This is a genomic window from Vibrio sp. HA2012, from assembly GCF_002812955.1.
Classification (GTDB): Bacteria; Pseudomonadota; Gammaproteobacteria; order Enterobacterales; family Vibrionaceae; genus Vibrio.
In genome coordinates, this window is record NZ_PFXK01000001.1 from 805,978 (window position 1) to 863,648 (window position 57,671).

Sequence of the window (57,671 nt, forward strand, 5' to 3'; positions counted from 1 at the left end):
ATATCTGATATAATATACCATCCCTATCGGTAGGGATGATTCTGCACGTGGTCTTCCCAATTTACCACATCCACCTCGTAGACTACCTTATTTCTGACACTTTCACCTGCAGCATGCATGGCTGATTTAGAACCGGTCAGTAACGGATGCCATACCGGCAACGCACAGCCTTCAGCAAGCAGTCGATAGGCACATGTTTCCGGCAACCAGTTGAATTCATGGATATTCTCTTTTGTCAGCTTCAGACACTCTTCACCAGAGGTAAACCGGTTAGGGTAATCTTTACAGGCACAGGTCTTACTATTCAGCCAACTACAGGCTACATTTGTGTAGTAAACTTCATCCGTATCCTCATCCATCAGTTTATGCAGACAACATTTACCACATCCATCACACAGAGACTCCCACTCTGCTTCAGTCATCTCTTCCAGTGTTTTTGTCTGCCAGAATGGAACTGTCATCGCTTGTCTGCCTATACTTGCTGCTTGGATAAGGGGGTGATTTATACCCTTCTAAAGGATAAAGTTCAAGCCAGAATCAGTTTACTTCACAAGATTCCTTTTATATCATCCCGGCTCGTTTTTATTTCGGATCGACAGAGACAAAGATGGATTGTAGGCTGGGTTGCGGAGCCTGTTGTATTGCTCCAAGTATATCATCACCCATCCCGGGGATGGAGCAGGGTAAACCTGCGGGGGTTCGCTGCATCCAACTGGATGAAAATAACCTGTGCAAGTTATTTGGTAAACCGGAACGACCAAAAGTGTGTCACGACTTTAAAGCGGATCCGGAGATTTGCGGGAGAACAAATCAGGAAGCGTTAACCATTATTACTGAGTTAGAACAGTTGACATAGATATTAAGACAACCATAGAAATTAAGACAACTTCTGCCTGCCCAACAACGAATGTGACAGCGTTGTACCGTCAACCAGCTCCAGTTCCCCACCGACAGGGACACCATGAGCAATACGACTGGCAGACACATTATGTGCCCGGCAAAGTTCTGCAATATAGTGTGCCGTTGCCTCCCCTTCTACTGTAGGATTGGTGGCCAGAATAACTTCCTGAATATCACCTCTCTGTAAGCGATAATCCAGAGTATCCAGACCAATATCGCTCGGACCGATACCATCCAGCGGTGACAGATGCCCCATCAGTACAAAATAGCGGCCGGAGTATTGCCCTGTAGCTTCAACCGCTGCAATGTCTGCAGGGCTCTCAACCACACAAAGCAAGCCATTTTCCTGACGCTTAGGGTTAGCACAAATATGGCAGACCTCTTCTTCCGTAAATGTGCGGCATTCGCTACAGTGGCCAATTTCAGTCATCGCTTTTGTCAAAGCATCAGCTAACTGTAAACCACCTTTCCTGTCTCGCTGTAACAAATGAAAGGCCATACGCTGTGCAGACTTGGGACCAACTCCCGGCAGACAACGTAAAGCCTCCATCAATTGTTCCAGCATATGGCTGGTACGCATAGTTCAGATACCGCGGTGATCAGAAAGGCATTTTCATGCCAGGAGGAAGCTGCATCCCTCCCGTCAGTGCTGCCATTTTTTCTTTCTGGGTTTCTTCCACCCGACGAGCCGCATCATTAAATGCTGCAGCAATCAGATCTTCCAGCATCTCTTTATCATCTTCCATCAGGCTATCATCAATATCCACACGACGAACATTATGACTACCGGTAATAGTCACCTTTACCAGGCCAGCACCAGATTCACCGGTGACTTCCATGGTTGCAATCTCTTCCTGAAGCTTTTGCATACGCTCTTGCATCTGCTGGGCTTGTTTCATCAGGTTACCCATACCGCCTTTACCACCAAACATCTTAATCTCTCTGATTTGTGTGTGTTTCACATGATTATTGGGTTGAAAGATAATTTTTCAACCCCGGACATAAATTTACATCGCTGGTTAAACCGGCCTGACACTGTCCCTATCCAACTGTGCAGAAAATCGTTTCAGAATAAACTGTACACCCGTATCTGACTCCAGGCTGGTCAGCGCTATTGCCAGTTTCCTCTGATACAAAGCTTCTCTCAGCTCCAGAGGTGTCTGCCCACTGTCTCCAACCTGCACCGTCAGATGACACTCCTCACCCAGCACACGGTTCAGCGCTTCCAGTAACTCTCCCTGTGCTCTGTCATTATTCAGATGTGCATGACTGGCTCTTAATACCAGTTCAATCGTTGAATCGTGCTTATGATACGCAGCATTCAATGCCAGTTGTTCAACTAGCTTAGGGATCGACAACTGATCAATCAGAGCCGACCAGGGATCCAACGCCACTGATTCTTCCACCAGCTTCTGCTGCATCTCCGGTGTTTTGGTATGCTCCAGTGCCTGCTTAATCTCAGAAGGCTTCAACTCCGCTGATTCATCCGCTTCATCGGTAACCGTACTGGGCTGCCACCGATAAGGTTCACTATCCGTTAGTTCAACAATTGTCTCCATCGCTGACCCGGTAGTAACTTGTTCATGCGACATACCATCAGCTCTGCTGTGCTGGGCAATTCTGTCCAGCACAGAAGAAGGCTCTGAGGCTGCCGCATCAGACTTTTTTCCCTCAGATCCGGTAACTTTCGGTGTACCAGATGCAGAAGATGCTGCATTCCGCCGGGAACGTAACTGATGACGCAAACCCGTTCGCGGGGTCACTTTCACATCAGGATCAGTCACTTGCACTGATGGCATGTCCGTTGGCGGTGGTGAAACCAGTAACGGTTCACTCTCAGCATAATCAGGCTCCTCCGGATGAGGTGGCATTGGTGTGGTTGGATCCATATCAATACTTTCCTCTGTCGTATACGGAGGATATCCAGCATCAGTTTCCTGCAAAGGTGCCTGTGCCGCCGGGGGCATCTGTTCGGCTACTGCAGGTTGCGGAGACTGAGCCGGCAATGTAATGGCATTAACAGCACTGACTGGCTGGGGTCTGAAAGCCATCATTCTCAATACCACCATCTCTAGTCCCATACGCTCTGTAGGCGCCAGTGGCAAATCCTTACGCCCTTTTAATGCAATCTGATAAAAAAGCTGTACATCCTGAGGAGACAATGTATGGCTGAGTAACTCTATTTTTTCAGCATCAGGTTTATCCTTATCCAGCGTAGAAGGCAGAGCCTGATACATAGCAATACGATGTAACTGGGCGGCCAGTTGCTGCAGCAAACCATCCCACTCAACACCGTTTTGTGCCAGAGAATGGACACATGCCATCGCAGGCTGAACCTGTTTACCACTGATGGCTTCCAGCAGGTGAACCGCCTGATCAGCATCCAGTGTCCCCAGCATAGTTGCCACAGTTGCGGTATCGATTGCGCCGTTACTCAAAGCAATCGCCTGATCAGTCAGACTAAGCGCATCACGCATACTCCCGTCTGCAGCATGAGCAATCATTCCCAAAGCCCGGGGCTCAGCAGAGATAACTTCCTGTTGCAGAATAAACTGGAGCTGTTCATGGATCGTATCCACGCTGATAGGCTTCAGATGAAACTGAAGACAGCGGGACAAGATAGTGACCGGGAGCTTTTGTGGATCTGTTGTCGCCAGCAGGAACTTAACGTGTTCCGGCGGTTCTTCCAGCGTTTTCAGCAAAGCGTTAAAGCTGTGGCGGGAAAGCATATGTACTTCATCAATAAGGTACACCTTAAACCGTCCCCTGGCTGGTTTGTACTGCACATTATCGAGAAGGTCACGAATATCTTCCACTTTGGTCCGAGATGCGGCATCAATCTCCAGAAGATCGACAAAACGTCCTTCATCGATCTCCCGGCATGAAGCACAATGTCCACATGGTGTGGCAGTTATGCCTGCTTCACAATTGAGTCCTTTAGCAAACAGGCGGCCTATTGTAGTTTTACCAACCCCACGGGTACCGCTAAAAAGATAAGCATGATGCAGCTTATTTTGTTTTAAAGCATTTTCCAGTGCTGTCAGCACATGAGCCTGCCCGACAACCTGATTAAAGCGGGTAGGACGCCATTTTCGTGCTAATGCTAAATAACTCATTGAATCCTTCCAAATACAACCGGATTAGTGGCCGTCAAAATCACAGATACTATACACATCCAGACCAAGATCCTTCAGACGTACTTCTCCTCCGATGTCCGGCAGATTGATAACAAAAGCAGCATGCTCCACTTCACCACCCAGTTGGCGGATCAGCTTCGTCGTAGCTTCAATCGTTCCCCCTGTTGCCAGCAGATCATCAACAACCAGAACTTTATCGCCTTTTTCAATAGCATCAACATGGATTTCGAGGGTATCCATGCCATATTCAAGTTCATAGCTTTGTGCAATGGTTTCACGCGGCAGTTTACCCGGTTTACGAACCGGCACAAACCCAACGCCCAGTTCAAGAGCCAGAGGGGCGCCAAAAAGAAACCCACGGGCTTCAGTACCGACGACTTTGGTAAAGCCAAGATCCCGGTATTTTTCCAGCAATAGATTGATGGTTGCTTTATAAGCTTCTGCATTTTCCATCAGACTTGTCACATCGCGAAACAGGATACCTGGTTTCGGATAATCCTGAATTGATTTAATACTTGATTTAATTAATGAAATTGTTTCGTTAGTCATAAACTGTTTATTTACGTTGTATGCTTACGTTCATCTTGTTTTTGTTATTTCAGTACCATAAGCAGAAAAACAAATGCCCACTCTGAAGAATGGGCACACTTCTTGGCAATAGTAGTGATTTTCTTTCGCCGGGGCAACCTGCGAATACAACGCAAACGTTTATCCGGAAATATCCGTTCCTAATCTGAGCGCTTAGGCAAAATTTCCAGACTGAAATGGCTGATGCCAATGTTTGCTAATGTCAGTTTTCCTCCACTTCCGACCGGCAAGCGGTTTTCAACCGGATTTTTATAGCAGCCACACCCTAACTGGCAGCCAGCAGCAATCTTATGTGTGAAATGACCGTATGTATCGTGATAGCTCCAGATCGCATCCAGTCCGGTAGAAAAAACAGACACCGATGCGTCCGTTGTATCCATGATACCAAACAGAGCATTCGTCGGTTTAGTACAGTCCAGGCACTCCATCCCCTTTTCGACCACCCCGGTAAACTCCACCAGATTATTCAAAGGGATTTCAGCACGGCGTAATGCATCATTAAATATTGCCCTAACCAGCAGGGATGTCGCGACACTCCGATCCTCTGCCGATTCTGCATCAACAATATAAAAAGCAAACTGCCCGTCCATAAGCCAGGCATAATCAAAAACCAGAGGCATAGCATCGGAAGACTGGAGCAGATTATAACTACAATGCCATTCTCCCTGCCGGGTATCCCGGTCAGGTAACAGTGCCAGTAGCAATTCCCTTGCAGCACCACTATTCTGTTCCAGAAAACGAAGATGCCAGTGTAGTTCTTTATCCTCCGGAATATCACCACGCTCTCCGACACGCAACCACTGGCTGGCGAAGTCCCGGCTCAGTTCTGTATGTTTCCTTTCATCTTTCAGAATATTGCTGATCGCAGAAGTTAAATGATCCGGAACACTAATTGGTTTAGAAAGGAAATCCTTGATACCAAAACGCAGCGCCCTCGCCACATCAGACATATCTTCTGTTGCGGAGACAACGATCATTGGAATCGACGGATATTCCCAGCAGACTTCTTCGGCAAATTCAATACCGTTAAGGATGGGCATGGAAAGGTCACAAAGAATCAAATCCGGAACCTGTAACCTGAGCTTCTGCAGTGCTTCCAGGCCATGTTCAGCCTGGATGACCTGGTAACCTTCTTTTTCCAGAAGTACGGAGATAAAGCGTCGAAAGACAGGATCATCATCAACCAGCATGATGACCTGCTTCTCTCCGTTACCCGCCTGTGTATCAAGTACGGAGTTACTACAACTATCAACCATACAGACCTCACTCATAACCAACCTGACTATAATTTCACTTTTTTATCCTTACCTAAAAAATAGTCGGCAATTGGCATTTATACAATATATTGCGTTTCATATGCGACAATAGACACAATTTATAGCTATTTTGTAGCAGCCCCCTCACTTACACAATACTCAATAGCAGCAGGCTCACTCTTACTTTTTAACGACAAAAGGAACGAAATCCAATAGGATAGCAGTTAATCAACTCAACAATATCCTGGTGGACAGTAAACTAAGTTTGCACAATCGGGATAGTGAATTCAGACAGTGGAAGATATGTTGTGTCTAACCAGATGAAACTAGATGACCTAAATCTTTTTCGACTTGTTGTCGAAAATGGAAGCTATACCGCAACTTCAAGAAAAACATTAATTCCCGTTGCAACCATTACCCGGCGTATTCAGGCTCTGGAAGATTCTTTAAACCTTCGCCTCTTAAACCGTCATGCGCGTAAACTTTCTCTGACTGAAGCCGGTGAACGTTTCTATAATGAATGCTCCCCCATGCTCAGAAAGTTAACCTGTGCAGCAGAAGAGATCGGTGATGACTGCCGGGGAGCCGCAGGGAAGCTAAAAATTTCCTCACCCTCTAACCTGACAAAACGCCTGATTCTGCCTATGTTAAGTGAATTTATGGCGATGTATCCTGATATCCATATCGACCTGACCATGAGTAACCAGAGTGATCAAATCGACCCCACGGAATGGGATATCATCTTCAAAGCGGGGCCACAGCGGGATTCCAGTCTAATCGCCAGAAAAGTAAACGAAGTCAAAGATATTCTGGTAGCCAGTCCGAAATACCTGAACAATAACCCGATCCCGTTACTGCATGCAGAAGACCTTACACATCACCGCCTGCTTAAAGGCCATCCCCTGCTAAAATGGCAACTGACAAATACTCAGGGGGAAACCGTGGTGAATACCGACAAAGGGCGCTTTGAGGCTAACGAACTGAATGTTGTCCGACGTGCATGTGCAGAGGGGCTGGGAATAACCCTGATGCCGGATATCATGCTGCAGGAATACTTTGAGCGAGGTTCTCTGGTGAGGGTGCTGAATGACTGGAGTTCAAATCCAAGGGACATCTATATGATGTACAACCATAAAGATCATCAGCCGGAGAAAGTACGTCTGTTGATTAATTTTGTGACTCATTACCATGACGTTGGTGACGAAGATATCCCAGCCTGACATCATCAGATGTAGTAACTAAAAATCCGGACAAAAAACTGTCCGGATTTTTTAGTTACTAAGAAGAAAACGATGCCCTGTCAGGCGCCTTCGTTATACAGTTCCAAATTGGCCAGATCCTGCTGAATATCTTTCTGTAACTTGGCATCATCATTTCTCAGTGATTCCAGAAAATCCAGATAATCCTGATTAATATCACCCGTAACATACTCACCGTTAAATACCGATGTTTCAAACTGAGTTATATCCTGATTACCATGGCCGACCGCGGCAACCAAATCTTCCAGAGACTGGAAGATCAAAGCATCAGCACCAATCAGTTGTGCTATTTCATCCGCATCCCTACCATGCGCTATCAGCTCATTCGCACTTGGCATATCAATGCCGTATACGTTAGGGAAGCGGATTTCCGGTGCAGCTGATACCATATACACTTTATTAGCGCCGGCTTCACGTGCCATTTCGATGATCTGCTCTGATGTGGTACCACGTACAATGGAGTCATCCACCAACAGTACATTTTTACCTTTAAATTCAGAGCGGATAGCATTCAGCTTACGACGCACGGATTTCTTACGCATCTGCTGACCTGGCATAATAAAAGTACGGCCGACATAGCGGTTCTTTACAAAACCCTGGCGATATGGCAAACCAATCAGCTGAGCGATTTCCAGTGCGATATCACAAGAAGTTTCCGGGATAGGGATCACTACATCAATGTCCAGATCAGCCCACTCTTTCTGGATCTTCGCCCCCAGTTTTTTCCCCATCTCAACACGGGCACTATACACAGAAATTTTATCAATAAATGAATCCGGACGGGCAAAGTAAACGTACTCAAAGATACAGGGATTGAACTGCGGATTGTCTGCACACTGCTTTGTATACAGCTCACCATCGAAGGTCGCATAAATAGCTTCGCCTGGGGCAATATCACGCATAAAATCGAAACCCACGGCATCCAGAGCGACGGATTCTGAAGCAACCATATACTCTGTTCCCTGCTCGGTTTCACGCTTACCCAGACACAGAGGACGAATACCATGCGGGTCACGGAAAGCAACCATACCGTGGCCAATGATCATTGCCGTAACTGCGTAAGCACCACGGATTGTCCGGTGAACACTAGCTACAGCTCTGAATACATCCTCAGCAGTAACATTGCCTTTTACAGTATCAATTTCATGGGCAAGAACATTCAGCAAAACCTCAGAATCTGATGTTGTATTGACATGGCGGCGATCTTTATCAAACAACTTTTCGCGCACTTCATGTGCATTGGTCAGGTTGCCGTTGTGAGCCAGAGTAATACCAAAGGGAGAGTTGACATAAAAAGGCTGAGCCTCAGAGGCACTTGAGCTTCCGGCTGTCGGATAGCGAACATGTCCGATCCCGACGGTACCCTGCAGACGCTGCATGTGTTTTGCTTCAAAAACATCTTTGACTAAACCATTCGCCTTACGCAGACGGAAACGATTGCTTTCTATGGTAACAATACCCGCGGCATCCTGGCCACGATGCTGAAGAACCGTCAAAGCATCATAAATTGACTGGTTCACCATCGTATTACCCACGATTCCAACAATACCACACATGTCCTAATCCTCGATTTACAAAAACTGGCACTACACAGTGCCAGCTAGAAATTTTGATGTCTCTTTCAGGTGTTCAAAGAACGGCTCAATAATACGGCTGAATTCCGGTATCAAACGCGATTGATCCCACCAGTCAGAGCTTGAGAATGCGGTAAACGCATCCATGAAAAACAGAACTACCGCGACAATAAGAACACCACGTAAGGCACCGAATACTGCGCCTAACACCCGGTCTGTTCCTGATAGCCCCGTTTTTTGCACCAGATGTCCGACAACATAGTTGACGATAGCACCGACAATCAGAGTTGCGACAAATAGTGCCCCTATCGCTGCAGCGTTACGATACATCTCATCATCGATATTGGTGAAATACACCGCCAATTTCGCATAATACTGGCTGGAGATAAAAAAACCTCCAAACCAGATCACCAGAGACAACGCTTCTTTCACGAAGCCGCGAGTAATGCTGATCAAAGCCGACAGGCCGATCACCCCTAAAATGACATAATCAATCCAAATCATATTCTGCACATCTTAAGTTGCGCGCATTTTAACAGAAAAAATCGCGACGCAAACGTTTTCTTATGGGTTTACTGGGTTAAATTTCATCAGTTGGCCTTGTGAGCCAGTAATTTTTCTAAGTTCTTTTATTTGTTTTTCAAGCTTCTCCTTTGAGGTATCCGGCCCTACAATCACCCGGGTAAAATTCCCTTCTTTTTTTGAATGAGCCCGGTAGCCTCTTTTTTGCAAATCTTTGACCAGAGTTTCCGCATTTTCTGCATTCTTCAGCGCCATAAGCTGAATAATCCAGGCACTGTCCTGGTAAGAATGCTGGTCAGAGTTCGGTTTGTTCCGGACAACGACCTGTTCAGACGGAGCATCCGGAGCTTCAACTGGCGGAGAGATATCCACCGGGCTGTCAGGTAATGCCGTCTGTGCTTCCGCCGGTTCCAGAACTTCAAATGTTTCCAGCTCTGCCTGCACACCAGGCTTGATTGGAATAGCCGCAAATTCTTCTTTATAGTGTTTTTTTTCACCATCCAGAACATCCGGCAGGATGATGACTCCGAGAGCAACCAGAATAATGGTTCCTACCAGACGACTCTGAAATTTACTTGCCACCAGAACTCCTTTGTAGCTGTAGATACACCAGAACATCAGCAACAGTAACAAATGATCCGGCTACAATAATTACATCCTCTTTCGTCGCTTTTGTCAGCGCATATTTAAATCCATGCGTAGGAGTCGGAAATGTTTTCAGCCCCTCACCATTAGGAAGCGACTTCACCAGATGTGCAGCACTGGCTGCCCGCGGGCCACTTAAAGAACACGGATACCAACAGGAAACCGTATCAGAAAGCGCCTCTGCCGTACCTTTAATATCCTTATCTTCCAGCATGCCAAACACACAATGAATCTTTCTTCCGGAATAACGCTGTTTAAGCTGATGAGCCAGATACTCCGCAGAGTGCGGATTATGAGCAACATCAAGAATAACGCACGGAGAGCTGGAAACCTTCTGCATGCGTCCTGCCAGCCTTGCATTTTTCAGCCCATTAACGATATTGACGTCACTGATATCCAGTCCGGAAACCCCCAGAGCCATCACTGCCGTTGCCGCATTAGGTAACGGAAGGCACGGTATCGGCAGATCTCTCAGGTCAAAAGGCCCGCTTTTCCAGTTCCAGGTATCACCAGTGGACTCATACTGATACTGATAGCCGACCTGATAAAGGTTAGCCCCGATTTCATCGGCATATGCCGCAACAGTGTAAGGGGCATCGGGTTGTCCGCAAATTGCCGGTTTACCCGCTCTGAATATTCCTGCTTTTTCCTGTGCGATGATATTAATATCATCGCCCAGCCAATCGATGTGATCTTTCGCAACACTAGTAACAACAGCAACATCATGGTTGAGAATATTCGTGGCATCAAGACGTCCGCCCAGCCCGACTTCCAGTAAAATAACGTCTACCTTTTCCGTTTCAAACAGACGCAGAGCCGCCAGTGTTCCAAATTCAAAAAAACTCAGGCTGGTATCAGCTCTCTGCTCTTCAACAAATGCAAAGGCTTCGGTATGTTTTTTATCTGCCAGTGGGTGACCATTAATACGTACCCGCTCATTATAACGGATCAGGTGAGGAGAACTGTATACACCAACCGAATAGCCGGCATCCAGAAGGATAGACTCAAGAATGGCACAGGTTGACCCTTTGCCGTTTGTCCCGGCAACGGTAATGACCGTCGCCTGAGGATGAAGCAAGTTAGCTCGCTCAGCAACCTGCTGAACTCTGTCTAATCCCAGATCAATAGCACTGGTATGGATATTTTCTAAATAATCAAGCCACATCGCTAAGGAAGATGTGGCTTGTGGGATAGTATGTTGACTCATCGAACTCTAAACTAAGTAAGGTTTACTAATGAGTACTTTACTCTTTTTCCTGCTCTTGCGCGACTGGTACTTTATAGCCGGCATGTGCGTCTGTTTTCGGGGCTGCATCAACAGAAACAACCAATGGTGAAGTATAATTCGTCAATTTGGCAATCAAACCGGCAACTCGCTGACGCATTTCACGACGGTCAACTATCATATCTATCGCACCGTGATCCAGCAAAAACTCACTACGCTGGAAACCTTCCGGCAAATCTTCACGTACCGTTTGTTCGATAACCCGACGACCGGCAAAACCGATAAGAGCATTAGGCTCACCGATATTGATATCACCCAGCATGGCCAGACTGGCTGACACTCCGCCCATTGTCGGGTCGGTCATTACCGAAATAAACGGTAGACCTTTTTCAGACAGACGCTCCAGAGCTGCACTGGTTTTTGCCATTTGCATCAGTGACATCAGGGCTTCCTGCATGCGAGCACCACCACTGGCAGAAAAACAAACCAGACCGCAGTTATTTTCAATCGCAGCTTCAACCGCACGCACAAAACGAGCCCCGACAACCGAACCCATAGAGCCGCCCATGAAAGAGAATTCAAAAGCACATGCCACTAAAGGCATGCCCAACAACTCACCCTGCATGACGATCAGGGCATCTTTCTCACCACTATTTTTCTGAGCGGCAGCTAAACGATCCTTATAGCGCTTTGAATCTTTAAACTTCAGTTTATCCTGAGGCTCAAGCTCATTGGCCAGTTCTACCCGGTTATTCTCATCAAGAAATGTCTCCAGACGGCGGCGAGCTTTCATCCGCATATGGTGATTACATTTCGGGCAGACCTCTAGATTGCGTTCCAGCTCTGCATGATACAGTACCTGCTCACAAGATGTACATTTGGTCCAAATCCCTTCTGGGATGGATGCTTTGCGAGAAGTAACTATGCTGCTTTTGTGTAAAATTTTCTCGAGCCAACTCATGGAAGACCTTTTTCTCTGCTAATCCTGCGCCATTTGGCGAAAGACATAAAATTCAATTAAATGCGAACGGATTAAACCACAGATTAACCGTTCTGTAGATAAAAAACTGGTTGTACCTATTACCGGAACTACTCAGCAAGGCTGACTAATATTTAAATTTGGATTGCAGTTAACAATAATAGTTCAGCTATTTTCCCTGCTCAGTTCAAATTATCCGGTAAAAATAATGGTCCCGGTGACACAACCGGCAACCCAAACTCAACCGGATAATCCACATTCACCAGATAAAGCCCCTCAGCTTTTCCTGTTGGTCCCGCCAGTTTACGGTCTTTGGCTTCCAGCAGCCACTGAATCCATTCGGGATCCTGCTCACCTTTTCCGACCATAATCAGACTTCCGGCAATATTACGCACCATGTGGTGCACAAATGCGTTCGCTTTGATATCAATAACAACATAGTGCCCGTGCCGGGTAACATTCAGATGTATGATATTCCTCCACGGACTGCGAGACTGGCAGTACACTGCCCGAAAAGAAGTAAAATCATTCTCTCCCAACAGAAACTGTCCGGCCTGATGCATTTTTTCCGCATCTAATTCTCCGTGATAATGGCTGACACCGGAAGAGAGAATTCCCGGACGGTACGCATGATTATATATAATATAGCGATAGCGGCGGGCAGTCGCGCTGAAACGGGCATGAAATTCATCTGTAACCGGAACAGCCCAACGGACAGCGATATCTTTGGGCAGATTCGCGTTAACACCCATAGTCCATGCCACCATTTTGCGACTTGACCCGGTGTCAAAATGAACCACCTGACCGGTTCCGTGCACTCCGGCATCCGTCCTTCCGGCGCACTGCACTTCTACCGGATGATTTGCCACAACAGAAAGCGCTTTCTCCAACTCCTGTTGAACACTGTTGGCATGCTTTTGTTTCTGCCAGCCGGAATAATTTGTTCCGTTATATTCAATGCCTAGTGCAATGCGCATTTTACGTCTCTACCCGATGAAAAAATGGGGCATGAGTATATACCCAACCTGCTTTATAAAACAAACCCCGGCTGAAAAACCGGGGTATCTATAAGAAATAAAAGACAGTCTGTCAGCCCTTTATTTCATCAATCAGAGCCTTCGCTTCACGACGAATATCATCCTCTCCGTACACAATGGCCTCTTCCAGCAATTGAATAGCACCTTCTTTATCGTTCATTTCAATATAGATTTTTGCCATATCCAGCTTTCCGGCAGCTTCCGAGTTAGCATCCACATCAAACTGGTTCACATTTCCAATTACATCCGGAAACTCATTCAGACCGACCTCCAGGTTCAAAACTTCATCATCAGGATTGACTGGTTCTTCCGCATCAACCTGAGCCATCAAGTCATCGACACTCACAAAACGGGATGTATCAGCAGATAAATTATGCTCATCCGGTTGATGTCCCCAGTCTTCATTAGAGAGTTCAGGTTGTTCCGAAACGGTTACCCAGATATCATGCTGATCTTCCGGAATATCGGCCGATATGTCAGCCTGCTGCTCAGGAGAAAGAGTAAATCCATTCCAGTCTTCACTTTCTGCCAGCATCGCATTGATGTCCATTCCTGCACTATGAATTGTATCATCGTCCAGCGGTTCATCAAAAGAAGCCTGCGGCTGATTACCATCATCGGCAAGCAACTCAGCCAATGTGGCTGATTCGTCAAATGCTTCAAACTTTTTTGAGCTACCCTCCGACTCACCTTCCGGCTTATGCTGCTCCTCAACAAGCACATCCTGCAAAGCTGTATCTTCATCATACTCACCCAGCTCATCATCGCTGATATCCAGTAACTCAGATTCCAGAGCACCTGATTCGGTAATCGGAGGCTCTTCCTGCATGGCATCCTGCAAGGCTTCATCTTCACCATACTCAGGGAAGTCGAATTCATCAAGGGCAGCCTCATCATCTGTTGATTCATCAACTTCCCAGTCAGAATCCCGAGGCATACCAAACTCATTAGGGACTGCTTCTGTCTGTTCCGCAGCACTTTGCTCTGAAACACCCGTGTTCTGGATATTCTCGTCTTTCGATTCAGTAGATTCCGGACTTTCTTCTGTTTCAGGACTATCTACTGCTTCTGGATTCTCCGCTTCTACAGCCTCAGTCGCCGGAGTGGGCGGTATATCCTCTTCCTGCTCAAACAACGAACCGGGATCTTCTTTTATGTCGTGCTCATACTCATCAAATTCAGAGAGAAAACTGTCAATTTCATCCAGTCCAGTCTGAGGTGAATGTTCATCTAATGCAGCCATAAAGTCTTCATCAAATAAAGACTCTTTTACCGCCTCTGGCTCAGACTCAGACTCAGCTTCCGGTTCAGCAAACAGTTCATCCAGTAGTTCCTGACTTCCGGCTTCCAGATCGAGATGAGGTGCCGATTCAGATCTGTCTTCCTCTTCCACAGACATCGTATCATCGGTTAACTCATCAATATTAATCAATGACTCTACATTCAGCGAATCCTGTTCTTCCTCAACCCCTTCCTGCACTGCAGGGATATCTTCTTCTGATGACTCTTCCGGCAGATCGTCCAGCAACTCTGTACTCTCTTCGCCTACCGCAAAATCATCCGCCTCTGCCGACTCTTCCAGCAGATCATCCAGCAACTCTGTGCTCTCTTCGCCTACTGCAAATTTATCCGCATCTTCCGACTCCTCCAGTAGGTCATCCAGCAACTCTGAGCTCTCTTCGCCTACTGCAAAATCATCCGCTTCTGCCGACTCCTCCAGCAGGTCATCCAGCAACTCTGTGCTCTCTTCGCCTACCGCAAATTCATCCGTTTCTGCCGACTCCTCCAGCAGGTCATCCAGCAACTCTGTGCTCTCTTCGCCTACCGCAAAATCATCCGCCTCTGCCGACTCCTCCAGCAGATCGTCCAGCAACTCTGTGCTTTCTTCGCCTACCGCAAAATCATCCGCCTCTGCCGACTCCTCCAGCAGGTCATCCAGCAACTCTGTGCTCTCTTCGCCTACCGCAAAATCATCCGCCTCTGCCGACTCCTCCAGCAGGTCATCCAGCAACTCTGTGCTCTCTTCGCCTACCGCAAAATCATCCGCCTCTGCCGACTCCTCCAGCAGGTCGTCCAGCAACTCTGTGCTCTCTTCGTCTACCGCAAAATCATCCGCCTCTGCCGACTCCTCCAGCAGGTCATCCAGCAACTCTGTGCTCTCTTCGTCTACCGCAAAATCATCCGCCTCTGCCGACTCCTCCAGCAGGTCATCCAGCAACTCTGTGCTCTCTTCGCCTACCGCAAAATCATCCGCCTCTGCCGACTCTTCCAGCAGGTCATCCAGCAACTCTGTGCTCTCTTCGCCTACCGCAAAATCATCCGCCTCTGCCGACTCTTCCAGCAAGTCGTCCAGCAACTCTGTGCTCTCTTCACCTACCGCAAATGTATTGTTCCGGTCAGAAGCACCTGCGTCATCCTGCTGACGAGTAGCATCGAGCAGAGCATCGATATCATCAATATCCGCCAGATCCAGTTCATCCTCTTGCGAGCTGTCTCTGGTCTCTGAGAGCAGGGTATCGAAATCCAGATCCGTCATCTGATCATCATTTATCTCAGGCTCAACCTGATTAAACAGATCATCCAGCATAGACTGGTCCAGTTCATTACCATCCAGCATCTCGTCCGGCTCTTCAACTGCCAGCAGGTTATCCAGTTCGTCCTGTGATATATCATCACTGTCATCAGACAAATCAAAATCGTTTAGTACATTATCCGCTTCTTCCGGCGCTATATCTTCATCAAGCGCCCGTTCCATTTCTTCCAGACTCAAAGCCTGTTCATTTCCGTCGACACTGACACCTGTTGTACTGGTATCAAAGTCCATACCAGTATCCAGATCACCATTGTCATCAATACTGGCAAACGGATCCTGTTCATCACCATCATCCAGATTAAATTCAGACTCTGATAAGTTGGCAAAAACGTCATTTTCCCCGGCAGTAGCTTCGCCATCGCCCATGGAGAAAGCTTCTCCCTGAATGTCGCTGTCATCATCAAAAAGGTCTTCGCCAAGCAGGACATCGTTATCCAGATCATCATCCAGATCAATATCCGGTACATCATCATCCATAAGCGAAGCAACTTCCGGCTCATGCTGAGTATCCGCTAACGGCATAGCGACCGGAGCAGGTTTCCGCGATAGCAGCAGGATAACAATGACCACCAGAAGCAATCCCGGGATCAAAGCCAGTAATATCAGAGCCCAGGTATTATCAAGCAGAGTTTCCAGCATGGTCGGCTGCATAGCCTGCTCTTCCGCCATTCTCTGCCGTTCCACTTCCAACATTTTTTCTACTTCTGAGCGAATACGGCTTTCATCTCCCAGCTCATCTCTCAGGTTATCGACCTCACCTTGTACTTCCGAGAGCATCAGACGCAGTTGATGGTTTTTCTCTTCCAGTGCAAGTAATTCACCTTCAGAATCTGCCAGTTCCTGTTTCAGTACATCGGTATTCACTGAAGGCTTATTAGCTTCTGTTTTTGCTTCTGTTATGGCCTGTTCTTTTTCAGCCAAAGCCCCCGGAAGCTGGGCTGGAACCGCAGCCTTACCCGGTTCTTTTTCAGTCACCGGAGGCTGTGCATTATTCTGCTCAGTAACCACTGGTATTGTCGGTGCAGGTCTTGCTGATACGTTAGCAGCAGGCCTTAATTTTGCTCTGTGTTCATTCAGAATACGGATTGCTTCTTCTGAACTTTCAGCCTGAACCTGCACTGCTGAAGGAATGCGGAGACGGCTTCCTTTGATGAGCTCATGAATATTCTGGTTATCAAATGCCTGAGGATTTAACCGATAGATAGCAAGCAGCGTCTGCTGGACACTGAGTTCACCATTAGGCCGAAGTTTTGTGGCAATAGACCATAAGGTCTCACTCTGTCCGGTAGGACCGTAGGTTGCAGAAGGCTGTGACAGCCTGCCCACCGACTGAGAATACTGAGGTGCTGACTGAATCTGTCCATCAGGGCCTACTACTCTAATGGCTTCGGCTCCCACCGTAGGAATCTGTGTTGCGACTAGCAACGCTAAAGGCGTAAACAAACGCTTTAGGATCTGATGCATATAAGGCCCGGCTTTTTACTTTATTCTGTGTGATAAAAAAACGTAGATCTGCTAAATATATCGGATAACAATAGGAAAACTATAGGGTGTAACTAAAAAAACTGCACCTGTATCTATATTATTTACTTTTTATATTGAAATAGTCAGGGATATGTCACTCTGAAAATGAGTAAGGCTCCATAACGGAGCCTTACTCATGATGTTAAAAATAATCCCTAACCAGCACTTCGGCGATCTGAACCGCATTGGTTGCGGCACCTTTCCTTACATTATCAGCAACGACCCAAAGGTTAATCCCGCTATGATGGCTGATATCATTCCGGATACGCCCTACCATCACATGATCTTTCCCCCCAGCATCACGTACCTGCGTAGGAAATTCGGCTCCGTGGAAGACTTCCACCCCCTCCGCCTGTTCCAGTAACTGAATAACCTGCTCGGCATCAACCGGAGTCCGTGTTTCGACATGCACGGCTTCGGCATGACCATAGAACACCGGAACCCGGACACAGGTCGGATTGACTGCAACAGAGGGATCGTTAAGAATCTTCTGCGTCTCCCAAACCATTTTCATTTCTTCTTTTGTATAGCCATTATCCATAAAAGTATCGATTTGCGGGATACAGTTGAAAGCGATCTGCTGGCTGAATGCTTCCGGCTCAGCCGGAATACCGTTCAATAATTTTGCAGTCTGTCCAGCTAGTTCATCAATACCTTTTTTTCCTGCACCGGAAACCGACTGATACGTTGTCACATTGATACGGTCGATACCCACGTCATCATAAATTGGCTTAAGTGCCACCAGCATCTGGATTGTAGAACAGTTCGGATTGGCAATAATATTCCGGTTCCGGAATTCTGCAATAGCCTCCGGATTCACTTCCGGAATCACCAGAGGAATATCGTAGTCGTAGCGGAAGTGTGAAGAATTATCAATGACTACAACACCTTCATCGGCTGCAACAGGCGCCCATTTTTCGGACAGCTCACCACCAGCAGAAAACAAGGCGATATGCACCAGAGACCAATCAAACTCTTCTACATTTTGCACCCGGACAGTTTTACCGTTAAACCGGTAGGTTCTTCCCTCACTACGCTCACTGGCCAGCAGATACAATTCTCCTACCGGAAACTTACGCTCTTCCAGTATCTCTATCATCGCTTCACCAACAGCACCCGTCGCACCAAATACCGCAACGTTAAATTCCTGAGTCATTTATTTTACCTCAATCTGAAAACCTAATTTGGCCAGTGGCGATAAGTTACACGCGCTATCACCAGCCAGACAGACGGCACTGTATTCTCGCCTGTCCCAATATTCTTTACGCATTTTGTCGAATGCTCCTGCCGGACCAATCATTCGACGAAACAGCGCATCATCCCTGCGCACATCATAAACTAACTGGATAAGATTATGCAGTGCTGCCTCATCCCATTCCCGATCAAGTGTTACTCTGGGAATAGGAGCGGTAGGCAGGAGATCACTTGCTGCGGCTCTTTCTTCACGTCCGAGAAACTCACAAAATGCATTAAAGATCATCGTAGTACCACGAGCTTTTCCTTCCAGACCGTACCCAGCCACATGCGGAGTTGCAAAACTCAGCAAAGGAAGAAGTTGCATATCAACCATCGGTTCCTCTTCAAACACATCCAGCGCAGCGCAGAAGCCATCCTGCCGCTGCAGGCGAGCTTTTAGAGCCTGATTATCAACAACCGGACCTCTGGCAGCATTAACTAAAATCTGATCGCCTCGCAGCGACTCCAGACGTGATGCATTAAGCAAATGCCGGGTCGGAAACTCACCACCGCTGGTAAGCGGTGTATGCAGAGTGATCACATCAGCCTGCTCCAGTAAGGTATCCAGACAAGTAAACCTCCGCGAATCGCCAGCTTGCTCTTTTGGAGGATCGTTAAGCATAACCTTAATACCGAGACCTTGCAGACACTGCTGCAGATAAGAACCTACCTGTCCGGCACCCACAATACCGACCGTTTTATCAAATATGGAAAATCCCTGCTGCTGAGCCAACACCATCAGAACACTGAACACATATTCTGCGACTCCGACTTTATTACAGCCGGGTGCTGCTGTGAAAAAGATACCTTTTTTCCGCAATACTGCCTGATCAACATGATCCATACCGGCCGTTGCCGTACCAATAAATTTGAGCCGGTCCGCCTGCTCCAGTAATGCGGCATTAACTTTTGTCACCGAGCGGATCATCAGAGCATCCACGCCTATCAAATCTTCTGCTGTCAGCGTTCTGCCCGGCTTGAGTAAAACTTCTCCCAGTTGACTGAACAAACTTTTGGCATAAGGCATATTTTCATCAATAACTATCTTCATCTTTTATACTTATTCTGTTCCGTGTTCTGGCATTGTAATTTTTTTGCAGGGAAGATGTAACAACAGCTTTCAAACTGAAAACAAAAACCCCGGCTCTGTTGGCCGGGGCTTATTCAAATCAACTGCTGCCAGTTATGCCTGATATTTTTTAATTATCAGCGTCGCGTTCGTACCACCGAAACCGAAGCTGTTAGACATAACCGTCGTCAATTCCTGATCACGTCGTTCGGTTACGATATCCAGACCTTTCGCAGCCTCATCCAGCTCAGTGATATTAATACTCGGAGCAATAAAGCTGTGCTCAAGCATCAGGGTGGAGTAAATCGCTTCCTGTACACCTGCGGCGCCCAGAGAGTGACCTGTCATCGCTTTGGTTGCAGAAATAGCCGGACAGTTGCCACCAAATACTTCCTGAATCGCTTCCAGTTCTTTACCGTCGCCAACAGGAGTTGAAGTACCGTGAGTGTTTACGTAATCAATTTTATCTACGCCTTCCATTGCATTACGCATACAACGTACGGCACCTTCACCAGACGGTACTGTCATATCATAACCGTCAGAAGTTGCACCATAACCTACAACCTCACCGTAGATCTTCGCACCACGTGCCAGCGCATGTTCCAGCTCTTCAACCACAACCATACCGCCACCGCCAGCGATAACAAAACCGTCACGGGTTGCATCGTAAGTACGAGAAGCCGTTTCAGGCGTATCGTTATACTTGGTTGACAGAGCTCCCATAGCATCGAACATCATGGTCTGACTCCAGTGCAGCTCTTCACCGCCACCAGCAAACATAACATCTTGCTTACCCAGTTGAATCTGCTCTACAGCATGACCGATACAGTGTGCAGATGTTGCACATGCAGAACTCATTGAATAGTTGACGCCTTTAATCTTAAACGGAGTCGCCAGACAGGCAGAAACCGTTGAAGACATTGTACGGGGTACCATATAAGGACCAACGCGACGTACTCCTTTTTCACGCATGGTATCGGTCGCAACCAGCTGATTATAGGCTGATGCGCCACCAGAACCGGCAACAATACCTGTACGAGGGTTAGAAACCTGCTCTTCTGTCAGACCAGCATCCGCAATAGCCTGCTCCATAGAAAGATAAGCATAAGCAGCCGCATCACCCATAAAACGCATGATCTTACGATCGATATGCTCAGCAGGATTAAGTTTGATATTACCCCATACCTGAGAACGAAGGCCCATTTCCTTGAATTCATCAGATGCTGTGATGCCAGATTTACCCGCCTGCAGAGATGCCAACACTTCTTCTACGTTGTTACCAATGCTGGACACGATTCCCATGCCTGTGATAACGGCTCGTTTCATGTTACTTTCCTATCAATCTGTTAAAACTGCTAAATAATAACTAAGTTACCGGCCACAAGTGGTCAGCTTTCCTTATCATTAGCACATTCCTGAACAAATAAGTACAATTGTGTGAAATTAAGTCGGCCGTCAGGCTGTTAGCAAACCTGTAGATCACTATGACATCAACCAACGACACCCCTATTTGTCAAACTATTATCCATAATGCACAACTGGACTGGAATGATGCTGGAACACCCGTATCTGACCAGTTTGACGATGTTTACTTTTCCAACGTTAACGGTCTGGAAGAGACCCGCTATGTATTTCTGCAGCAAAATCACCTTCCGGAACGATGGCATACCTTCCGGCAGCGCCGTTTTGTGATCGGCGAAACCGGCTTCGGAACCGGACTGAACTTTCTGGCCGTATGGCAATGGTTTGAACAATTCCGGTTTGAAAATCCGGATTCTGCATTACAGGAACTGCATTTTATCAGTTTTGAAAAATTTCCGCTCAGTAAGGATGACTTAATTAAAGCACATCAGGCATGGCCGGAATTGGGTAAATACGCCGCAGAACTGCAAAAACACTATCCCCTTGCTTTGCCTGACTGCCACCGGATTATTCTGGCTGATGGTGCCATCACTCTGGATCTCTGGTTCGGAGATATCAAAGACTGCATGCCTCAGGTTCCGGTGAATGAGTCCGGTATTATCGACGCATGGTTTCTCGATGGCTTTGCTCCCAGCAAAAACCCGGAAATGTGGAATCAAATCCTGTTTAACAGTATGGCCAAGCTGGCTAAAAAAGCGTGTACCTGTGCAACATTTACAGCAGCAGGATTTGTGCGTCGCGGCTTAATTGAAGCCGGTTTCGATATGAAAAAAACCAAAGGCTTCGGCACTAAAAGAGATATGATTGTCGGTACTTTGGCAGAGAAAGTGCCCTTCACTAATATTGCCCCATGGTATGCCCGACCGGAAAATGATGATATCCACGATGTTGCTATTATTGGCGGAGGCATTGCCAGTGCCACGCTGGCCTCAGCACTGTGCCGTCGTGGTGTAGCCGTTACCTTATACTGCTCAGATGAAGCTCCGGCGGAGAATGCTTCCGGTAACCGTCAGGGTGCTGTTTATCCTCTGCTGAACGGTACCCACTCCGGACTGTCCCGCTTGTTTGCTCCGGCATTTCTTTTTGCCCGGCAGGTTATTCAGCAGGCCTCTGAACAGCTTGAATTTGCCCATCAATGGTGTGGTGTCACACAGTTGGCATGGGACGATAAAGCAGAAAAAAAACTGGATAAAATGCTTGAGGGAAATTTCCCGGAACCATTGATCCATAAATTAACGGCAGAGCAAACAGCGCTGACGATCGGCCTTCCGGTTACAACCGAAAGTGTTCATTATCCTCTGGGGGGCTGGTTATGCCCGAAAGAGCTGACTCAGGCTATGATTACCAGACTGACGAAGCTGGCACATTTTTCGGCTCATTTTAATACCGGTATAGAAACACTCACCTTTGATACAGAAGTACAGCTCTGGAAATTATCAACTCAGGATAAAATTTTCAACCATCAGGCTGTTGTAGTTGCAAATGGCCATAAGTTTAACCAGTTTGAACAGACCCAGTCTATTCCAGCCTCCGCAGTGAAAGGACAGGTCAGCCACATACCAACGACCCCTTCTCTGACAAAGCTGAAAACCGTTCTCTGCTACGACGGTTATATGACACCGAATAATCCGGATGACGGTCTGCACTGTATCGGTGCCAGTTTCGACAGAGAACATATCAACCAGACATTTGACCCACAGGCTCAGTGTGATAACAAAACCAAGTTGCTGCGCAGTGTGACTGATCAAAGCTGGCCAAATGAAGTCGATGTCAGCGGCAATGACTCCCGGCAGGGGATCCGCTGTGCAACACGGGATCATGTTCCTTATGTAGGTAATGTCTGTGATCTGGATAAAATTCTGCATAATTACGCAGACCTGCATCGCCAACAAGATAACGCCGAGACAATAGCCGATTACCCAAATCTGTTTTGTATTATAGGGCTTGGCTCCCGGGGGCTATGCTCTGCTCCTCTGATGGCAGAGGCACTGGCATCACAGATGTGTAATGACCCGCTTCCCCTTCCGGTTGCGGTACTGGACAACATCCATCCGGGCAGAATGTGGGTAAGAAGGTTGCTGAAAGGTAAAGCGATCGTACAATAGCTTCCGGTACGGTATTTCCTTCTCAGGATGAACATTTCTCAGCATCAGAAAAGGAAATACCACTGAATATTTGTTGCAGTTTAAAGCTCATCTTCCAGATATTCATCCAAATAATCTTCCTGCTGTTCATCAATAGCCTCTGCTTCCAGCTCGGCCTTGAAATCTTCCCGCTGCAGATAGACCTCTCGGGTAAAGATATAAGGATCCGGCGAAGCTTCCAGCATGGGTTCCTGAGAAACCAGTGCGGCCCGTGACTCCATACCCTGAAAAACCCATTTGCTGACCGTCCCCCAGACATTCAGGTAAGAAAGAGGAAAATACATCTGATCAACAACATCGGTTGTGTTACGCACTGTTGTCGGACCAACTCCCGGCAGCATGACATAAGCGCCATTTCCTACTCCATGATGCCCGACAGCATCACTGAAACTTCGTCCGTCTTCTTTTGGAACACCGACTGCACCGGCAAAATCAAACAGACCAAACAAACCAAAAGTTGTGTTCATCCAGAAACGGTTAAAATGGTTAAGTGCGGTATGCCCGTTACCCATCAGGAGGTTACTTAAAGCACTGGCCGGTTCATCCAGATTGGAAAAAAAGTTTGAAATACCGGTACGGACAAAAGAAGGCGTATAGTTTACATAAGCCAGTGAAACCGGACGAAGAATGTAAGGGTCAAGATAATCGTAGTTGATGTCCCACATACTGCGGTTAAAACCTTCGATAGGGTCATCTGAGTGAGAGCCTTCTGTCTTACCCGTGTTCTGCTCAGGAACCTCCGATCCGTCAACCGGTTCAGGGCCGGTTTGATCAGTTGCCACACCAACGGCTGTCGAATCCGGTGCCGTTGCACACCCCGTCGTAACTAAAGCCAATAACACCACTAAAATAGCTTTGCTGCGCAGAAAAAACATATACCTATCCATTCCCTGACAAAAACCGGGCAATCCCGTCTGATTTTATTATGGAGAGTATTAATACTTGTTATTGACGATGATTGCAACAAAGTCGCCTGATTTCATAACAAAGTGAAGGGGCAATCTGCCCCCGTGATACATTAAAACCATCCTCTATTCGGTTTTCTCTTTAAGTCGGCTACGGGCATTATCAATACTGCGCTGCAGCATAAGATAACGGCTGTCTTCCGTGCCAATAAGCTGTTGCATCGCATGCCAGTACTGAATGGCAGCCCGGTATTCCTGCCGCCGGTATGCATCAAAGGCCAGCATAGAGTATATCCGCAGATCAACCACCTCATCCCGGAGTAACCCCATCAGGACATTCCGCCCTTCATTTTGATCGGCTTTATTCTGAGTCATCATTAGTGCCTGTGCATATCCCAGACGAATGTCTGCATTTTCCGGTGCCAGCTTATAGGCTTTTCTCATTGCATCCCCTCCAGTCTGTAGATCCTGACCGGATAATGCTATACGTCCCAAAAGCAACCAGCCATCGGCATCGTCTGGCGTTTCATATAACCGGGTTCGCAAACCGAGAACCATATCCTGCAGCTCAGATTCTGTCATACTCTCCCCCTGCCCTGACATCAACTTCTCCAGCAGAGGATTGAGACTGCTGCGGGTTTCCTGCCAGTGACTGACCAGAGGTAAAGCACCCACAGAAAAGTAGATGCCATAGGAAAGAATCATCAGCACCACCGCAGATGACCAAAAAAGACGTACCGGTGAACCCAAACCGTTTTCTCCGGCAGAATATCCCGGGTCAATGACCGGAACATCATCCAGCAGGGACTGTTTCAGATCAGAAACCAGATCGTCCTGTTCCAAAGCCACACCCTCTTCTATTTCCGCATTCAGTTCACACAACCGCTGACGGTAGAGAGCTTTGTTCAACTCATCCCGTTCAGCCAGATCATCCGACCTGTTATGGCGAAACAGAGGCAATGCCAGCATCAGACAGGCAGACATGACCAGTGCTACAGAAAATAACCCGAATACTATCATCGTTTATCTCCGTTCTTCCGTCCATCCAGCAGCGCCTGTAAGCGGGCCTCCTTCTCCGGATTCCAACAGTCTGCATTTTGTATCACCTGTGCTTTTTTTCGGCTACGGGCAATGATAACAGAAAGCCCGAGCACCAATACTATCACCGGGCCGAACCATAATATGGCGGTTGCCAGTGTAAACGGAGGATCATAGGTAACAAAGTTACCGTACCGGTCTGTCATATACTGTACGATCTCTTCCGGAGTTTGGCCCTGTTTTGTCATTTCATAAACCTTCTGCCGCAGATCCTGCGCTATCTCTGCGTTAGAATCTCCGATGGTATTATTCTGGCACTTGGGACAACGCAGCGTACTACTCAACGTTTTAAACTGTTCTTCCTGCAGTTTCGTATCAAAATCGTAAACGTCAATAGCAGCCAATACTGACGCCGAGCACATCCAACCAACCACATAAATTAGCATCCATACCACGGTCTTTCCCGATAACGCCTTCATAAGTCAGTCTCCCGAGCCAGTTCTGTATACATAGGTTCCAGCACATCTTGCCAGTTAACGGCATTGACATCACCGACATGGCGGTAACGGATCACCCCACCGGCATCAATCAGGTAGGTTTCCGGTGCACCATAAACCCCCAGATCCAGTCCCAGCATACCGTTTCCGTCATACAGGCTGATCAGATACGGGTTCCCCAGCTCATTCAGCCATCTGGTTGCTTTATCCCGGTCATCTTTATAGTTAAGCCCGATAATACGGACTCCGCGGGAAGCCAGTTCATTCAAATACTGATGCTCGCCGTAGCAGGTCGGACACCATGTAGCCCATACATTGATAAGAACAGGTGCTCCTCTAAAAACAGACTGATCATACAGTTTACCCGGTTCAGCCAGATCCTCCAGCCGGAACTGAGGGACAGACTTACCGATCAGAACAGACTCCAGCCTCGTTGGATCGTCCCCCTCCGCATTTCTGTCCAGTTGTACGATAAAGACCATCACCAAAACCAAAAACAGCAGCAGAGGCAGAAACAAAACTTTCTTAGTCATTCTCCACCTCCTCCTTTAAAGGAATCGAGTGTGTTTGTCTTCCAGAATGAAAACGATAACGTTTGTCACTGATCGCTACCCCGGCTCCGGCAGCCATGAGCAAACTTCCCAGCCAGATCCAGCGGACAAACGGTTTATAATGCAGCCGCACTGCCCATGATTTGCCATCATCCAGCCTTTCTCCCATGGCAATGTACAGATCTCGGGTCAACCCTCTGTCAATCGCAGCCTCTGTCATCATGGATCTTGCTGTTCGGTAGAAACGCTTTTCCGCATGGAGGGTGTTAACGAATGCCCCCTTCTCCGTGATCTCAAAGTCAGCAATAAATCCGGTGTAGTTAGGCCCGTCCTGCTCTCGCAACCCAGAAAAATAAAACGTGTAGTCATTAACCCGAAACGCTTCTCCCGGTGCCAGCCGGACATCGCGTTCCACACTATAATTCTGTACCATGGCAATACCGATCACTGTTACCGCCAGCCCGATGTGCCCCAGTAACATAGCCCAGTGACTTCGCTGCAAACGACTTATACCCTGAATAAAACTGTAACGGTGTGTCGCACGCTGATACACCTCATACCCATGCATAACAATAACCCACAATGCCATGGCCCAGCCCATACAAGCTAATGCAGAAAAGTCGTCTCCGTAGAGACGGACAAATAGAATACTGAGACTCAGTGCGGTGATGCCGGAAATCAGCACCGGTTTTATCAGAACCGTCCACCGGTCCCGCTTCCAGCGAATCAATGGCCCGACCCCAAGTAACAAGGCAAACGGTACCATTAGCCAGGTAAATAATGTATTGAAAAAAGGAGCACCGATAGATACCGACCCCAGTCCCAGCTGTTTATGCACCAGAGGCAATAATGTCCCGACCAGAACGACAACCAACGCGGCAATCAGAAGAATATTATTAAGCAACAAGGCATTTTCCCGGGAAAATAGCATAAAGTTGCAGTGTGAACGTACCGCCCCGCCTTTCAGCGCAAACAAAAGTAGAGAGCCGCCGATCACCACAATAAGAAATCCGAGGATAAACATTCCTCTGGCAGGGTCAGAGGCAAAGGCATGTACCGAGACCAGTATGCCGGAGCGTACCAGAAAAGTTCCCAGCAGACTCAGAGAAAATGCAGAAATAGCCAGTAATACCGTCCAGGCCTTAAAGGTTCCACGTTTTTCGGTAACCGCCAATGAATGCATCAGCGCTGTTCCGGCCAGCCATGGCATAAAAGAAGCATTCTCTACCGGATCCCAGAACCACCAGCCACCCCAACCCAATTCGTAATAGGACCACCAGGAACCCAAAGCGATCCCCAATGTCAGAAACAGCCAAGCTGCTGTGGTCCATGGGCGGGACCAGCGAGCCCAGGCAGTGTCCAGTCTGCCAGTCATCAGGGAAGCAATAGCAAAAGAGAAAGCAACTGAGAATCCGACATACCCCATATACAGCATAGGCGGATGAATAATCAGACCAGGATCCTGTAGCAGAGGATTCAGATCCCGTCCGTCCACGGGAAAGAAGGGCAATGTCCGCAAAAATGGATTAGACGTCAGAATAATAAACAGCAGAAAACCGACATTAATCATTCCCATAACGGACAATACCCGGGCAACCGACTCCTGCGGCATCTTACGACTAAAACGTGATACAGCAACCGTCCAGCCAGCCTGAATCAGAACCCAGAGCAGCAAAGAACCTTCATGAGCCCCCCATACTGCCGTTAGACGATAAAACCAGGGCAACTCACTGTTCGAATTAGCGGCCACATACAGTAAAGTAAAATCATTGCTGTAAAAGGCCCATAACAATATAGAAAACGAGATCAGCAGCAGGCTGAACATGCCCCAAGCCAACGGTCTGGCTGTCGTCATAAGAAGAGAGGAGCGATACCTTGCTCCTGCCAGCGGCAAAACACTCAGCAATAACGCCAGTCCGAGAGACACAATAAGGGCAAAATGCCCCAGCTCAGCAATCATTGAAAACTCCCTGCTTTCTGTTCATCTGTGTATTTCAGCGGTTCATGTACTTTCTTCATGGCTTCTGCTATATCTGGCGGCATATAGTCTTCATCATGTTTTGCCAGTACTTCAAACGCCTCTATCACCAGAGCACTTTTCAGGACCCCCTGCGCGACAATCCCTTGCCCGTCCCGGAACAAATCCGGAAGAATACCGTCATATTCAACCGTGACAGCCGGCCCCACATCAGCCAGTTTGAAGCGTACTTTTAACGAATCGGAATCACGTTTCACCGTTCCCGCAACAACCATTCCTCCGATACGCAAACGCTGCCCTACAGCTGGTTTTGAACCGTCAGGTTTACCATAGACAATTTCCGTCGGGGTATAGAACAGATCCATATTCTGATTCATTGCATACAGCACCAGTCCGACAGTTGACCCTACCCCTAAAATCAGCGCAAGAAACAGCCCGAATCTTTTTTTGCGTCTCGGATTCATAATGTATCCTCCAACTTCTCCGCAGCAGCAAGCCGCTCCTGCCGGTTCTGCTTATCACGGACAGTCTGCATAATACGCTTTCTCTTTCCTATACTAGTCCCCAACAGTATTAGCATGGCAGTAATAGCGACACCAAAGGCACCCCAAACGAATCCCCCATACCCACCCATGGTAAGCAGATCATGCAACGAATGAAAAAACATAACTAACGTTCCTCCGTCCCGGCAGAAACCGAGGCTATTTCCTGAACCCAAGGACGATGGCTCTCCCGCAGCAACAGTTCATTGCGAAAACGGATCAGGGTTACGACAATAGTAAAAAACAGAAAACCGACAATATTAATAATCAAAGGCCAGAGCATACTGCCGGACATAGAAGGTTTTTCAAACTTAGTAATGGTTGCTCCCTGATGCAGGGTATTCCACCATTCCACGGAAAAATGGATAATAGGCAGGTTAATTACACCGACAATAGCCAGTATACCAGCCGCCTTTGCTGCTTTTTTATCGTCGTCAAAAGAGTGATAAAGGGCGATAACACCTAAATACAAAAATAGCAGAATCAGCTCAGACGTCAGGCGGGCATCCCATACCCACCATGCTCCCCACATAGGTTTTCCCCATATCGACCCGGTGGCCAGTGCAATAAATGTAAATACCGCTCCGACAGGAGCCATTGCTGATGCAGCCATGCTGGCAAGGCGAACCTGCCAGACCAGACCAACAAATGCAGCCACTGCCATAAAGAAATAAACCCCCATAGACCAGATAGCCGACGGAACATGTACATAGATAATCCTGAAACTGTTTCCCTGCTGATAATCAGCTGGCGCATAAACCAGCCCCCATATCATACCGGTTAGCAGCAATCCGGCCGCAATGACGGCAAACCATGGCAGCCACTTACCACACAGGTAGTAGGCACACTCAGGTTCAGAGTAAGAATGAAGCCATTTCCGCATAATAACAACTCTCTCTATACTGTTGGCGCTGTTGTTTTTCACTTCAGAGGTACGAGGCTATCCTATTCCCCGACACAATCAGAGCAATACCTATAAAGTGTTGTTTTCACATAAATTTAGTCTAGTTCACACTAACTCTCAATGCGGCACTAACTGCAAATGGTGTTAATGTCACAGACCCGACCAGCATAGCAGCCAAAATAGCCAGTTGCCCGTTATACGGCATTCCCAGACTCGCAGCATCAATAGCCGCTGTTGCAAAAATCAGTACAGGAATATACAACGGCAAGATCAGCAGGCTTAGCAGAACTCCGCCTTTCCGGAGCCCCACGGTCAAAGCTACTCCTATCGCCCCGATAAAACTCAGGGTCGGAGTTCCGATCAACAGGGTCAGTACCACTGCCAGCCAGGTGGACAGATCCAAAGACAGCAACACCGCCAGTAACGGACTGATCAAGATCAACGGTAACCCAGTCAGCAGCCAGTGAGCCATGACTTTACCAATCACCGCTAGTGGTAAAGGCAGAGGTAACAGCATCATTTGCTCCAGCGTACCGTCCTGAAAATCATCACGGAATAACCGTTCCAGTGCCAGCAATGCCGCCAGTAGCGCTGCCACCCAGATAATACCGGCAGCAATACGCGCCAGCAGGTTGGGCTCGGGACCAATACTCAGAGGGAACAATGTAATGACAATAATAAAAAACCAAAGCGGATTCAGAATATCAGCCTGCCTTCTGAAGGCAATCAGCAGCTCTCTGCGGATAATGACGAGCATAGATCTCAGCATATCAATCCCCCAGCCTGATTCTGCGCAGCTCAGAACGATTAATAAACATATCCTGGTGTGTGGTCAGCAAAACCATTCCCCCCAGCTTCGTATGCTCAAGGAATAACTTTTCCAGCACTCTGACACCCTGTTTATCGATTGCAGTCAACGGTTCATCCAGAATCCATAACGGCTGCCTGCTAAGCCATAATCGTGCCAGTGCTACCCGTCTCTGCTGACCGGCCGAAAGCTGAGCCACTGGAATATCTTCACGTCCGCCCAGACCGACTCTGGCTAAAGCTGTCCATATCTGCTCACTGTCGGCTTTCCCTTGCACAAGAGACTGATGAAACATCAGGTTCTCATAGCCGGTCAGTTCTCGTTTTACTCCAGGCAGATGACCTAAAAACAGTAAATCCTGATGATATTGTTCCCGGATAGTGTGAACAAGGTGACCTTTCCAGAAAACATCACCTCCCTCACTATCGCCAAGACCGGCAATAATTCTGAGCAGTGTCGTTTTCCCGCTGCCATTGCGACCTTCAATCTGGATCAGTTCTCCCGGGTTCATGCTGAAAGAAAGTTCTTTAAATAAGACCCTCTCTCCACGAATTGCCGATAGTGCAGAAATCTCTAGCATGCATTATTTATTAATTACCGAATGTGTTTATATATTAGCACAAGCTTGAATTTCAGCAGGATCTGAGTGTGTACTAACTGCACAAAAATAAAGAAATTTTTATAAAAAAACAGGCTCTGTGATACAGAGCCTGTTGAGGATAAATTATGTCTGATTCAAATAGTAAACGTACCGGTCAGCGAGGCTGATTCGCCTTGCGTCTACGCTGCGCTTTAACGGTACCACCGGGTGTACTGCTTAGCGGTGGTACTTTTTCTTTACCCGCTAATTTATTTTGCAGTGACATCATCAGCTCAGCTTCTGCTTTGGGCAATTCACACTCTTCAATGAGTTCATTCAAATCTGCGCCAAGTTGCACCATCTTACTGGCTCTGGAGTATAAACGGCTGTCAGCGTCTGTGTGCTCAAGCTCAGTTACCCGTTCATGCAGGTGCTGAATAACATCTTGCTGCTCTGCAACTTTCTGCCCCAATCCGACAACGACAGAGCGAACCTCAAGCAACTGATTACTCGCTTTTTGGACTTCTTTCTCAAAATGACGAATATCCTGACGCTGCCTGTCAATCGTACTCTGCATCCTTTTTCTGCTGCCCCACCAGAGCATCAGAATGATACCAATCAGCAGCAATCCTCCGCCCCACAGCAGCGGAAGACTGTCCAGTTGCAACTGTTCAAACATTACAGATGTGCCATTTCATTCCATTCTTCATCGGACAGAAGCTTATTCAGGTCGACCAGAATCAGCAACTTACCATCACGGTTGCTGACGCCCTGAATAAATTTAGCACTTTCATCCGAACCGACACTTGGTGTTGTATCAATTTCTGAAGTGCGCAGATAAACCACTTCTGCCACACTGTCTACCAGAATCCCGATAACCTGACGCTCAGATTCAATCACGATGATGCGTGTATTATCGGTTACTTCACCCTGCATCAGGCCAAAGCGTGAACGGGTATCAATAACGGTAACCACGTTACCACGTAAGTTGATAATCCCCAGAACGTAATCTGGTGCTCCCGGTACTGGTGCAATTTCTGAATAGCGAAGCACTTCACGAACCTGCATTACATTAATGCCGTAAGTCTCTTCTTCCAGTTGGAAAGTTACCCACTGAAGTACTTCGTCATTTACCTGATCTTTTCTAACTTCTACTTCATTAACCTGAGACATGTTTTATCCTCTTTGTGTCGCTATCGACAAACTTTATTAACTATTCCAGCCTGCTAACACTACAGCCCAGTCACTGGTTCAATTGCCCAGTGCTTTTACATCCAAACCTGCATCTAACATCAAAATCATAGCTTCAACATGAATTAGAGCACACATTTTTTCTTTTACCATTCCGGCAAGCCAAGGGCGTTTACCTGCCTGTTCCCGCCAGCGAACCTTCTCTGTATTTAATAGCTCGGTTCCCATCAGTTGAGTACTGGCCAGCCCCCAGTGACTTTCCCCCAGCATAACAACATACTGATAAGCCCCTTTATATGCATCATCCGTTAAACGCTCGGCCATAACCCATTTCGCCGTATCAACAACATCCAGTTGATCGTCTTTACTCGTCTGCAGGCCAAGGTACCAGTTTGGTCGCCCAATCAGGTGGCTCATATCACCGATACGGTGAATACCTCCCAGCTCATCCAGAGGTACGGCAAAAGTAACACCGTTTACTTCAAAATACAGTACCTGAAAACTGTTATCCCGGCGGGTACTTTCCCACCCCTGATCCAAGATCACATCTGGTTGTGCAGATAATTGAGCCTGACTCTCTTCTTCCACGACAGACTCTGTGGTTACCAGTTCTTCTTCTGCAAGCGCAGTTACCGGCTCAGATACTAAATCTTCTGTGACTGGTTCTGCTTCCAGAGCACCGATGTCCCAGTCCTGAATTTCATCAGCATCAGCAATAACCGTTTCCGTTGCCTCAACAGTGCTCTGCTCCAGGATTGTTTCTATTTCTGATTCTGTCGAGGTATTCAGTGCTTCCAGTTTATCCAGCAGCTTCTGAATATCCTGCAAATCAGGAGCTTCTAATTCATCATATTCAATTTCAGTATAGGAAGTATTATTCTCAGAATGCAGCTGTGTTTGTAATTCCGGTATCTTAGCCTCAGTTTTTTCTACCAGATGCAGCTCTGCTTCATAACTGACCGGTCCGGAAACCGGATACTCCTTTTGCGACAGCGTCTCTTCTGCTGCATGCTTAACCTGCGTATCTTCCGGCAACAGCTCCTCAGAAGATTCTTCCCACTCTTCATCCAGAAGTGCCGTAAAATAATCGTTCAGCGCTTCTTCACCCGATAGAATATGTACAGCTTTACTACTCATTTATCGCTAACCTCTCCAGATAAATAAGCAGTTGCTTATAGGCAAAAACACCCCGGCTGCCCTCAGCAAAATGAGATGCTGGCAGATTTCTCAAACTCGCGTCCCGGAATTTAGTATCGATTGGTACAGCGGAATTCCAGACCTGATCCGGATAATCTTTTTTCAGTTGTGTGAGGGTTTGCAACGAGGCTTTCGTTCGCTTATCGTACATTGTTGGGACAATGGTTGTCTTAAATATACGCTGCCGGGATTTCTGCATAATAGCCAGAGTACGGATCATCCGCTCCAGCCCTTTCATCGCCAGAAATTCCGTCTGAACCGGGATAAGAATACGGTCACTGGCTGCCAGTGCATTAACCATCATAACACCGAGTATCGGCGGACAGTCTATCAGCACATAATCATAATCACCGTGTAGTGCCATCAAGGCGCGCTTCAGAATCAGCCCCATCCCATTACGATTTCCCATCACACGATCCAGTGTAGCCAAAGACATATGTGCAGGAACAAGATCAATATTTTCAATCTCTGTGCCCAATATCATTGATGACACTGAATTCTTGGTGATTTCCGGGAGCTGAAAAAGGTCAAACAGACTTTTCTCTACCGTATCAGAATCAAACCCCAGATAAGTCGTCAGTGAGGCATGAGGATCGGTATCCACCAATAATACTCTGTGTCCTTTTTTGCTCAGCAAACCAGCCAGTGTGACTGTAGTGGTCGTTTTTCCGACGCCACCTTTCTGATTCGCGACACTCCAGACAATCATTGATGCCCCCTAAGACAGACCAACTTCAACAAGCATCCGCTCAGAAATACGTTCCAACGGAAGATCTTCCGATGAAATACCAGCCTTAGCTACTGCCTGCGGCATACCATAAACAACGCAGCTCTCTTCATCCTGAGCCCAGATAGTAGAACCAGCCGACTTCAGCATGCGTGCCCCTTCACGACCATCAGCCCCCATTCCTGTCAGGATCATGGACAAGACTTTATCCTGAAAAACTTTTGCAGCAGAACCGAAAGTCACATCAACGCACGGCTTATAGTTCATCCGCTCTCCGCCATCAACAATACGTAATCTGGCCGCTCCCGGGCGTCCATCAACCATCATCTGCATCCCACCCGGAGCCAGATAAGCAACGCCCGGTTTCAGAGTATCGCCATCTTCAGCTTCCTTAACCTGAATCTTACATAATGAATTCAGACGGGCTGCAAATGCAGACGTAAATGTCGCAGGCATATGCTGGATCAGTACAATCGGATGAGGATAGTTCGCCGGCAAACGAGTCAGAATTTTCTGCAGAGCCACCGGCCCTCCGGTAGACGTGCCGATAGCGGTTAACTGATATTTTTTCCCGGTTGCCTTAAAACGGGCAGGGGCTTTGATCTCAGCCTTAGGCGCAGGTGAAACACCACGAGATGCCGGTAACGGTGCTCGCGGGGCAGCGGTTGTCACAGATGCCGATGGTGTGCGACGTAAAAAAGCACGCTTTCTGGCGATTTCAACAACCCGTTGTTGCAACAACTGAGTAGCTTCATCACGGTTGCGGGCAATGTCCTCGAACTTTTTCGGTAAAAAGTCCAGAGCCCCGGCATCCAAAGCATCTAGCGTCGCCCTCGCCCCTTCATGAGTCAGGGACGAGAACATCAGGATAGGAGTCGGCTGCACTTTCATTATTTCTCGCACAGCGGTAATACCGTCCATAACCGGCATCTCAATATCCATAGTTATTACATCAGGCTTAAGCTGAGTAACTTTTTGAATCGCTTCTTTGCCGTTTGTTGCCACATCCATAACTTCAAGACGCGGATCAGAGTTAATAATTTCACTGACTCTGCGACGGAAAAAGCTCGAATCATCAACAACTAGTACTTTTACTGCCATAGGTTCCTTCTTACATACGTGACCGGGTCGCGTACTCTTTTAATAAATTAGGTACATCAAGAATCAGTGCAATGTGACCATCACTGGTGATGGTTGCACCAGCCATACCGGGAGTACCTTGCAGCAGGGCATCCAATGGTTTAATAACCACTTCTTCCTGACCTATCAGATTATCCACGACAAAACCGACCCGCTGACTTCCCAACTGAACAATCACCACATGACCATGACCCTCTCTCTGATCACGCATACCGGCACTCGGTACCAGCCAGTTCTGCAGATAGAAAAGTGGAATAGATTTGTCACGTACAATAATGGTTAGCTGACCATCAACCACATTGGTCTTACTCAGATCCAGATTGAAGATTTCATTCACGCTGGCCAGAGGCAATGCAAAAGGCTGCTCACAGACACCGACCATCAGAGTCGGAAGGATTGCCAGAGTCAGTGGTACTTTGATGGTAATCTTCGTACCCTTACCCATTTCTGAATCAACATCCACAGAACCGTTTAAGGTATTAATGGCCGTTTTAACTACATCCATGCCTACACCACGGCCGGAAATATCAGATATCTGCTCCTTACTGGAAAAGCCCGGAGCAAAAATAAGATTGAAACATTCTTTATCCGTTAAGCGCGATGCAGCTTCTGCATCCATCAGACCACGTTTTACTGCAATACCCCGCAGCTTATCCGGATCCATACCGCTACCGTCATCAACAATTGCCAATTGAATATGGTCACCTTCCTGAGAAGCAGAAAGAGTCACCTTGCCCGTCCGGGATTTGCCGGCTTTCACCCGGTCTTCCGGTAATTCGATACCATGGTCTACAGAGTTTCGCACTAAGTGGATCAATGGATCAGCCAAGGCTTCAACCAGATTCTTATCCAGGTCAGTATCTTCACCACGCATTTCCAGCACGATATCTTTTTTCAGGTTACGGGCAAGATCCCGAACCACGCGCGGGAAGCGGCCAAATACTTTCTTGATTGGCTGCATCCGGGTTTTCATTACAGCACCCTGCAGGTCAGCAGTAACAATATCCAGGTTACCAACCGCTTTGGACATCTCTTCATCATTACGGTTAAGACCCAGACTGACCAAGCGGTTACGAACAAGAACCAGCTCACCAACCATGTTCATAATGGTATCCAGCGTAGAGGTATCTACACGAACCGTTGCTTCTGCCTGAGGTTTAGCCGGTGCGGTGGCTTTCTTTTCAGCAACTGCTTTTGCGGCAGGCTGAGGAGCAGGAACCGCAGCTGGTTTAGGCGCAGGAACCGGAGCCTTAGGAGCTTCCGCTTTAACAGGAGCTGGTGCCGGTGCATTGGCTACCGGATTTGCAGAAGCAGGCCGGGTTGCCATTTCCAGTTCTTCGATAGACGGGCCTTTACCTACCCCGTGTAACTGATCCAGAAGCTTTTCAAATTCATCATCTGTCATCAGATCATCGCCAGCAGCAGCCGGTGGCGGAGTAACGGACTTAGCTGGCTCGGCAACCGCCATGCCCGGAGCACCACCTTTACCGTGTAGCTCATCCAGTAACTTTTCAAATTCATCATCAGTGATGTCATCACTGGCACCGGCTGCTACAGGAGACGCTACTTTAGGTGCCGCAGGCTGCGTCGGTGCTTTTGCCGGGCTGGAACCCGGCGCGCCGCCTTTACCATGTAACTCATCCAGCAGTTTTTCAAACTCATCCTGAGTAATATCATCAATAGAACCGCCAGCCGTCAGTGGAACTGGAGATGGCTCTGCAGCCGTCACTTCAACAACGACTTCCGGTTCTGCAACCATTTCAGGTTCAACGACAGGAGGGTCTTCTGCTGCCGGTTGACTCTCTTCAGCCCCGCCAGGCTGGCTCAGACGGTGCAGCTCACCCAGCAATACCGGATCCGCAGGTTCCAGAGGTTCCCGCTCCTGAACAGCAGCAAACATAACATTAATGGTATCCAGCGCCTGCAGAATCGTATCCATCAGGTCTGCTGTCACCTGCCGCTGACCATTTCTCAGGATATCGAATACGTTTTCTGCCCCGTGACAGGCATCAACAAGTTCTGTTAAAGAAAGGAAACCCGCGCCACCCTTTACTGTGTGGAAACCACGGAAAATGGCATTTAACAGATCCCTATCATCGGGATTATTCTCCAGCTCGATAAGTTGCTCGGATAACAGCTCTAATATTTCCCCGGCTTCGACTAAAAAGTCCTGAAGGATATCTTCATCTAGTTCATAGCTCATAAATTACCCTTAGAATCCAAGACTCGATAACAAGTCATCGACATCGTCCTGAGATGAAACAGCGTCTTCTCGTTCATGAGGGTTCAGTATCGGCCCCTCAGCTTCAATAGAAGCTTTTTTTACTGTCTCAGATTGAATATCTGGTTGTTCAACACCAAATGCAGTCACAATTTCGACTAATCTGTCTTCAACTTCACGCACTAACGTAATCACCCGTGTGATAATCTGTCCGGTCAGATCCTGAAAATCCTGAGCCATCAGAATGTCCGTCAGTTGACTACGTAATTCAGTACTGTCCCCTTCCACCTGACAGAGCAATTTGTCTATCTTATAGCAAAGTGCCTTAAAATCCGTAAGCGCTATGCGCCCCTTCATCAGTTCATTCCAGGTTGGCCTGACTTGCAGCAGGCACTCGTGAAGGTTATCTGCAATGGGGAGAGAACTTTCTACCGCATCCATTGTACGGTTAGCTGCCATTTCAGTCTTCGCGATAACATATTCCAGTCTGTCCCTGGCATCAGGAATTTCTTCTCTGGCGATTTCACTCATTCTGGGATCATTCCGGAAATTATTGAGTGCATCGTGCAAATGTCTGGTCAATGAACCTACTTCCTGAAGCATAGGGTGATCCTTGCCCAGAAATAGTGACTGAACTATCTGATTGGCTTCATCCTGCTGACCGTTTTCCAGCAGGGTTACCATCTGTTTAGCTTGCTCTAATGAAATCATCCTAAAAAGATCCTTCCAACGCAGTATTTGATATTTTTAAATTATTATCAATGAATTACAGACGTTCGAAGATCTTATCAAGCTTCTCTTTCAACGTTGCTGCTGTAAATGGCTTAACGATGTAGCCGTTCACGCCAGCCTGAGCAGCTTCGATGATCTGCTCACGCTTTGCTTCTGCTGTAATCATCAGCACAGGAAGATGCTTCAGTTCATCATCTGCACGAATATTTTTGAGCAGATCAATCCCCTGCATTCCTGGCATATTCCAGTCAGTCACAACAAAGTCAAATTCACCATTTTTCAACATTGGTAGCGCAGTCAAGCCGTCATCTGCTTCCTGAGTATTGTTAAAGCCCAGGTCACGCAGCAGGTTTTTTACAATTCGGCGCATTGTTGAAAAGTCATCAACAATGAGGATCTTCATGTTTTTATTCAAAATTACCTCCACTGAGGTTCAAGTCAGTGTAATTAATTATGTTGTGTCCACGCACTGAGCTTAGCACGTAAACGTTGCATTGATTGGCTATGTATCTGGCTAACGCGAGATTCGCTGACACCCAACACTTCTCCAATTTCTTTTAAATTTAGCTCTTCATCATAATAAAGTGAAAGAACTAATGCTTCCCTTTCAGGTAAACTTTTGATCGATTCGACCAAAGCATGGCGAAAATTCTCGTCTGCAACCCCCTGAAAAGGGGTATTTTCTTCCGCTTCTTCAAGCGGAGAAATAACATCTTCGGAAACCCCTAAATCGTCTATACCAACCAAGCGTGAACAATTTATATCGGAAAGCGCAGAATGATACTCTTTCAGCGACATTTCAAGATGTTTTGCAACTTCCGCGTCCGTAGGATCACGTTTTAATTTCATTTCAAGCTCATGAATAGCCTGACTGATAGTACGATTATTCCGGTGTACAGAACGGGGAACCCAGTCGCCTTTCCGTACTTCATCCAGCATAGCACCCCGGATACGAATACCCGCATAGGTTTCAAAACTTGCACCTTTGGTACTGTCATAGTTCTGCTGAGCTTCAATCAGGCCAATCATACCAGCCTGAATCAGATCATCGACTAATACACTCGGCGGCAGGCGCCCCAGCAAATGGTGAGCGATGCGCTTAACCAAATCTGAATACTGCTCCAGAAATGACTGCTGACCTCTAACGTTTGCACGTTGGTCATATGTCAGCACCTTATTCACCAAAAGGCTCTCCTACAGGTTCTCGTCTATTGAGCAGTCTCTCTACAAAAAATTCCAGATGGCCGCTCGGTGTATTTGGTATAGGCCAGGTCAGGGCTTTATTCGCCAGCGAACTGATCGCCAATGCAGCCGGAGAGCGCGGGAACGCATCTACCACAATTTTCTGTTTTTTTACTGCCTGTCTAACTTTATCATCTAACGGTATACATGCTACGAGTTCAAGGCTCACATTCAAGAAGCGCTCTGTGACCAATGTCAACTTTGCAAACAATTCCCGGCCTTCACGGTAGCTTCTGACCATATTTGCAACAATTTTAAAACGTTGTACCTGATGTTCACGACTCAATAGCTTAATTAAAGCATATGCATCAGTAATTGACGTAGGTTCATCACAAACTACAACCATAACATCCTGCGCCGCACGTGAAAAACTCACGACCATGTCGGATATGCCAGCAGCAGTATCAATTAATAATACATCCATCTCTTCTTCAAGAGTACCAAATGCACGAATTAATCCTACATGCTGAGCATGGCTCAGTTCCGTCATACTCTGCGTACCGGAAGTCGCCGGGATAATCTTTATACCATAAGGACCTTCAACCATCGCATCTTTAAGTTCGCACTCACCAGCCAGAACATGGCTCAGGTTCCGGGTGGGTCTAATGCCAAGCATGACATCCACATTAGCCAGCCCTAGGTCAGCATCAAGTACCATCACTTTTTTACCCTGTCGGGCCATTGCAATGGCGACCCCCAGAGTCACGTTAGTTTTACCCACACCACCTTTACCGCCAGTTACCGAAATAACCTTTGTCAGAGTTGGCTGTGTTAAACGGCGCAAGCCGCTTGCTTGGTCTTGTATCATATTCTCTGTCATAATCGTCCGCCGCCTAGATACCGTCGTTATCACTGGTCCAATAACGCGGTTCGTCTTCTGTCGACTTCTCCAACAATTCATTTGCCTTAGCAACTACGTACTTAGGCTGAGCAATTACAATATCTTCCGGCACCCGCTGTCCGTTTGCGATATAAGCAAGTGGCAAAGCGTTCTGTACAACGACACTGATAAACTCTCCAAGACTGAGTGACTCATCCAGCTTGGTCAGAATGCACCCGGATAAAGGGATCCGTTTAAAATGATCTATCGTTTCCTGCAGTACTTTCCTCTGTGCGGTAGCCGGCAGCACAAGATAACTGTTGATCACCTCGCCACTGTCCTGCATCAATGTATCCAGTTGTTCTGACAACCGGACATCTCTTTGTCCCATACCGGCAGTATCAACCAGAACCAGACGACGATTTCTGAGCTGATATATAATCTCGGCCAACTGCTCGGAATCTTTAGCAATTCTTACCGGACATCCCATAATTCTTCCATAAATAGCCAGTTGTTCATGTGCACCGATACGGAAAGTATCCGTGGTTACCAATGCCACATTATCTGCCCCGTACTCCATAGCAGCACGAGCAGCCAGCTTGGCAATAGTGGTTGTTTTCCCAACCCCGGTAGGTCCAAGCAAAGCAACTACACCGCCTTTTTTCAGAATATCGCTCTTAGTAACAACTATCTGGTCAGAAACCAAACCTAAGAGTGCTTTCCATGCCTGAGCCGGAGGTGTATCTTCAGGAATATAACAAGCAAGCTGGTCAGCCAGTTCCGATGACAATCCCATGCGTTCCAGCCGCTTGATTAGCATCGCTCTCAACGGCTCTCTGCGTTCGACTTCCTGCCACATAAGGCCAGATACCTGATGTTCAAGTAACCGCCGGATAGACATCATCTCCTCGCGCATAGACTCAAGTTCATGTGCAGCATCGGTATTCTGTTCGGAAACAGTGGCATAACGGTCATATCGTGTAGGATCTAACCGGGGCTCTGGCTTCTTCACTCTGCGGTCTTCTGCTATCAGTCGGGCAAGGCCGGAATCATCACCAAGAGAAGAAGAGATCAGACCACCTTTCTGCCGCGATTCCGGTTGATTCTCACGCCCTTCCTGCTGGCGCTTCAGCAATGCAGCCAGCGAATCAGCTTCTGTCTTTCCTCTCTGATCCGGAGCCGATTCTTCACCGCTATACTGGCGAAGCATGCTGGCGAAGCGTTTTGTCATGGAACCGGTGTCACTGTTACGGTTATGTTGTTGCCCGTAGGAATGAGCCTGATGCGGGTTTGGCATATCGTACCCCTTTCTCCCGTCACTGTTTCTCAGGCTGACCCTGTCATCCTGAAGCTGACGCTCCTGCTGACGGGGTGCTGATGAAGCCATGCCAGGGTAATCACTTGAATAGCGAGAGGAAGATGACTGTGAAGACACGGCCGCTGCTGGCTCACCATCGACAGCAGCAACTATCTCAACCCCACCAGTCACCTTTTTGTTAGACATGATCACAGCCTCTGCACCCAGTTCTTCTTTCACCTGGAGCAGTGCGGTTCGCATGTCTTTTGCAAAAAATCTTTTTATCTTCAAGGCGTTTATCCAAGGTTAATGATTCTGGAGGGTTTGCTGACTACGACTGCAAACGCCACATTAGTTTCCTACAGCCTGTACAATACGAATCTGTTTTTCATCCGGTATTTCCTGATAGGAAAGCACCCGTAAATTTGGAATGGTGTTCTTTACAAACTTGGCTAATGTCGTTCTGAGTACTCCGGATGTCAGCAACACAGCAGGCTCGCCTTTCAGTTCCTGTTCATGTGTTGCCTGGCTGAGAGAGGACTGTAGTCGCTCTGCCAGACCCGGTTCGATACCTGTTGATTCACCACCCGATGCCTGCATGGTCTGATGCAAAATTTGTTCCAGTTCCGGAATCAAAGTTATAACCGGCAACTCGGGCTCTATCCCATTGATTTCCTGAACAATAAGCCGTTTCAGAGAGATACGAACAGCCGCCGTTAGAATGTCAGGTTCTTGACTCTTGCCCGCGTATTCAGAAAGAGTCTGGACTATAGTACGGATGTCCCGGATAGGTATCGCTTCATTAAGCAGGTTTTGCAGAACCTTAACCACAACCCCCAGAGGCAACAGGTCAGGAACAAAATTTTCAACCAGTTTAGGTGCAGAACGTCCCAACATCTCCAGCAGGTTCTGTACTTCTTCATGACCGATGAGCTGAGCTGCATTATTGGTCAAGAGCTGACTTAGGTGGGTCGCAAGAACGGTGGCAGAATCCACCACGGTATAACCAAGAGCCTGAGCATGCTCCCGCTGATCTGCCTTAATCCAAACCGCGTCCAGCCCAAACGCCGGATCAACCGTTGGCTCTCCATCAATTACCCCGTACACCTGGCCCGGGTTAATCGCTAATTCCTGATCTGGCCGTATTTCAGCTTCACCGACAGCCACCCCCATTAAAGTGATACGATAACTGTTCGGTGTCAGTTCCAGATTGTCCCGGATATGTACCGCAGGGATCAAAAAACCAAAATCCTGCGACAGTTTTTTTCGCACACCTTTAACCCGGTCAAGCAGCTCTCCCCCCTGATCCCGGTCAACCATGGGGATCAGACGATAACCAACCTCAAGTCCGATAATGTCCACTGGCTGAACGTCATCCCAGGAAAGTTCTTTCTGAACCGGGAGCTCCCCTTCTCTGACTTCAGGAAGATTTGGTTTTTCCGCTGCTTTCTTCTGTTTTTTATCGATAAAATACGCCCCGGCTCCGGCAAGAACGGCCAGAAACAGAAAAGCGATATGTGGCATACCAGGTACGATCCCCATCACTCCCAGAATACCGGATGTGATCATCAGTGCTTTCGGATTATCGAACATCTGAAAGACCATTTGCTGACCCATATCTTCATCGGTATTTTGACGGGTTACCATGATTGCAGCGCCGATAGACAGCAACAGTGACGGGATCTGGGCAACCAGACCATCACCGATAGTCAGCAGGGTATAGATTTGAATCGCATTACCAAATTCAAGATCAAACTGCCCCATCCCGATGCTGAGACCACCAATGATGTTGATAAACAGAATAAGGATACCTGCAATGGCATCCCCTTTTACAAACTTAGAAGCACCATCCATCGAACCGTAAAAGTCTGCTTCTTTGGTTACCTCAAACCGTCGGGTTCTTGCCTGCTCCTGATCAATCAACCCTGCATTCAGATCCGCATCAATCGCCATCTGCTTGCCGGGTAAGGCATCCAGCGTAAAGCGGGCACTTACTTCAGAAATACGTCCCGCACCTTTGGTTACCACCATAAAGTTGATGATCATCAGGATAAGGAAGACCACCAGACCAACGGCATAGTTACCACCAATCACCACGTTACCGAAAGCCTCAATCACGTTACCGGCAGCATCCCCGCCTTCATGCCCGTACAGTAATACCACCCGGGTCGAAGCCACGTTCAAGGCCAGACGTAATAGGGTAGCAACCAGAAGTACTGTCGGAAAGGCAGCAAAATCAAGAGGCCGTCGGGTATAGACAGTCACAAGCAAAACCACCATTGCCAAAGCAATATTGAAGGTAAAGAACAGATCCAGCAAGAATGGGGGCATCGGCAGGACGATCATCCCCAGAGTAGCAAGAACCAGAACCGGAGCACCGATAGCCGGCAGTGCCCGGGTCGGCAAAGAAGGCATTCTATCTGCAAATGGCAGGTTAAATTTCATAATATAGCCAGACTTTCCAATCAGATGAAGAACTTTGAAATCAAGATGTTGACAGGTAAATGCAAGTTTCAGTCCAGCCATTATGTCATTATTTTGACTGGGTGCGAACCATAACGGGATTGTGCTGTAAAAGACAGAAAGTCAGCAATCTGTCTAATAACGCAGATCAGGTGGTATCGGCATATTTTCATCTTTCAGAACCGGGCGCTTGCCCCCACGCTTCCGATACTGTTTAAGCTGGAAGACATAGGCCAGCACCTGAGCCACTGCAGTAAACAGACCGTCCGGGATCTGCTGCTCCAGTTCGGTAGAATGGTACAAAGCCCGAGCCAGTGGGGGAGCAGGAATAATATAGATATTATGCTCACGTGCTACTTCCCGGATCTTCAGCGCCATATGGTCTGTTCCTTTAGCCACCACGACTGGTGCCCGGTCTGTTGCCGAGTTATAGCGCAGTGCTACTGAAAAATGTTCCGGGTTGGTCACAATCACGTCAGCACTGGGAACTTCCGCCATCATACGTCTTTGCGCCGCTTCACGCTGCAACATCCGGATCCGCCCCTTAACTTCAGGCTTACCTTCGGTTTCTTTGTATTCGTCTTTAACCTCTTGCTTGGTCATCTTCAGCTGATTTGCATGCTGCCATATCTGAAACGGAATATCGATAGCAACAACAATCAGTAACGAACAACTGATGAGCAGCACAAAGTTCAGCAGAATATCAAGCGCATGAAAAATATTTTCCGGGAACACATCCATGCTAAGTTGGAACAAATCTTCCTTCGATTTATTAATCAGGTAGAATGCGACGCCGGCAACCAGCATCACTTTAAGGATCGACTTGACCAACTCGACCCAGCTCTGCAGGCCAAACATCCTCTTAATCCCACTGAGAGGATTCATTTTGGAGAGCTTAGGCATGGCAGCTTCAACGGAGAAACTGATGCCACCAAGCCCGGCAGCACCGATTATAGCGGCAACAAACAAAGTAATAAGGATCATACCCAGCGGCAGAAGCAAATACAGTAAGGCTCCGGAGGCAATATTCAGCAGCTTGGTAAAATCAAAAATTTCATTCCTGCTCAACGAGAACAAACGTCTCATCAACGTCAGCAATCCGTCAGCCAGAGTCTCACCAAACATCATCAAAGCTACAGCTCCGACAACCAGTACGGCAACAGAAGCCAGTTCCTTAGAACGCGCAACCTGCCCTTTTTCCCGCGCCTGTTGTAACCGTCGGGGTGTGGCGGCTTCTGTGCGTTCCTGTCCGTCTGATTCTGCCAAATCAGCCTCCTAACACGCCAGCCGGATAAGGTCGCAGATCTGCTGCTCGCCCTCGTTCCAGTACAATTCGTAATGGCTATACAGCCCCAGCATAATATACCAGCTCAGCAACAAGCCAATAATTAATGCAAACGCGAAACCCAGAGAGAAAATATTCAGTTGTGGTGCTGCCCGAGTCATTACACCAAAAGAAAGGTTAATCGTGAGCAGGGCAATAATCCCTGACAAAGACATAGCCAGAGCCGTCTTAAACATCAGTGACATCCAGAGTGCCATTTCCCGAAAATCAACAGCGGTCAGTTTTCCCGTACCGATAGGCAAGGTCTTGAAGCTTAACGCTACCAGTTGAATCATTTTCAGATGGCCATCACTGGCAAGGAAAAACATCGTCGCCAGAAACATAAACAACTGCCCGACCAGCGGTGTATTCTGCCCGTTTGCCGGATCAACCATAGAGGCGAACCCCAGACTCGACTGCATACCCAGTATCTGCCCTAGCATAACGAATGTCTGTAGTATAAATTGGGTGACCATACCCATTGCCATACCAATGACCAGTTGTTCAAGAGTCGTCATAAAACCGGGAAAAGAAAGCAGCATAATGTCCTGTGGAACCACCGGCAGCGCAGGTATAACCGCAAAAGTGACCGCCAATCCGAGATACAGGCGGATACGCGAAGAAACGAATTTGGCTCCGGTGACTGTCATCACCATGAACATGGCTGAAATACGGGTATAAGGCCAAAAATAATTGGCAATCCAGTCAAGTACAATGCTAGTCGGATATTCCATCTTATCTCCGTGACCTAATAGATGACGGAAGGTATGCGCTCAACCATTTCAAAGAAAAATTCCATCAGGGTCTGCGCCATCCAGTGAGCCCCAAACATCAATGCGACCAGTGTCACTATAAGACGCGGCAAAAAGCTCAGTGTCTGTTCGTTAATAGATGTTGCCGCCTGAAAAATCGCAACAACCAGCCCCACCAGAAGGCTGGGAATAATCGTTGCACAAACCAGTACCAGCACCACCCACAAAGCACTACGGAATATTTCGACAAACAGTTCAGGTTCCATACACCGTTCCTTCGCTATAAGGCAAAGCTGCCGGCCAGTGTCGACAGGATCAGGTTCCATCCATCGACCAGTACAAACAGCATCAGTTTAAAGGGTAAGGATACAATCATCGGTGAAAGCATCATCATACCCATCGCCATAAGGATAGAGGCAACAACAAGGTCGATGATCAAAAACGGCAGAAAAAGCATAAAGCCGATCTGGAATGCGGTTTTCAGCTCAGAGGTAATAAATGCGGGGATCAGCACGCTCATAGCCACATCTTCCGGATTCTGGGCATCAGAACCGGAGATATTCACGAAGGTTTCCAGATCCTTCACTCTTGTCTGTTTCAGCATGAAGGCTTTCATTGGTCTCTGAGCCAGGTCAAAAGCTTCTCTGCCGGTGATCTCTTCATTCAGATAGGGCTGGACAGCTGTCTGGTTCACCTGGTCAAAGACAGGTGACATAACAAAGAACGTCAGGAAAATAGCAATTCCGACGATAACCTGATTCGATGGCGTTTGCTGTAGCCCCATTGCCTGACGCAGAATCGACATCACCACAACTATTCGGGTAAAAGCCGTCATCAGAATAACCATCGCCGGTAAAAAACCCAGCATGGTCATCAGAGCCAGGATCTGCAGATTAACGGAGTAATCTTCACTGCCATCCGGGTTGGTCGTCATGGTAAATGCCGGAATACCGGCCCCACCGGAACTCATTCCGCTGGCAATAGTGCGTCCGGCTCCGCGATCCTGCTCCATTGCAGTGACAGTAACATCGCCAGCTCCCGTAGCAGAAGCAGGGATCGGTGTACTCAGACTATCTTCAGCCGCATAAACCGGACTGAATAGAAAAATGGCAAACGCAGCCATCAGGGCAGCGAAGAGGTTATTTCTTATCATGTTTTCTCAAAAGCTGGCTAAACTGACCGGCAAACGAATCTGCCACCTGCTTATCTCCTCCGGAATGCTCACCATCCGACATTTGCCCGGTATCGACAGGCTGCTCAAGTCTGGCGATCAAATTAATGGAGTGAACTGTCATTCCAACAAGGAACTGTTCCTCACCCGCTTTCACCACAGCAATACGTTCTTTCGGACCGACGGGGATCTGGCGAACAATAGCCAGCCCTTTCTGATTCCCCATGGCCGGAAGCCGCATCCGTCTGAGAAGCCAGGCCAGACCAAGGATCAGAGCGACAACAAATATCAGCGAGCCGAATGTTGTCAGCAAATCCAGTTCCGGGGCGCCCCCTTGCGTTGTGTTCATAAGCTTATCTGAGCTTTTTAATACGTTCAGTCTGACTGATCACATCAGTCAGACGGATACCAAACTTATCATTGACCACAACGACTTCACCATGCGCGATCAGAGTACCGTTGACCATCACATCCAGTGATTCCCCGGCAACACGATCCAGTTCCACAACCGAACCCTGATTAAGTTGTAGCAGGTTACGGATACTGATCTGCGAACGTCCGACTTCCATCGAGATGGTAACCGGAATGTCCATAATCGTATCCAGTTTACGACGTTCATCATCTGAAATTGGCGTAGACTGGTCAGACAGCTCTTCCAATGGTGCAACATCTATATCATCTGACCCATGAGCAGACGGATCTTCACTCAATGCTGCCGCCCATTCATCCGCCAGTCTTTGGTCTTCACTCGGATCCATAGTCATTTATCTGCTACCACTCTCTTGGTTTAATCTTCATCTTTTTCGTTGTCTATTTCAGACATCAAATCTGTACCCAATATTGCAATATCGGTTTTAACCACTTCAGGACGTTTAATTTTTTCAGAAATCTGCACTGCCAGTTTTTCGTTTGAGCGCCCCATTTTCACCCGGTATGTCGGTAACTCTTCCACAAACATTACTGCATTTTCCGGCATATCGATAGGAATCACATCTCCGGGTCTCAATTCCATCAAATCCCGCAGAGAAATATCTTTTTCCAGCAGGTTAACCCTGAAGTTAACCGGAACATCCATGATCTCTTCGCGCAGTGCGGAACTCCAGCGAACATCCGTTTCCATCTTGTCCGACTGAACACCGGCATCCAGAAGCTCACGGATCGGTTCCACCATGGAATAAGGCATAACCACATGGAAATCACCACCACCACCGTCTACCTCAATATGGAACGAGCTGACTACAATAACTTCGGTCGGACTCACTATGTTCGCCATACTCGGGTTAACTTCAGAGTCCAGATACTCAAACTCAACCCCCATCACAGGCGACCAGGCTTCTTTGTAATCTTCAAAAACAACTTTCAACAGCAGCTGAATAATCCGCCGCTCTGTTGGGGTAAATTCCCGTCCTTCAATTTTTGCGTGAAAACGGCCATCCCCACCAAAGAAATTCTCCACCAGAATAAATACCAGTCTGGCTTCCATTGTGATCAGTGCCGTACCTTTCAGAGGCCGGAAACGCACCATATTCAGACTGGTAGGAACGTACAGAGTATTCTGGTATTCACCAAACTTCATCATCTGTACGCCGTTGATAGAGACCTCGGCTGTTTTTCGCAACATATTAAACAGACTGATCCGCATATGCCGGGCAAAACGCTCATTGATAAGTTCCAGGGTCGGCATCCGCCCACGGACAATACGATCCTGAGACGAGAAATCGAACGAGACGGCATCGCCAACGTCCGCATCCAGCTCATCATCTTCATCATCGACATCATCGACCCCATGTAAAAGGGCGTCGATTTCATCCTGTGTTAGTAGATCTGTCACATGAAACCTATTGAATTACAAAATCGGTGAATAACACTTTTTCGATAACTGGCTTACCAACAACTTCCTGCAAGGTTGCCTGAATATCTTTTGTTGCCTGATCCCGCAACTGGGTTCTTCCCCCCGGGGTTCGGAGCTGATCCAGACTAGCCGAACCAAAAGTAGACAGCAGTGTACTTTCCACCAACGGAGAATGGTGTCTGGCCAGACTTTCATTTTCACTGCCTCTCACCATTAGTTGCACTTTAATCTGTACCATCCGGTCTTTTTGCTTTCCTGTCACATTAAACAAGAATGGCTGTGCAATATTGACGTATGCCGCAGGATCAGGAAGAGCAACCTGCTGCACAGCTGCTGCCTGTTCTTCAGTACCTTCCTCAGAGTCATCTGACCCCATCAGGAAAAAAGCGGCACCACCGCCACCAACCAACAAGACCACGACTGCAATAATGATAATCAGTAATTTCTTCTTACCTTTTGGGGCTTCTTCACCACCAGGTTGTTGTTCTTCTGCCATAATTTCTCTCTGCCAGTCGTTGCTATAGGATGATTTACCTTAAATATATCAGTGTTTGACAACATATTAAGCGTAATAACTGATTCCATCATCTTTTGCAGCAATATTCACATCCAGATTGATGCCTTCATCAAGGTTAGTCCCCTCATCCGGCTTCTGTCCCTGATAGCTGCTTTCACCACCCGAACCGTTTCCGGCAGAGTACTGACGCTGCTGTCCGCTATTTTGCTGATGAACAGAGGTATCTGCAAGCTGAACCCCCTGCTGAGCCAACATTTCCCGTAATTTGGGCATTGCGTGCTCAACCATATCTCTGGCTTGTGGATTTGCGACCGTGAACTGAACTGAAGCTCCGTCACCGTGCATTGTCATGCGGATATGCATGCGTCCAAGCTCCGGCGGATCCAGTCTTATATCAATATTCTTAAGGTTCTTAGACATCATCATCTGCACCCGCTCAGCGAGTTGATCTCCGGCCATATCCCGGTTCAGCTGCAACGCTGGCTGAGTGCCTGTTGCCTGCTGAGCTTCGATACGGCTCTGAACCGTTGTACTTCCCTGCTGTCCGGCTAGACCAGCAAGTTGCTGAGAGAGTTCTGAATCTTTATTACCGTTTTTGGCTGCTGACAGACCTTTTGCTCCGCTCACTCCGGCAGTGGTTGCCAGCATGGTTTTCATTTCCTGAACATTTCCTGCCGGAACCGTATTAGCCGCAAAAGACGGCATCCCGGCAGTGTTCAACTCAGGCTGAACCAGTGTTGCCGTCGTCAGGGGTGATGCCTGCAATTTTTCCGCTTGCTGAGGTGATATCTGAGCCATAGATTGTGCCTGAGCCACCTGCTGATGCAGCAGCTGATGGCGGTTCTGAGACTGACTGGAAAATGACTCAGATTGTAGCTTACTGAGATCCACTGAAGTCTTTCCTGCGTCCATAACCGTAGCTTGCTCCTGCAAAGAAAGTTCTCCTTCATCCTGGGCAAGAAAACTCTGTTCGGATGTACTAACCTGTACAACCGGATCACCAACACCAGGGGAAAGTAACTGCATTTCAGAAGAAGCTGGTACCATCAGCGGAGTTTCTGCTACCTGCGTATCCCACACCAGCGCAGCCTGTGACTCAGGGAATTTTTCTGTATGAGCCGTTTCCGGGGTCACTGTCTTTCCCTGCATGACCGCACGATGAATTGTCTGCATATCAGGCATTGATTCCAGTTGGACATCCCATTCGCCTCCGGCAACACCTTGCTTTGTGTTCACCAAATGTTCGGCCCCAGTTGGATCTGCTGTTATATCTTGAGTCTGCAGTTCTGCACTCAACTCAGAAGACATCACCGGGACACCCTGAACAGAAACACCGTCAGAAACAGTCTTCTGAACCTCTGCTGGCACAGCATCCTGCCCAGCTATAAGCGGATCAGATCCTGTCACTCTATGTTCGATGCTTACCATCTGCTGCGGCTGTAAAGATATATCCGGACTCTGCTGTTCTGCGCCCGTTATCTGGCTGGCTTTTGCATCTGCTGTGAGTATCTGCTCAGAGCGAGGCAAATCTTTGCCGGAAGTTCCCTGTAATACCTGATTCGACTCATCCAGCCTCTCCAGTAATCGGTTACCAGAATACATCGCCTGACTGGCCTTGCTGGAGACTGAAGTATTCTCAGAATCCGTTTGTTCTGCCGGGTCATCTGCTGACACCTGATATTCCTGAGCATCAGACACAAAGTCAGTTTCAGGCTCGGTAGCGATTTCTTCACTTTCATCAGTCAGTAATAATTTTTCAGAAGCCGTGCCTGACTCAGCCGACGAAGTTTCTGTAACTTTCGTATCCGGGTCTTTTTCTTCCGAACGAAAAATAGCAACCAGCTTACTCAGAAAGCTACCGGACTCTTCAGCATCACCAGCCTCATCAGAAGATTTGACACCAGCAGCCCCTGCTTTGAGCAGGGCAGCGGATTTACCACTTTCAGTAACTGACAGGGAACTTTGATTCATAAACGGATCTCTTCTGCAAATAAACAAGCCATCTGACCTGAGCAAATCATTCCGGTCTGTACATTGCTAAACAAGCCGGGTTTTATACAAGAGTTTTTGCAAGAATCAGACCAGAAAATACTACCGGCTTATTTACGTCGTGAAAACTGCAAGGTCGAGAACTCATCCATCTGTTTCTGCTCCCGTTTTTCTTCCAGTCTTTGTTTTTCTTTCTTTTTCTTATCGATCATCCATTCATAGGAGCGGCGCTGTTTACGCATTTCCATCCAGTACTCTTCGCAATTTGTCACCTGAGAAGTAAAATGGCCTTCAGCCTGTTTTTGCTTAGTCAGAGTGTCATCCAGTTGAGTCAAAAAACGATTCAGATGACCGTAAGCACTGGCACTCAGGCCATTCTGTCCACGCTCAACCAGTTGTCTGCAATAATCGAGGCGATACTGTTCAATCTGTTCAACCTGATGGTAATAGCCTTCCAGCTCATTGCGGGCTTTATTCAGTGCCAGTACCGCCTGATTCTCTCGTTCTTTCGCCTGTTCCAGCAGAAAGTCCAGCGCATTATCCACGTGTCACCTCCCGGCTGTATTAGTGGCTGCCAGCAGTCTGCAGTACATTACGCAGCATATTGATGCACATATCGTACGGTACAGACTCTTTCATACTTTGCTGCAGATACTGATCCAGACTAGGTTTAATAGTAAATGCACTATCAATTGCATTGTCAGTTCCCGGTTTATAAGCACCGATAGAAACCAGATCCTGATTTTTACGACAAATAGACAGGATCTGCCTGACCGCTTTCGACATCAGCACATGTTCTTCCGATGTGATCTGCGGCATAACCCGGCTAACGGATTTTTCAACATCAATTGCCGGATAATGACCAGCATCAGCCATTTCCCGCGACAGAACAATGTGACCATCAAGAATGGCACGGGAAGCATCGGCTATCGGATCCTGCAAATCATCACCCTCAGTCAGAACGGTAAAAAAGGCCGTAATTGAGCCCTGCTCCGGACTACCATTACCGGCTCTTTCAACCAGTGCCGGCAATTTAGCAAATACCGATGGCGGATAACCTTTAGTCGCAGGAGGCTCACCCACCGAAAGGGCTATCTCACGCTGAGCCTGAGCAAACCGGGTCAGTGAATCCATCAGTAACAGCACATCCAGTCCCTGATCACGAAAATATTCTGCAATCGTCAATGCAGTCTGACAGCCTTTTAAGCGCATCAATGGTGATGAGTCCGCAGGCGCAGCCACAACGACCGAACGTCTGCGGCCATCCTCACCCAGAATTTCTTCTATAAATTCTTTAACTTCTCGTCCCCGTTCACCAATCAGACCAACAACCACAACCTGTGCCGTCGTCCCTCGGGTCATCATTCCCAAGGTAACGGATTTACCCACACCAGAACCAGCAAACAGACCGATCCGTTGTCCTTTTCCTACCGTCAACAGACCGTTAATGGCTTTCAGACCGACATCCAGCGGCTCAGAAATAGGCTTACGTAACAGAGGATTCATAGGTTCAGAACTGAATGAGGCTCTGTGCTCAGTGTAGATTTCCCCCAATCCGTCCAGCGGATTACCAACCCCGTCAATAACCCGTCCAAGCAGTTCCATACCGACAGGAAGACCACTGTCTCCTGTCATAGGGGTGACTTTTGCCCCCGGCAGGACACCAGTAATCTGCTCACTGGGCATAAGAAATAGATTATCACCGGAAAAGCCCACGACTTCAGCTTCCATTTCTCCGTTCAGGGTTTCAACCTTACACAGACTACCGATAGGGGCACGACAACCGATGGCTTCCAGAGTCAGACCGACCACCCGGACCAGTTTCCCGGCGGCAATTGCCCGGGTCGTCAGACCATGGGTTTTATACTGAGAGAGGCGTTCGGCAAGGGGCAACATGGTTTATTCCCCCTGATGCCGGTTTACACCACAAAAAGACTGCAGAACGGAACGTACCCGTTCTTCCATTTTATAACTTACACTAGATTCACCGGCTTCTATTTGCACATCACCGCGGTTTAACGAAGGCTCCGTCACCAAAGTCCAGTTACGGCAGTCCAGTTCTGCTTCACCATAAGCAGACTGGATAATCGCTACATCATCCGGATGCAGTTTCAGTGTGATCGGATGACCGGAAATTGGTAATGCTTCAACCGATTCACGGACAGTATCAAGGATAACCTGAGGATTCATCTGCACTTCCACATGTACCACCTCTTTGGTAATGGCAAGTACCATATCCACCAGCTGTTTTTCAACCTGAGCATTCATCAGCTCCAGTGGCTGGGCAAACTGGTTGGCAAGATTCATAAAAATATCTACCTGTTGTCGGATATATTCCTGTCCGGCAGTAATACCTTCCGTTTTACCCAGCTCGAAACCTTCTGCCTGTCCAGCCTCCAGCCCCTGCTCTTTTCCTTTATCGTATCCGGCAGTAAATCCAGCTTCCTGTCCCTGATGGTAACCTTCTTCATGGGCAGATCTTTTAATCGTTTCGATATCTTCCGCTGTCAATTCAACCGGAATATCTTCTTTCGGCGGCTCAAAATCCGGCTTCCAGCCCGGATCATAATTAAATGCCGTATTTTTTGCCTCTCTGCTGCTTTCCTGTGTGTAATCCGGCAAGCCCCATCGTTCAGGCTTGACGTTAGCACCTTCTTCATCAGGCCGAAGAAAACCACGTTTACGCTCAAGAGACATAACCCACCCTATGCTATCTGACTACCACTATATTGTCTGATCACCGGGTTCTGGCCGCGATTCCACTTACAGGAACTCGTCAGCACCACCACCCAGCATAATTTCACCACTGTCTGCCAACCGACGTGCTACAGCAAGGATCTCTTTCTGTGCAGCTTCTACATCCGCTACCCGTACCGGAGGCATTGCTTCAATATCATCGCGCATCATCTCAGCAGCACGTTTGGACATGTTCTTGAAGATCTTATCACGCAGCGCTTCATCAGCACCTTTCAGTGCCTTCTGCAGAACATCCTGAGGCACATCACGCAGCAATTTCTGCACTCCCTGATCATCAACTTCAATCAGGTTGTCGAATACAAACATCAGATCCTGAATCTGAGTCGCCATATCCTCATCCTGGTCGCGAATTTGATCCATCAGAATGCCTTCAACACTGTTATCCATATAGTTCATGATCTCAGCAGCGGCTTTCAGGCCACCAATTTTGGCTGCCTGAGCACCAGCCTGACCAGCAAACTGTTTCTCCATAATCTCGTTCAGTTCTGCCAATGCTGATGGCTGTACTTCTTCCAGATTGGCAATACGCATCATCAAATCGAGACGAACACGTTCAGGAAACTGTGACAGGATTTCTGCCGACTGATCGGCTTCCAGATAAGATAATACGATAGTCTGAATCTGCGGGTGTTCATTTACAATAATGCTGGCAACCTGACGAGGATCCATCCATTTCAGAGAATCAAGCCCTTTCGAACCGGTACCAAGCAGGATCTGATCAACCAGATTATTAGCCTTATCTTCACCCAGAGCAGAAACCAGAGCCTTACGCATAAAGTCTTCACTGCCCATTCCGATATTGGTGTATTTCTGGATATCTTCCAGGAAAGCACGGTGAACTGCTGTCACCTTTTCATTATTCAGATCGGCAGCTCTCGCCATCGCACTCCCCACTCGTTGCACCTGCTTAGGTTCAAGGTGACGGATAATGCCTGCGGCATCTTCTTCGCTAAGGCTCAGCAGCAGGATAGCCGCTCTTTCATCTCCGGGAATAGAGGTAACATCGATTTCCGTCGACCCATCACCGCCATTTTCACGTTTTACAATATCATCAGCCATTGACTAACCAGTTCTTCACAACCTGAGCCGCCAGTTCCGGCTCGTTAGCAACAAGTGCCCGTACCGCTTTGAGCACATCTTCATCTTTATGCAGGTTCGGCAGTTCCACTCCGGAACCAAACTCAAATACTTCACCGCCGTCGATATCACTACCGATCAAACTCATCTCGCCATCCATGATAGGCATGCCGTGCTCATCATATGCCACACCGGCTTCATCATCCGCATTCGGATTAAGCAGTTTCTTCATCGCAGGACGTACCAGAACCAAAACTACAATAATCACAACCAGCGCACTCGCAAGCCAGCGAACCCAGTTGTTAAAGTTCGGATGTTCCCAGATAGGCACATCAGCAATCTGTTCCATTTCAGGTTCAGCAAATTTCACACTCAGCACATTCAGCAGATCGCCCCGCTCAGCATCAAATCCAACCGTACCGACCAGCACCTGACGAATGGCATCCAGCTCATTTGCAGACAGCGGTTCATAGGTTACCTCACCACTATCCGGATTAGTTACAGCCCGGTCTTTAATCGCCACGGAGACTGTCTGACGGTCAACCACTCCCGTCTGACGACGCTCATGACTGATCGTCGTATCCAGCTCAAAATTACGGGTCGCCTCTTTATGCACAGAACCTTGCCCGAGGAGCGAGCCATCTTTCATCTGTGCCACATCCTGTGGAATAGACGCATCAGCCGGAGGCTGGTTACTCAGCGCTCCCGGAACACCGGCAACAACGTTACCATTGTTATAGTCTTCAAGAGTATATTCACTGCGGGTCGATGATGTGCTGGGATCAAACCGTTTACGGGTCTGTTCAACCGCGCTAAAATCGAGCTGAATATCCACCTGAGCCGTATAGTTTCCGATACCAAGAATAGGGATCAATACCGAATCAATTTTATCCCGCAGAGTCTGTTCCTGCTTACGCTCTAAATCCTGTTCTTTACGACGAGCTGTCGCCACCGGGTCCTGAGAACCGGAACTGAGCAAACGACCATGCTGATCAGTCACGGTTACGCGGGTCGGTTTCATTCCCGGTACAGCACTGGCAACCATATCCACAATAGAATCCACTTCTTCCTGCTTCAGGGTATTTCCCATACGCAGAGTCACAAATACGGTCGCCGATGCTTCCTGATTTTGACGAACAAATACACTCTGTTTTGGTAGTGCAAGCAATACGGAAGCCTTACGCACCTGACGCATCTGTTCAATGGCTTTAGCTAGTTGGCGCTCCCGGCTCAGTTTCAATCGCTCGGTTTCCAGACGCTGTGATACCCCGAACCCCATATCATTCAGTAAGATATCATCACCAGCCTGATCGCTTTTATTTAACCCTTCGCGAGCAAGATTCAGTTTAAGACTGCTGTATTCATCAACGGGAACCTGAATGGTGTTTCCTTCCAGTTTGTATTCGAATTGCTGCTGGTCAAGGTAGTCAAGAACCGTGATCAGTTCATCGGTTTCGTAAGTACCCAGCGGACGCATTTCCGGCTCTCTCATCCAAAAAAACAGCATAACGATCAGAGCCACGCAGATCGAGATAGACAAGACGAGAACAACCTGACGCAGCAGATCCAAATCACCTACGGCAAAATCCATCTTGGATGAACTTTTTTCGTGCAGATCAATATCCTGAGTATCAGTATCCATTCCGCTTGTGGTTGTCAGTGCACCATCAGAACCTGAGCCAGCTACTGCAACATCTGTTGATTTATTTTCATCAGCCACGGTCAGTCACCCAAATTAAACTGGCATATTCATCAATTCTTTATAAGCCTCTACCAGCTTATTTCTCACCTGAATGGTCGCCTCAAACGCCACACTGGATTTATTTCTCGCTATCATAACGTCTGAAAGAGACACATCTTCGTCGCCACGGTCAAAGCGCATTTGCAGATCGCTGGAACTTTGCTGCAGGGCATTTACATTATTGATAGCATTATTCAGCATCTGACCAAAGTCTGCGCCAACCCGCTGGCCGGTTGCCGGTTGCGTTGTGTTTGACGCTTCCAGCTTCATTGCCTGCATTTCACTCTGTATGCCACCAATATTCATTCTAACCCCACTAAGCCAATAATTTGACTTGTTATCCTGTTCTTATTTTGACGCTGCAATTAATATGCCATGGGCAATAAGCCCTTATCAGCCCGGTATTTCAATACCTGCATCACGCATTTTTGCCAACTTATAACGTAATGTTCTTGGACTAATGCCCAACTTTTCTGCGATTTCCTTACGCCGGCCATTGCATTTGATCACCGTTTCCAGAATGATAGCGTACTCCTGATCACGCAGTT

56 protein-coding genes and 2 pseudogenes (1 of these 58 running past the window's edge) are annotated in these 57,671 nt (G+C 47.7%); 3 read left to right on the forward strand and 55 right to left on the reverse strand.

Annotated features, from left to right (window positions below; translation table 11 throughout):
- Window positions 1-23 precede the first annotated feature (23 nt).
- On the reverse strand, window positions 24-461 hold the full coding sequence (locus CSW98_RS03600; RefSeq protein ID WP_100799062.1) for a YcgN family cysteine cluster protein: 438 nt from the start codon (window positions 459-461) through the stop codon (window positions 24-26).
- A 146-nt stretch (window positions 462-607) separates the two neighbouring features.
- On the opposite strand from CSW98_RS03600, the gene CSW98_RS03605 reads away from it, so the two are divergent.
- Window positions 608-856: a YkgJ family cysteine cluster protein gene (locus CSW98_RS03605; protein WP_100799063.1), complete on the forward strand. Its 249-nt coding sequence runs from the start codon at window positions 608-610 to the stop codon at window positions 854-856.
- Window positions 857-877: 21 nt separating this feature from the next.
- Here the strand turns inward: CSW98_RS03605 and recR are convergent, their stop codons facing one another.
- The 5 genes from recR to CSW98_RS03630 all read right to left on the reverse strand — a co-directional run bounded on the left by recR (window position 878) and on the right by CSW98_RS03630 (window position 5,881).
- Window positions 878-1,480, reverse strand: a complete 603-nt coding sequence (gene recR / locus CSW98_RS03610; protein WP_100799064.1) for a recombination mediator RecR — start codon at window positions 1,478-1,480, stop codon at window positions 878-880.
- A gap of 19 nt (window positions 1,481-1,499) precedes the next feature.
- On the reverse strand, window positions 1,500-1,832 hold the full coding sequence (locus CSW98_RS03615; protein WP_100799065.1) for a YbaB/EbfC family nucleoid-associated protein: 333 nt from the start codon (window positions 1,830-1,832) through the stop codon (window positions 1,500-1,502).
- A gap of 87 nt (window positions 1,833-1,919) precedes the next feature.
- Window positions 1,920-4,016 carry a DNA polymerase III subunit gamma/tau gene (gene dnaX, locus CSW98_RS03620; protein WP_100799066.1) on the reverse strand — a complete coding sequence of 699 codons (2,097 nt, stop codon included), beginning with the start codon at window positions 4,014-4,016 and terminating at the stop codon, window positions 1,920-1,922.
- A gap of 24 nt (window positions 4,017-4,040) precedes the next feature.
- A complete protein-coding gene (apt, locus tag CSW98_RS03625; protein WP_100799067.1) occupies window positions 4,041-4,586 on the reverse strand; it encodes an adenine phosphoribosyltransferase in 546 nt (181 codons plus the stop codon).
- A gap of 179 nt (window positions 4,587-4,765) precedes the next feature.
- Window positions 4,766-5,881 carry a response regulator gene (locus tag CSW98_RS03630; protein ID WP_100799161.1) on the reverse strand — a complete coding sequence of 372 codons (1,116 nt, stop codon included), beginning with the start codon at window positions 5,879-5,881 and terminating at the stop codon, window positions 4,766-4,768.
- A gap of 320 nt (window positions 5,882-6,201) precedes the next feature.
- Here CSW98_RS03630 and CSW98_RS03635 point away from each other — a divergent pair, with 320 nt between their 5' ends.
- Window positions 6,202-7,101, forward strand: a complete 900-nt coding sequence (locus CSW98_RS03635; RefSeq protein WP_100799162.1) for a LysR family transcriptional regulator — start codon at window positions 6,202-6,204, stop codon at window positions 7,099-7,101.
- A gap of 80 nt (window positions 7,102-7,181) precedes the next feature.
- On the opposite strand, the gene purF is transcribed toward CSW98_RS03635, so the two are convergent.
- From purF to fabB, 11 genes and pseudogenes are all read right to left on the reverse strand, one after another.
- Window positions 7,182-8,696 carry an amidophosphoribosyltransferase gene (gene purF, locus CSW98_RS03640; protein ID WP_100799068.1) on the reverse strand — a complete coding sequence of 505 codons (1,515 nt, stop codon included), beginning with the start codon at window positions 8,694-8,696 and terminating at the stop codon, window positions 7,182-7,184.
- A 30-nt stretch (window positions 8,697-8,726) separates the two neighbouring features.
- Entirely contained in the window at window positions 8,727-9,218 is a 492-nt protein-coding gene (locus CSW98_RS03645; protein WP_100799069.1) for a CvpA family protein, read from the reverse strand.
- A 60-nt stretch (window positions 9,219-9,278) separates the two neighbouring features.
- A pseudogene (locus CSW98_RS17865) lies at window positions 9,279-9,524 on the reverse strand (SPOR domain-containing protein); the annotation flags it as partial.
- A gap of 81 nt (window positions 9,525-9,605) precedes the next feature.
- Window positions 9,606-9,818 (reverse strand): annotated as a pseudogene (locus CSW98_RS17870) (cell division protein DedD); the annotation flags it as partial.
- Window positions 9,808-11,088 (reverse strand): bifunctional tetrahydrofolate synthase/dihydrofolate synthase, encoded by a 1,281-nt coding sequence (folC, locus tag CSW98_RS03655; protein WP_100799071.1) that lies wholly within the window; start codon window positions 11,086-11,088, stop codon window positions 9,808-9,810. The pseudogene CSW98_RS17870 and the gene folC, both read right to left, overlap by 11 nt.
- 37 nt (window positions 11,089-11,125) lie before the next feature.
- Window positions 11,126-12,067: an acetyl-CoA carboxylase, carboxyltransferase subunit beta gene (gene accD / locus CSW98_RS03660; protein ID WP_100799072.1), complete on the reverse strand. Its 942-nt coding sequence runs from the start codon at window positions 12,065-12,067 to the stop codon at window positions 11,126-11,128.
- Window positions 12,068-12,267: 200 nt separating this feature from the next.
- Complete coding sequence (gene truA / locus CSW98_RS03665) at window positions 12,268-13,062, reverse strand: tRNA pseudouridine(38-40) synthase TruA (RefSeq protein ID WP_100799073.1); 795 nt, start codon at window positions 13,060-13,062, stop codon at window positions 12,268-12,270.
- Window positions 13,063-13,174: 112 nt separating this feature from the next.
- A complete protein-coding gene (locus CSW98_RS03670) occupies window positions 13,175-17,179 on the reverse strand; it encodes a FimV/HubP family polar landmark protein (protein ID WP_100799074.1) in 4,005 nt (1,334 codons plus the stop codon).
- Window positions 17,180-17,381: 202 nt separating this feature from the next.
- Window positions 17,382-18,395: an aspartate-semialdehyde dehydrogenase gene (locus CSW98_RS03675; RefSeq protein ID WP_100799075.1), complete on the reverse strand. Its 1,014-nt coding sequence runs from the start codon at window positions 18,393-18,395 to the stop codon at window positions 17,382-17,384.
- The gene (locus CSW98_RS03680) at window positions 18,396-19,526 is read right to left on the reverse strand and encodes a 4-phosphoerythronate dehydrogenase (protein WP_100799076.1); all 1,131 of its coding nucleotides are present in this window, start codon (window positions 19,524-19,526) and stop codon (window positions 18,396-18,398) included. It lies immediately after the preceding gene.
- Between the two features lie 132 nt (window positions 19,527-19,658).
- Entirely contained in the window at window positions 19,659-20,870 is a 1,212-nt protein-coding gene (gene fabB / locus CSW98_RS03685; protein ID WP_100799077.1) for a beta-ketoacyl-ACP synthase I, read from the reverse strand.
- Window positions 20,871-21,028: 158 nt separating this feature from the next.
- Here fabB and mnmC point away from each other — a divergent pair, with 158 nt between their 5' ends.
- Window positions 21,029-23,071, forward strand: a complete 2,043-nt coding sequence (gene mnmC / locus CSW98_RS03690) for a bifunctional tRNA (5-methylaminomethyl-2-thiouridine)(34)-methyltransferase MnmC2/FAD-dependent 5-carboxymethylaminomethyl-2-thiouridine(34) oxidoreductase MnmC1 (protein WP_100799078.1) — start codon at window positions 21,029-21,031, stop codon at window positions 23,069-23,071.
- 80 nt (window positions 23,072-23,151) lie between these two features.
- Here mnmC and CSW98_RS03695 read toward each other — a convergent pair whose 3' ends face one another.
- The 38 genes from CSW98_RS03695 to CSW98_RS03880 all read right to left on the reverse strand — a co-directional run.
- On the reverse strand, window positions 23,152-23,985 hold the full coding sequence (locus CSW98_RS03695; RefSeq protein ID WP_232733467.1) for an MlaA family lipoprotein: 834 nt from the start codon (window positions 23,983-23,985) through the stop codon (window positions 23,152-23,154).
- Between the two features lie 156 nt (window positions 23,986-24,141).
- Window positions 24,142-25,035 (reverse strand): c-type cytochrome biogenesis protein CcmI, encoded by an 894-nt coding sequence (ccmI, locus tag CSW98_RS03700; RefSeq protein ID WP_100799080.1) that lies wholly within the window; start codon window positions 25,033-25,035, stop codon window positions 24,142-24,144.
- Complete coding sequence (locus tag CSW98_RS03705) at window positions 25,032-25,499, reverse strand: cytochrome c-type biogenesis protein (protein WP_100799163.1); 468 nt, start codon at window positions 25,497-25,499, stop codon at window positions 25,032-25,034. Before CSW98_RS03705 ends, ccmI begins: the two co-directional genes overlap by 4 nt.
- Window positions 25,500-25,528: 29 nt before the next feature.
- A complete protein-coding gene (locus tag CSW98_RS03710) occupies window positions 25,529-26,083 on the reverse strand; it encodes a DsbE family thiol:disulfide interchange protein (protein ID WP_100799081.1) in 555 nt (184 codons plus the stop codon).
- Window positions 26,076-28,061: a heme lyase CcmF/NrfE family subunit gene (locus tag CSW98_RS03715; RefSeq protein WP_100799082.1), complete on the reverse strand. Its 1,986-nt coding sequence runs from the start codon at window positions 28,059-28,061 to the stop codon at window positions 26,076-26,078. The genes CSW98_RS03710 and CSW98_RS03715 overlap by 8 nt, the downstream gene beginning before the upstream one ends.
- Window positions 28,058-28,543 carry a cytochrome c maturation protein CcmE gene (gene ccmE / locus CSW98_RS03720; protein ID WP_100799083.1) on the reverse strand — a complete coding sequence of 162 codons (486 nt, stop codon included), beginning with the start codon at window positions 28,541-28,543 and terminating at the stop codon, window positions 28,058-28,060. Before ccmE ends, CSW98_RS03715 begins: the two co-directional genes overlap by 4 nt.
- Window positions 28,540-28,746, reverse strand: a complete 207-nt coding sequence (gene ccmD, locus CSW98_RS03725) for a heme exporter protein CcmD (RefSeq protein ID WP_100799084.1) — start codon at window positions 28,744-28,746, stop codon at window positions 28,540-28,542. Before ccmD ends, ccmE begins: the two co-directional genes overlap by 4 nt.
- Before the next feature lie 2 nt (window positions 28,747-28,748).
- On the reverse strand, window positions 28,749-29,504 hold the full coding sequence (locus tag CSW98_RS03730; protein ID WP_100799085.1) for a heme ABC transporter permease: 756 nt from the start codon (window positions 29,502-29,504) through the stop codon (window positions 28,749-28,751).
- Window positions 29,505-29,625: 121 nt separating this feature from the next.
- Window positions 29,626-30,294: a heme exporter protein CcmB gene (gene ccmB, locus CSW98_RS03735; protein ID WP_100799086.1), complete on the reverse strand. Its 669-nt coding sequence runs from the start codon at window positions 30,292-30,294 to the stop codon at window positions 29,626-29,628.
- Window position 30,295: 1 nt separating this feature from the next.
- On the reverse strand, window positions 30,296-30,913 hold the full coding sequence (gene ccmA / locus CSW98_RS03740) for a cytochrome c biogenesis heme-transporting ATPase CcmA (RefSeq protein WP_100799087.1): 618 nt from the start codon (window positions 30,911-30,913) through the stop codon (window positions 30,296-30,298).
- A 175-nt stretch (window positions 30,914-31,088) separates the two neighbouring features.
- Window positions 31,089-31,592 carry a DUF2802 domain-containing protein gene (locus CSW98_RS03745; protein WP_100799088.1) on the reverse strand — a complete coding sequence of 168 codons (504 nt, stop codon included), beginning with the start codon at window positions 31,590-31,592 and terminating at the stop codon, window positions 31,089-31,091.
- Complete coding sequence (locus tag CSW98_RS03750) at window positions 31,592-32,086, reverse strand: chemotaxis protein CheW (RefSeq protein ID WP_100799089.1); 495 nt, start codon at window positions 32,084-32,086, stop codon at window positions 31,592-31,594. The genes CSW98_RS03745 and CSW98_RS03750 overlap by 1 nt, the downstream gene beginning before the upstream one ends.
- 78 nt (window positions 32,087-32,164) lie before the next feature.
- Window positions 32,165-33,241 carry a chemotaxis protein CheW gene (locus tag CSW98_RS03755; protein WP_100799090.1) on the reverse strand — a complete coding sequence of 359 codons (1,077 nt, stop codon included), beginning with the start codon at window positions 33,239-33,241 and terminating at the stop codon, window positions 32,165-32,167.
- Window positions 33,234-34,010, reverse strand: a complete 777-nt coding sequence (locus tag CSW98_RS03760; RefSeq protein ID WP_100799091.1) for a ParA family protein — start codon at window positions 34,008-34,010, stop codon at window positions 33,234-33,236. Before CSW98_RS03760 ends, CSW98_RS03755 begins: the two co-directional genes overlap by 8 nt.
- A gap of 9 nt (window positions 34,011-34,019) precedes the next feature.
- Window positions 34,020-35,129 (reverse strand): protein-glutamate methylesterase/protein-glutamine glutaminase, encoded by a 1,110-nt coding sequence (locus CSW98_RS03765; RefSeq protein ID WP_100799092.1) that lies wholly within the window; start codon window positions 35,127-35,129, stop codon window positions 34,020-34,022.
- 10 nt (window positions 35,130-35,139) lie between these two features.
- Window positions 35,140-37,371, reverse strand: a complete 2,232-nt coding sequence (locus CSW98_RS03770; protein WP_100799093.1) for a chemotaxis protein CheA — start codon at window positions 37,369-37,371, stop codon at window positions 35,140-35,142.
- Window positions 37,372-37,380: 9 nt separating this feature from the next.
- Window positions 37,381-38,100 carry a protein phosphatase CheZ gene (locus CSW98_RS03775; protein WP_100799094.1) on the reverse strand — a complete coding sequence of 240 codons (720 nt, stop codon included), beginning with the start codon at window positions 38,098-38,100 and terminating at the stop codon, window positions 37,381-37,383.
- 55 nt (window positions 38,101-38,155) lie between these two features.
- Window positions 38,156-38,524 carry a chemotaxis response regulator CheY gene (gene cheY / locus CSW98_RS03780; protein WP_100799095.1) on the reverse strand — a complete coding sequence of 123 codons (369 nt, stop codon included), beginning with the start codon at window positions 38,522-38,524 and terminating at the stop codon, window positions 38,156-38,158.
- 44 nt (window positions 38,525-38,568) lie between these two features.
- Window positions 38,569-39,303: an RNA polymerase sigma factor FliA gene (locus CSW98_RS03785; RefSeq protein ID WP_100799096.1), complete on the reverse strand. Its 735-nt coding sequence runs from the start codon at window positions 39,301-39,303 to the stop codon at window positions 38,569-38,571.
- Complete coding sequence (locus tag CSW98_RS03790) at window positions 39,296-40,183, reverse strand: MinD/ParA family protein (protein WP_100799097.1); 888 nt, start codon at window positions 40,181-40,183, stop codon at window positions 39,296-39,298. The genes CSW98_RS03785 and CSW98_RS03790 overlap by 8 nt, the downstream gene beginning before the upstream one ends.
- Before the next feature lie 13 nt (window positions 40,184-40,196).
- The gene (gene flhF / locus CSW98_RS03795) at window positions 40,197-41,771 is read right to left on the reverse strand and encodes a flagellar biosynthesis GTPase FlhF (RefSeq protein ID WP_100799098.1); all 1,575 of its coding nucleotides are present in this window, start codon (window positions 41,769-41,771) and stop codon (window positions 40,197-40,199) included.
- A gap of 60 nt (window positions 41,772-41,831) precedes the next feature.
- Window positions 41,832-43,925, reverse strand: coding sequence for a flagellar biosynthesis protein FlhA (gene flhA, locus CSW98_RS03800; RefSeq protein ID WP_100799164.1), 2,094 nt, complete (start codon window positions 43,923-43,925; stop codon window positions 41,832-41,834).
- A gap of 153 nt (window positions 43,926-44,078) precedes the next feature.
- On the reverse strand, window positions 44,079-45,209 hold the full coding sequence (gene flhB / locus CSW98_RS03805) for a flagellar biosynthesis protein FlhB (RefSeq protein ID WP_100799099.1): 1,131 nt from the start codon (window positions 45,207-45,209) through the stop codon (window positions 44,079-44,081).
- Between the two features lie 9 nt (window positions 45,210-45,218).
- A complete protein-coding gene (fliR, locus tag CSW98_RS03810) occupies window positions 45,219-46,001 on the reverse strand; it encodes a flagellar biosynthetic protein FliR (protein ID WP_100799100.1) in 783 nt (260 codons plus the stop codon).
- A 14-nt stretch (window positions 46,002-46,015) separates the two neighbouring features.
- Window positions 46,016-46,285, reverse strand: a complete 270-nt coding sequence (fliQ, locus tag CSW98_RS03815; protein WP_100799101.1) for a flagellar biosynthesis protein FliQ — start codon at window positions 46,283-46,285, stop codon at window positions 46,016-46,018.
- 14 nt (window positions 46,286-46,299) lie between these two features.
- Window positions 46,300-47,142 carry a flagellar type III secretion system pore protein FliP gene (gene fliP / locus CSW98_RS03820; RefSeq protein ID WP_443083648.1) on the reverse strand — a complete coding sequence of 281 codons (843 nt, stop codon included), beginning with the start codon at window positions 47,140-47,142 and terminating at the stop codon, window positions 46,300-46,302.
- Window positions 47,143-47,158: 16 nt separating this feature from the next.
- A complete protein-coding gene (gene fliO, locus CSW98_RS03825) occupies window positions 47,159-47,539 on the reverse strand; it encodes a flagellar biosynthetic protein FliO (protein ID WP_100799103.1) in 381 nt (126 codons plus the stop codon).
- 4 nt (window positions 47,540-47,543) lie between these two features.
- Window positions 47,544-47,948 carry a flagellar motor switch protein FliN gene (gene fliN, locus CSW98_RS03830; RefSeq protein WP_100799104.1) on the reverse strand — a complete coding sequence of 135 codons (405 nt, stop codon included), beginning with the start codon at window positions 47,946-47,948 and terminating at the stop codon, window positions 47,544-47,546.
- 29 nt (window positions 47,949-47,977) lie between these two features.
- Window positions 47,978-49,021, reverse strand: a complete 1,044-nt coding sequence (gene fliM / locus CSW98_RS03835; RefSeq protein WP_100799105.1) for a flagellar motor switch protein FliM — start codon at window positions 49,019-49,021, stop codon at window positions 47,978-47,980.
- 7 nt (window positions 49,022-49,028) lie between these two features.
- Entirely contained in the window at window positions 49,029-49,538 is a 510-nt protein-coding gene (gene fliL / locus CSW98_RS03840; RefSeq protein WP_100799106.1) for a flagellar basal body-associated protein FliL, read from the reverse strand.
- A gap of 66 nt (window positions 49,539-49,604) precedes the next feature.
- Complete coding sequence (locus tag CSW98_RS03845) at window positions 49,605-51,530, reverse strand: flagellar hook-length control protein FliK (protein ID WP_100799107.1); 1,926 nt, start codon at window positions 51,528-51,530, stop codon at window positions 49,605-49,607.
- A 128-nt stretch (window positions 51,531-51,658) separates the two neighbouring features.
- Window positions 51,659-52,093, reverse strand: coding sequence for a flagellar export protein FliJ (gene fliJ, locus CSW98_RS03850; RefSeq protein ID WP_100799108.1), 435 nt, complete (start codon window positions 52,091-52,093; stop codon window positions 51,659-51,661).
- A gap of 19 nt (window positions 52,094-52,112) precedes the next feature.
- Window positions 52,113-53,444, reverse strand: a complete 1,332-nt coding sequence (fliI, locus tag CSW98_RS03855) for a flagellar protein export ATPase FliI (protein ID WP_100799109.1) — start codon at window positions 53,442-53,444, stop codon at window positions 52,113-52,115.
- 3 nt (window positions 53,445-53,447) lie between these two features.
- On the reverse strand, window positions 53,448-54,245 hold the full coding sequence (gene fliH, locus CSW98_RS03860) for a flagellar assembly protein FliH (protein WP_100799110.1): 798 nt from the start codon (window positions 54,243-54,245) through the stop codon (window positions 53,448-53,450).
- A gap of 66 nt (window positions 54,246-54,311) precedes the next feature.
- Window positions 54,312-55,364 (reverse strand): flagellar motor switch protein FliG, encoded by a 1,053-nt coding sequence (gene fliG / locus CSW98_RS03865; RefSeq protein ID WP_100799111.1) that lies wholly within the window; start codon window positions 55,362-55,364, stop codon window positions 54,312-54,314.
- Window positions 55,357-57,102 (reverse strand): flagellar basal-body MS-ring/collar protein FliF, encoded by a 1,746-nt coding sequence (gene fliF, locus CSW98_RS03870; protein ID WP_100799112.1) that lies wholly within the window; start codon window positions 57,100-57,102, stop codon window positions 55,357-55,359. The genes fliG and fliF overlap by 8 nt, the downstream gene beginning before the upstream one ends.
- A 15-nt stretch (window positions 57,103-57,117) precedes the next feature.
- Window positions 57,118-57,429, reverse strand: coding sequence for a flagellar hook-basal body complex protein FliE (gene fliE / locus CSW98_RS03875; RefSeq protein WP_100799113.1), 312 nt, complete (start codon window positions 57,427-57,429; stop codon window positions 57,118-57,120).
- Window positions 57,430-57,516: 87 nt separating this feature from the next.
- On the reverse strand, window positions 57,517-57,671 hold the 3' portion of the coding sequence (locus CSW98_RS03880; RefSeq protein WP_100799114.1) for a sigma-54-dependent transcriptional regulator. It continues 1,282 nt past the right edge of the window; 155 of the gene's 1,437 nt are visible here — the last part of the coding sequence; the start codon falls outside the window, past its right edge; it ends in the stop codon at window positions 57,517-57,519.

Coding starts and splice junctions, on each gene's coding strand:
- CSW98_RS03600 (WP_100799062.1), bottom strand. CDS start 461: ATGACAGTTCCATTCTGGCAGACAAAAACACTGGAAGAGATGACTGAA.
- truA (WP_100799073.1), bottom strand. CDS start 13,062: ATGCGCATTGCACTAGGCATTGAATATAACGGAACAAATTATTCCGGC.
- cheY (WP_100799095.1), bottom strand. CDS start 38,524: ATGAAGATCCTCATTGTTGATGACTTTTCAACAATGCGCCGAATTGTA.
- recR (WP_100799064.1), bottom strand. CDS start 1,480: ATGCGTACCAGCCATATGCTGGAACAATTGATGGAGGCTTTACGTTGT.
- CSW98_RS03760 (WP_100799091.1), bottom strand. CDS start 34,010: ATGATTGTCTGGAGTGTCGCGAATCAGAAAGGTGGCGTCGGAAAAACG.
- flhA (WP_100799164.1), bottom strand. CDS start 43,925: ATGAAATTTAACCTGCCATTTGCAGATAGAATGCCTTCTTTGCCGACC.
- CSW98_RS03755 (WP_100799090.1), bottom strand. CDS start 33,241: ATGAGTAGTAAAGCTGTACATATTCTATCGGGTGAAGAAGCGCTGAAC.
- CSW98_RS03775 (WP_100799094.1), bottom strand. CDS start 38,100: ATGATTTCATTAGAGCAAGCTAAACAGATGGTAACCCTGCTGGAAAAC.
- CSW98_RS03845 (WP_100799107.1), bottom strand. CDS start 51,530: ATGAATCAAAGTTCCCTGTCAGTTACTGAAAGTGGTAAATCCGCTGCC.
- fliI (WP_100799109.1), bottom strand. CDS start 53,444: ATGTTGCCCCTTGCCGAACGCCTCTCTCAGTATAAAACCCATGGTCTG.
- ccmE (WP_100799083.1), bottom strand. CDS start 28,543: ATGAATCCGAGACGCAAAAAAAGATTCGGGCTGTTTCTTGCGCTGATT.
- fliH (WP_100799110.1), bottom strand. CDS start 54,245: ATGTCTCTTGAGCGTAAACGTGGTTTTCTTCGGCCTGATGAAGAAGGT.
- fliO (WP_100799103.1), bottom strand. CDS start 47,539: ATGAACACAACGCAAGGGGGCGCCCCGGAACTGGATTTGCTGACAACA.
- fliR (WP_100799100.1), bottom strand. CDS start 46,001: ATGGAATATCCGACTAGCATTGTACTTGACTGGATTGCCAATTATTTT.
- mnmC (WP_100799078.1), top strand. CDS start 21,029: ATGACATCAACCAACGACACCCCTATTTGTCAAACTATTATCCATAAT.
- purF (WP_100799068.1), bottom strand. CDS start 8,696: ATGTGTGGTATTGTTGGAATCGTGGGTAATACGATGGTGAACCAGTCA.
- CSW98_RS03670 (WP_100799074.1), bottom strand. CDS start 17,179: ATGCATCAGATCCTAAAGCGTTTGTTTACGCCTTTAGCGTTGCTAGTC.
- fliN (WP_100799104.1), bottom strand. CDS start 47,948: ATGGATCCGAGTGAAGACCAAAGACTGGCGGATGAATGGGCGGCAGCA.
- CSW98_RS03680 (WP_100799076.1), bottom strand. CDS start 19,526: ATGAAGATAGTTATTGATGAAAATATGCCTTATGCCAAAAGTTTGTTC.
- CSW98_RS03630 (WP_100799161.1), bottom strand. CDS start 5,881: ATGGTTGATAGTTGTAGTAACTCCGTACTTGATACACAGGCGGGTAAC.
- accD (WP_100799072.1), bottom strand. CDS start 12,067: ATGAGTTGGCTCGAGAAAATTTTACACAAAAGCAGCATAGTTACTTCT.
- CSW98_RS03675 (WP_100799075.1), bottom strand. CDS start 18,395: ATGACTCAGGAATTTAACGTTGCGGTATTTGGTGCGACGGGTGCTGTT.
- CSW98_RS03715 (WP_100799082.1), bottom strand. CDS start 28,061: ATGATTGCTGAGCTGGGGCATTTTGCCCTTATTGTGTCTCTCGGACTG.
- CSW98_RS03605 (WP_100799063.1), top strand. CDS start 608: ATGGATTGTAGGCTGGGTTGCGGAGCCTGTTGTATTGCTCCAAGTATA.
- CSW98_RS03615 (WP_100799065.1), bottom strand. CDS start 1,832: ATGTTTGGTGGTAAAGGCGGTATGGGTAACCTGATGAAACAAGCCCAG.
- fliL (WP_100799106.1), bottom strand. CDS start 49,538: ATGGCAGAAGAACAACAACCTGGTGGTGAAGAAGCCCCAAAAGGTAAG.
- CSW98_RS03710 (WP_100799081.1), bottom strand. CDS start 26,083: ATGACTAAGAAAGTTTTGTTTCTGCCTCTGCTGCTGTTTTTGGTTTTG.
- apt (WP_100799067.1), bottom strand. CDS start 4,586: ATGACTAACGAAACAATTTCATTAATTAAATCAAGTATTAAATCAATT.
- ccmD (WP_100799084.1), bottom strand. CDS start 28,746: ATGTTTTTTCATTCGTTGCATGATCTGCTTACCATGGGTGGGTATGGG.
- ccmB (WP_100799086.1), bottom strand. CDS start 30,294: ATGCTGAGATCTATGCTCGTCATTATCCGCAGAGAGCTGCTGATTGCC.
- CSW98_RS03790 (WP_100799097.1), bottom strand. CDS start 40,183: ATGACAGAGAATATGATACAAGACCAAGCAAGCGGCTTGCGCCGTTTA.
- folC (WP_100799071.1), bottom strand. CDS start 11,088: ATGAGTCAACATACTATCCCACAAGCCACATCTTCCTTAGCGATGTGG.
- CSW98_RS03635 (WP_100799162.1), top strand. CDS start 6,202: ATGAAACTAGATGACCTAAATCTTTTTCGACTTGTTGTCGAAAATGGA.
- ccmI (WP_100799080.1), bottom strand. CDS start 25,035: ATGATAGTATTCGGGTTATTTTCTGTAGCACTGGTCATGTCTGCCTGT.
- fabB (WP_100799077.1), bottom strand. CDS start 20,870: ATGAAACGAGCCGTTATCACAGGCATGGGAATCGTGTCCAGCATTGGT.
- ccmA (WP_100799087.1), bottom strand. CDS start 30,913: ATGCTAGAGATTTCTGCACTATCGGCAATTCGTGGAGAGAGGGTCTTA.
- fliG (WP_100799111.1), bottom strand. CDS start 55,364: ATGGCTGATGATATTGTAAAACGTGAAAATGGCGGTGATGGGTCGACG.
- fliQ (WP_100799101.1), bottom strand. CDS start 46,285: ATGGAACCTGAACTGTTTGTCGAAATATTCCGTAGTGCTTTGTGGGTG.
- CSW98_RS03770 (WP_100799093.1), bottom strand. CDS start 37,371: ATGAGCTATGAACTAGATGAAGATATCCTTCAGGACTTTTTAGTCGAA.
- fliE (WP_100799113.1), bottom strand. CDS start 57,429: ATGAATATTGGTGGCATACAGAGTGAAATGCAGGCAATGAAGCTGGAA.
- CSW98_RS03705 (WP_100799163.1), bottom strand. CDS start 25,499: ATGCTAATTTATGTGGTTGGTTGGATGTGCTCGGCGTCAGTATTGGCT.
- CSW98_RS03695 (WP_232733467.1), bottom strand. CDS start 23,985: ATGTTTTTTCTGCGCAGCAAAGCTATTTTAGTGGTGTTATTGGCTTTA.
- CSW98_RS03765 (WP_100799092.1), bottom strand. CDS start 35,129: ATGGCAGTAAAAGTACTAGTTGTTGATGATTCGAGCTTTTTCCGTCGC.
- CSW98_RS03750 (WP_100799089.1), bottom strand. CDS start 32,086: ATGTCTCAGGTTAATGAAGTAGAAGTTAGAAAAGATCAGGTAAATGAC.
- dnaX (WP_100799066.1), bottom strand. CDS start 4,016: ATGAGTTATTTAGCATTAGCACGAAAATGGCGTCCTACCCGCTTTAAT.
- CSW98_RS03745 (WP_100799088.1), bottom strand. CDS start 31,592: ATGTTTGAACAGTTGCAACTGGACAGTCTTCCGCTGCTGTGGGGCGGA.
- fliP (WP_443083648.1), bottom strand. CDS start 47,142: ATGGCTGCGTTTGCCATTTTTCTATTCAGTCCGGTTTATGCGGCTGAA.
- CSW98_RS03645 (WP_100799069.1), bottom strand. CDS start 9,218: ATGATTTGGATTGATTATGTCATTTTAGGGGTGATCGGCCTGTCGGCT.
- CSW98_RS03730 (WP_100799085.1), bottom strand. CDS start 29,504: ATGCGGAAATGGCTTCATTCTTACTCTGAACCTGAGTGTGCCTACTAC.